The organism is Pseudoalteromonas sp. CO342X, assembly GCF_004208915.1.
GTDB lineage: Bacteria > Pseudomonadota > Gammaproteobacteria > Enterobacterales > Alteromonadaceae > Pseudoalteromonas > Pseudoalteromonas maricaloris.
In genome coordinates this window covers 230,686-288,177 of record NZ_SGPH01000010.1, presented here as the reverse complement: position 1 = coordinate 288,177, position 57,492 = coordinate 230,686, and the positions used below count along the sequence as shown (strand labels likewise).

Annotated in this window: 55 protein-coding genes and 1 riboswitch (1 of these 56 only partly in view); of the genes, 22 read left to right on the top strand and 33 right to left on the bottom strand. The window is 44.0% G+C overall.

All coding sequences use genetic code 11. From position 1 onward, the window contains the following. Nucleotides 1–45 precede the first annotated feature (45 nt). Nucleotides 46–885, bottom strand: a complete 840-nt coding sequence (locus EXT47_RS03295; protein WP_039493712.1) for an HDOD domain-containing protein — start codon at nucleotides 883–885, stop codon at nucleotides 46–48. Nucleotides 886–1,278: 393 nt separating this feature from the next. Here EXT47_RS03295 and EXT47_RS03290 point away from each other — a divergent pair, with 393 nt between their 5' ends. Next, nucleotides 1,279–2,979, top strand: a complete 1,701-nt coding sequence (locus tag EXT47_RS03290; protein WP_130125878.1) for a Zn-dependent hydrolase — start codon at nucleotides 1,279–1,281, stop codon at nucleotides 2,977–2,979. A gap of 47 nt (nucleotides 2,980–3,026) precedes the next feature. On the opposite strand, the gene EXT47_RS03285 is transcribed toward EXT47_RS03290, so the two are convergent. Both EXT47_RS03285 and EXT47_RS03280 read right to left on the bottom strand, forming a co-directional pair. Then, nucleotides 3,027–3,308 carry a hypothetical protein gene (locus EXT47_RS03285; RefSeq protein ID WP_010606121.1) on the bottom strand — a complete coding sequence of 94 codons (282 nt, stop codon included), beginning with the start codon at nucleotides 3,306–3,308 and terminating at the stop codon, nucleotides 3,027–3,029. A gap of 136 nt (nucleotides 3,309–3,444) precedes the next feature. Beyond that, nucleotides 3,445–3,837, bottom strand: a complete 393-nt coding sequence (locus EXT47_RS03280; protein ID WP_010372146.1) for an HIT domain-containing protein — start codon at nucleotides 3,835–3,837, stop codon at nucleotides 3,445–3,447. 112 nt (nucleotides 3,838–3,949) lie between these two features. Between EXT47_RS03280 and EXT47_RS03275 the strand changes: the two genes are divergently transcribed. From EXT47_RS03275 to EXT47_RS03255, 5 genes are all read left to right on the top strand, one after another. Further along, a complete protein-coding gene (locus EXT47_RS03275) occupies nucleotides 3,950–6,181 on the top strand; it encodes a S9 family peptidase (RefSeq protein WP_130125877.1) in 2,232 nt (743 codons plus the stop codon). Nucleotides 6,182–6,555: 374 nt separating this feature from the next. Then, complete coding sequence (locus tag EXT47_RS03270) at nucleotides 6,556–8,196, top strand: methyl-accepting chemotaxis protein (RefSeq protein ID WP_130125876.1); 1,641 nt, start codon at nucleotides 6,556–6,558, stop codon at nucleotides 8,194–8,196. 147 nt (nucleotides 8,197–8,343) lie between these two features. Further along, nucleotides 8,344–9,390, top strand: a complete 1,047-nt coding sequence (gshB, locus tag EXT47_RS03265) for a glutathione synthase (RefSeq protein ID WP_010372154.1) — start codon at nucleotides 8,344–8,346, stop codon at nucleotides 9,388–9,390. Beyond that, nucleotides 9,374–11,353 carry a flavohemoglobin expression-modulating QEGLA motif protein gene (locus EXT47_RS03260; protein ID WP_039493723.1) on the top strand — a complete coding sequence of 660 codons (1,980 nt, stop codon included), beginning with the start codon at nucleotides 9,374–9,376 and terminating at the stop codon, nucleotides 11,351–11,353. The genes gshB and EXT47_RS03260 overlap by 17 nt, the downstream gene beginning before the upstream one ends. A gap of 59 nt (nucleotides 11,354–11,412) precedes the next feature. Further along, on the top strand, nucleotides 11,413–12,198 hold the full coding sequence (locus tag EXT47_RS03255) for a hypothetical protein (protein ID WP_130125875.1): 786 nt from the start codon (nucleotides 11,413–11,415) through the stop codon (nucleotides 12,196–12,198). A 9-nt stretch (nucleotides 12,199–12,207) separates the two neighbouring features. Here EXT47_RS03255 and EXT47_RS03250 read toward each other — a convergent pair whose 3' ends face one another. Continuing rightward, complete coding sequence (locus tag EXT47_RS03250) at nucleotides 12,208–12,486, bottom strand: hypothetical protein (protein WP_130125874.1); 279 nt, start codon at nucleotides 12,484–12,486, stop codon at nucleotides 12,208–12,210. Further along, nucleotides 12,483–13,259: a peroxide stress protein YaaA gene (gene yaaA, locus EXT47_RS03245; RefSeq protein ID WP_010606114.1), complete on the bottom strand. Its 777-nt coding sequence runs from the start codon at nucleotides 13,257–13,259 to the stop codon at nucleotides 12,483–12,485. The genes EXT47_RS03250 and yaaA overlap by 4 nt, the downstream gene beginning before the upstream one ends. Before the next feature lie 272 nt (nucleotides 13,260–13,531). On the opposite strand from yaaA, the gene tal reads away from it, so the two are divergent. Both tal and EXT47_RS03235 read left to right on the top strand, forming a co-directional pair. Then, entirely contained in the window at nucleotides 13,532–14,482 is a 951-nt protein-coding gene (gene tal / locus EXT47_RS03240) for a transaldolase (RefSeq protein ID WP_130125873.1), read from the top strand. A gap of 405 nt (nucleotides 14,483–14,887) precedes the next feature. Next, the gene (locus tag EXT47_RS03235; RefSeq protein WP_010372168.1) at nucleotides 14,888–15,079 is read left to right on the top strand and encodes a DUF3545 family protein; all 192 of its coding nucleotides are present in this window, start codon (nucleotides 14,888–14,890) and stop codon (nucleotides 15,077–15,079) included. Between the two features lie 196 nt (nucleotides 15,080–15,275). On the opposite strand, the gene ung is transcribed toward EXT47_RS03235, so the two are convergent. The 21 genes from ung to EXT47_RS03130 form a co-directional block, all read right to left on the bottom strand. Then, nucleotides 15,276–15,944 carry a uracil-DNA glycosylase gene (gene ung, locus EXT47_RS03230; RefSeq protein ID WP_039493728.1) on the bottom strand — a complete coding sequence of 223 codons (669 nt, stop codon included), beginning with the start codon at nucleotides 15,942–15,944 and terminating at the stop codon, nucleotides 15,276–15,278. Continuing rightward, entirely contained in the window at nucleotides 15,941–16,792 is an 852-nt protein-coding gene (locus EXT47_RS03225; RefSeq protein ID WP_130125872.1) for a cobalamin-binding protein, read from the bottom strand. The genes ung and EXT47_RS03225 overlap by 4 nt, the downstream gene beginning before the upstream one ends. After that, nucleotides 16,792–17,388 (bottom strand): cob(I)yrinic acid a,c-diamide adenosyltransferase, encoded by a 597-nt coding sequence (gene cobO / locus EXT47_RS03220; protein ID WP_017216387.1) that lies wholly within the window; start codon nucleotides 17,386–17,388, stop codon nucleotides 16,792–16,794. Before cobO ends, EXT47_RS03225 begins: the two co-directional genes overlap by 1 nt. A gap of 1 nt (nucleotide 17,389) precedes the next feature. After that, nucleotides 17,390–18,862 (bottom strand): cobyric acid synthase, encoded by a 1,473-nt coding sequence (locus EXT47_RS03215; RefSeq protein WP_039493733.1) that lies wholly within the window; start codon nucleotides 18,860–18,862, stop codon nucleotides 17,390–17,392. Next, nucleotides 18,859–19,398: a bifunctional adenosylcobinamide kinase/adenosylcobinamide-phosphate guanylyltransferase gene (gene cobU / locus EXT47_RS03210; RefSeq protein ID WP_010606107.1), complete on the bottom strand. Its 540-nt coding sequence runs from the start codon at nucleotides 19,396–19,398 to the stop codon at nucleotides 18,859–18,861. The genes EXT47_RS03215 and cobU overlap by 4 nt, the downstream gene beginning before the upstream one ends. Further along, nucleotides 19,398–20,180: an adenosylcobinamide-GDP ribazoletransferase gene (locus EXT47_RS03205; RefSeq protein WP_039493735.1), complete on the bottom strand. Its 783-nt coding sequence runs from the start codon at nucleotides 20,178–20,180 to the stop codon at nucleotides 19,398–19,400. The genes cobU and EXT47_RS03205 overlap by 1 nt, the downstream gene beginning before the upstream one ends. Next, nucleotides 20,180–21,235 carry a nicotinate-nucleotide--dimethylbenzimidazole phosphoribosyltransferase gene (gene cobT / locus EXT47_RS03200; protein WP_130125871.1) on the bottom strand — a complete coding sequence of 352 codons (1,056 nt, stop codon included), beginning with the start codon at nucleotides 21,233–21,235 and terminating at the stop codon, nucleotides 20,180–20,182. The genes EXT47_RS03205 and cobT overlap by 1 nt, the downstream gene beginning before the upstream one ends. Then, nucleotides 21,228–22,253, bottom strand: coding sequence for an iron ABC transporter permease (locus EXT47_RS03195; RefSeq protein WP_045987679.1), 1,026 nt, complete (start codon nucleotides 22,251–22,253; stop codon nucleotides 21,228–21,230). The genes cobT and EXT47_RS03195 overlap by 8 nt, the downstream gene beginning before the upstream one ends. Continuing rightward, nucleotides 22,250–23,047: an ABC transporter ATP-binding protein gene (locus EXT47_RS03190; protein ID WP_039493740.1), complete on the bottom strand. Its 798-nt coding sequence runs from the start codon at nucleotides 23,045–23,047 to the stop codon at nucleotides 22,250–22,252. The genes EXT47_RS03195 and EXT47_RS03190 overlap by 4 nt, the downstream gene beginning before the upstream one ends. Before the next feature lie 69 nt (nucleotides 23,048–23,116). After that, nucleotides 23,117–23,262, bottom strand: a riboswitch (cobalamin riboswitch). Then, on the bottom strand, nucleotides 23,263–23,862 hold the full coding sequence (locus tag EXT47_RS03185; RefSeq protein ID WP_130125870.1) for a histidine phosphatase family protein: 600 nt from the start codon (nucleotides 23,860–23,862) through the stop codon (nucleotides 23,263–23,265). A gap of 80 nt (nucleotides 23,863–23,942) precedes the next feature. Further along, nucleotides 23,943–24,155: a (Na+)-NQR maturation NqrM gene (gene nqrM / locus EXT47_RS03180; protein ID WP_010372193.1), complete on the bottom strand. Its 213-nt coding sequence runs from the start codon at nucleotides 24,153–24,155 to the stop codon at nucleotides 23,943–23,945. 100 nt (nucleotides 24,156–24,255) lie between these two features. Continuing rightward, nucleotides 24,256–25,287, bottom strand: a complete 1,032-nt coding sequence (locus tag EXT47_RS03175; RefSeq protein ID WP_130125869.1) for an FAD:protein FMN transferase — start codon at nucleotides 25,285–25,287, stop codon at nucleotides 24,256–24,258. A 108-nt stretch (nucleotides 25,288–25,395) separates the two neighbouring features. Continuing rightward, nucleotides 25,396–26,622, bottom strand: coding sequence for an NADH:ubiquinone reductase (Na(+)-transporting) subunit F (gene nqrF / locus EXT47_RS03170; protein ID WP_045987683.1), 1,227 nt, complete (start codon nucleotides 26,620–26,622; stop codon nucleotides 25,396–25,398). A gap of 20 nt (nucleotides 26,623–26,642) precedes the next feature. Next, nucleotides 26,643–27,251 carry an NADH:ubiquinone reductase (Na(+)-transporting) subunit E gene (gene nqrE, locus EXT47_RS03165; RefSeq protein WP_045987684.1) on the bottom strand — a complete coding sequence of 203 codons (609 nt, stop codon included), beginning with the start codon at nucleotides 27,249–27,251 and terminating at the stop codon, nucleotides 26,643–26,645. 10 nt (nucleotides 27,252–27,261) lie between these two features. Then, nucleotides 27,262–27,894, bottom strand: coding sequence for an NADH:ubiquinone reductase (Na(+)-transporting) subunit D (locus EXT47_RS03160; protein WP_010606099.1), 633 nt, complete (start codon nucleotides 27,892–27,894; stop codon nucleotides 27,262–27,264). Further along, the gene (locus EXT47_RS03155; protein ID WP_010606098.1) at nucleotides 27,894–28,643 is read right to left on the bottom strand and encodes a Na(+)-translocating NADH-quinone reductase subunit C; all 750 of its coding nucleotides are present in this window, start codon (nucleotides 28,641–28,643) and stop codon (nucleotides 27,894–27,896) included. Before EXT47_RS03155 ends, EXT47_RS03160 begins: the two co-directional genes overlap by 1 nt. After that, nucleotides 28,633–29,835, bottom strand: a complete 1,203-nt coding sequence (locus tag EXT47_RS03150) for an NADH:ubiquinone reductase (Na(+)-transporting) subunit B (RefSeq protein ID WP_010606097.1) — start codon at nucleotides 29,833–29,835, stop codon at nucleotides 28,633–28,635. The genes EXT47_RS03155 and EXT47_RS03150 overlap by 11 nt, the downstream gene beginning before the upstream one ends. Nucleotides 29,836–29,837: 2 nt before the next feature. Further along, the gene (locus EXT47_RS03145) at nucleotides 29,838–31,181 is read right to left on the bottom strand and encodes a Na(+)-translocating NADH-quinone reductase subunit A (RefSeq protein ID WP_010372207.1); all 1,344 of its coding nucleotides are present in this window, start codon (nucleotides 31,179–31,181) and stop codon (nucleotides 29,838–29,840) included. Nucleotides 31,182–31,623: 442 nt separating this feature from the next. Further along, complete coding sequence (gene fabV / locus EXT47_RS03140) at nucleotides 31,624–32,814, bottom strand: enoyl-ACP reductase FabV (protein ID WP_017216398.1); 1,191 nt, start codon at nucleotides 32,812–32,814, stop codon at nucleotides 31,624–31,626. A gap of 105 nt (nucleotides 32,815–32,919) precedes the next feature. Then, entirely contained in the window at nucleotides 32,920–33,234 is a 315-nt protein-coding gene (locus EXT47_RS03135; RefSeq protein WP_039493750.1) for a BolA family transcriptional regulator, read from the bottom strand. 45 nt (nucleotides 33,235–33,279) lie between these two features. Then, nucleotides 33,280–33,873 carry an alpha-ketoglutarate-dependent dioxygenase AlkB gene (locus EXT47_RS03130; RefSeq protein WP_130125868.1) on the bottom strand — a complete coding sequence of 198 codons (594 nt, stop codon included), beginning with the start codon at nucleotides 33,871–33,873 and terminating at the stop codon, nucleotides 33,280–33,282. A 38-nt stretch (nucleotides 33,874–33,911) separates the two neighbouring features. Here EXT47_RS03130 and EXT47_RS03125 point away from each other — a divergent pair, with 38 nt between their 5' ends. From EXT47_RS03125 to EXT47_RS03110, 4 genes are read left to right on the top strand one after another with little or no spacing between them, the layout of a single operon-like run. Then, nucleotides 33,912–35,042 (top strand): methyltransferase, encoded by a 1,131-nt coding sequence (locus EXT47_RS03125; RefSeq protein WP_130125867.1) that lies wholly within the window; start codon nucleotides 33,912–33,914, stop codon nucleotides 35,040–35,042. A gap of 4 nt (nucleotides 35,043–35,046) precedes the next feature. Then, nucleotides 35,047–35,604, top strand: a complete 558-nt coding sequence (locus tag EXT47_RS03120) for a YajG family lipoprotein (RefSeq protein WP_130125866.1) — start codon at nucleotides 35,047–35,049, stop codon at nucleotides 35,602–35,604. After that, the gene (locus EXT47_RS03115; protein WP_010606092.1) at nucleotides 35,604–36,221 is read left to right on the top strand and encodes a peptidylprolyl isomerase; all 618 of its coding nucleotides are present in this window, start codon (nucleotides 35,604–35,606) and stop codon (nucleotides 36,219–36,221) included. Before EXT47_RS03120 ends, EXT47_RS03115 begins: the two co-directional genes overlap by 1 nt. Before the next feature lie 9 nt (nucleotides 36,222–36,230). After that, entirely contained in the window at nucleotides 36,231–37,616 is a 1,386-nt protein-coding gene (locus EXT47_RS03110) for an MFS transporter (protein ID WP_130125865.1), read from the top strand. A 44-nt stretch (nucleotides 37,617–37,660) separates the two neighbouring features. Here the strand turns inward: EXT47_RS03110 and EXT47_RS03105 are convergent, their stop codons facing one another. Both EXT47_RS03105 and erpA read right to left on the bottom strand, forming a co-directional pair. Next, complete coding sequence (locus tag EXT47_RS03105) at nucleotides 37,661–37,903, bottom strand: helix-turn-helix transcriptional regulator (RefSeq protein ID WP_017216404.1); 243 nt, start codon at nucleotides 37,901–37,903, stop codon at nucleotides 37,661–37,663. 737 nt (nucleotides 37,904–38,640) lie between these two features. Next, on the bottom strand, nucleotides 38,641–38,979 hold the full coding sequence (gene erpA / locus EXT47_RS03100; RefSeq protein ID WP_010372235.1) for an iron-sulfur cluster insertion protein ErpA: 339 nt from the start codon (nucleotides 38,977–38,979) through the stop codon (nucleotides 38,641–38,643). A gap of 327 nt (nucleotides 38,980–39,306) precedes the next feature. Between erpA and EXT47_RS03095 the strand changes: the two genes are divergently transcribed. The 5 genes from EXT47_RS03095 to EXT47_RS03075 all read left to right on the top strand — a co-directional run bounded on the left by EXT47_RS03095 (nucleotide 39,307) and on the right by EXT47_RS03075 (nucleotide 45,903). Further along, nucleotides 39,307–40,989, top strand: coding sequence for a chloride channel protein (locus EXT47_RS03095; protein ID WP_039493756.1), 1,683 nt, complete (start codon nucleotides 39,307–39,309; stop codon nucleotides 40,987–40,989). Between the two features lie 20 nt (nucleotides 40,990–41,009). Beyond that, entirely contained in the window at nucleotides 41,010–41,444 is a 435-nt protein-coding gene (locus tag EXT47_RS03090) for a CopD family protein (protein WP_039493757.1), read from the top strand. Nucleotides 41,445–41,568: 124 nt separating this feature from the next. Beyond that, nucleotides 41,569–42,585 (top strand): aspartate carbamoyltransferase, encoded by a 1,017-nt coding sequence (locus tag EXT47_RS03085; protein WP_010372246.1) that lies wholly within the window; start codon nucleotides 41,569–41,571, stop codon nucleotides 42,583–42,585. A gap of 12 nt (nucleotides 42,586–42,597) precedes the next feature. After that, nucleotides 42,598–43,878, top strand: a complete 1,281-nt coding sequence (gene hemL, locus EXT47_RS03080) for a glutamate-1-semialdehyde 2,1-aminomutase (RefSeq protein WP_039493759.1) — start codon at nucleotides 42,598–42,600, stop codon at nucleotides 43,876–43,878. Between the two features lie 183 nt (nucleotides 43,879–44,061). Beyond that, a complete protein-coding gene (locus EXT47_RS03075; RefSeq protein ID WP_130125864.1) occupies nucleotides 44,062–45,903 on the top strand; it encodes a methyl-accepting chemotaxis protein in 1,842 nt (613 codons plus the stop codon). 43 nt (nucleotides 45,904–45,946) lie between these two features. Here the strand turns inward: EXT47_RS03075 and mrcB are convergent, their stop codons facing one another. The 4 genes from mrcB to EXT47_RS03055 form a co-directional block, all read right to left on the bottom strand. Further along, complete coding sequence (mrcB, locus tag EXT47_RS03070; RefSeq protein WP_130125863.1) at nucleotides 45,947–48,268, bottom strand: penicillin-binding protein 1B; 2,322 nt, start codon at nucleotides 48,266–48,268, stop codon at nucleotides 45,947–45,949. 161 nt (nucleotides 48,269–48,429) lie between these two features. Beyond that, entirely contained in the window at nucleotides 48,430–49,659 is a 1,230-nt protein-coding gene (locus EXT47_RS03065) for an ammonium transporter (RefSeq protein WP_130125862.1), read from the bottom strand. A gap of 13 nt (nucleotides 49,660–49,672) precedes the next feature. Further along, nucleotides 49,673–50,011 carry a P-II family nitrogen regulator gene (locus tag EXT47_RS03060; RefSeq protein WP_010372259.1) on the bottom strand — a complete coding sequence of 113 codons (339 nt, stop codon included), beginning with the start codon at nucleotides 50,009–50,011 and terminating at the stop codon, nucleotides 49,673–49,675. A 189-nt stretch (nucleotides 50,012–50,200) separates the two neighbouring features. Next, a complete protein-coding gene (locus tag EXT47_RS03055; RefSeq protein ID WP_010372263.1) occupies nucleotides 50,201–51,430 on the bottom strand; it encodes a diguanylate cyclase in 1,230 nt (409 codons plus the stop codon). A gap of 276 nt (nucleotides 51,431–51,706) precedes the next feature. Between EXT47_RS03055 and EXT47_RS03050 the strand changes: the two genes are divergently transcribed. The 5 genes from EXT47_RS03050 (at nucleotide 51,707) to serA (ending at nucleotide 56,516) form a co-directional block, all read left to right on the top strand. Beyond that, nucleotides 51,707–53,218, top strand: coding sequence for a S10 family peptidase (locus tag EXT47_RS03050; RefSeq protein WP_130125861.1), 1,512 nt, complete (start codon nucleotides 51,707–51,709; stop codon nucleotides 53,216–53,218). 139 nt (nucleotides 53,219–53,357) lie between these two features. Further along, complete coding sequence (locus tag EXT47_RS03045; RefSeq protein ID WP_045987695.1) at nucleotides 53,358–53,891, top strand: hypothetical protein; 534 nt, start codon at nucleotides 53,358–53,360, stop codon at nucleotides 53,889–53,891. Continuing rightward, a complete protein-coding gene (locus tag EXT47_RS03040) occupies nucleotides 53,888–54,517 on the top strand; it encodes a 5-formyltetrahydrofolate cyclo-ligase (RefSeq protein ID WP_039493772.1) in 630 nt (209 codons plus the stop codon). Before EXT47_RS03045 ends, EXT47_RS03040 begins: the two co-directional genes overlap by 4 nt. 104 nt (nucleotides 54,518–54,621) lie before the next feature. Further along, on the top strand, nucleotides 54,622–55,275 hold the full coding sequence (gene rpiA / locus EXT47_RS03035; protein ID WP_039493774.1) for a ribose-5-phosphate isomerase RpiA: 654 nt from the start codon (nucleotides 54,622–54,624) through the stop codon (nucleotides 55,273–55,275). An 11-nt stretch (nucleotides 55,276–55,286) separates the two neighbouring features. Further along, a complete protein-coding gene (gene serA, locus EXT47_RS03030; RefSeq protein WP_039493776.1) occupies nucleotides 55,287–56,516 on the top strand; it encodes a phosphoglycerate dehydrogenase in 1,230 nt (409 codons plus the stop codon). A gap of 63 nt (nucleotides 56,517–56,579) precedes the next feature. On the opposite strand, the gene mdh is transcribed toward serA, so the two are convergent. Next, on the bottom strand, nucleotides 56,580–57,492 hold the 3' portion of the coding sequence (gene mdh / locus EXT47_RS03025; protein ID WP_010372282.1) for a malate dehydrogenase. The gene runs 20 nt beyond the window's last position; the window shows 913 of its 933 coding nt (coding positions 21–933); its start codon lies beyond the right edge, outside the window; it ends in the stop codon at nucleotides 56,580–56,582.

The window sequence follows — 57,492 nt, the reverse complement described above, 5'->3', positions numbered from 1 at the left end:
TTCACGGCAAACAAAAGCGCTGAAACCGCGTATTGAGTACTGGGATTAAGCAAACATTGTTTTAACGTCTTCGAGTACATTCAAATAAGTGTCATCAGCAAACATATTCACCTCTCTTATTACCCCTTTTTCTTCATACTGTTTTAGCGCTGCAGACTTATCCGACACCTGCAAAATACCTTCTACAATTGCACCAACACGAATAAAGTCGACATAACAAACATGTTCAGGCCGATAATTTGGATTTGCCCAGCTTTCTGCGACTTCAACAAACTCATCGGTGAATTCCCACTCTCGCATTATTGCCCCCCCAATTTTGCCGCCTAATTTCTGGATGGCATGAGCCAAAAAGCTTGGGTTGGCAAACACTTCAGGGTGACGTTCAGCCTCTGTCAAAATCGGTAAAACACCGATATTAAACACCAAAGAAGCCAAGGTGATTGTATCTTTGTTAAGCGATGTATGCTTGTTGACGCGAAGATAAAAATCCATCGTTGTTATCGCTTGGCAAGCAACTTTTAGCGTTTTCTGCCAAGCTTTGTCCATGTAAGTCTTGATAAGCTTGTTATTAGAAACGAATAGCTGCTCCATCGCCATTGCAGTCGCTATATTCTTGATTTGTCTGAGACCGATACGAGTTACCGCTTGGTTTAAGGTATTTACCTTCACCGTACGGCCCATAAAAGCACTATTGGCAACTTTGATCATACGTGCTGCGAGGGCTGGATCGTGAGAAATAACGTCTGCCATCTGCATCAAGTTAATTTCAGGGTCATCTGCCGCTTGCCTAACCCGCACTGCGATTTCAGGTAATGTCGGCAATACCAAGGTATCGTTATTGATTCTGTCAGTTAGAATCGTGAGCAAAGCATTTTCTGTAGACATGAAACCAAATCCCTTAATAACTGAATAAAAGACCCGACTACAAGCGTAAGCTTATGGCAAAAGTAAGCACTTGCTTGCTGGAGGTCACACTGCTGATTTTTAGTATCTATGACGTAAGTATTGTCTAACTTTCGGATAAAGTTAAGAAAATCTAAAAAAATAATATTTTATTTATATACCCTCAATAATTAGCAAGTTAGAATTCATAGCATACGGTGTATTGTGGCAAACTTTGCCGCAAAAATACTGAAAATGACCCACAGCTGGACACAAATGATGACCTTTCACGTTAACAGCGGCTTACGTACCACATGCTAAACTAAGTTAACTAAGTATTGTGATACAAAATCGTGTAAGGTGATCGCCACATAATTAAGACAATAAGGGAGCATTATGAAACACTCTATGATTTCGGTTGCAATCGCACTTGCAACAGGTCTCACCCTAACTGGCTGCTCTGAGCCATCAACCTCTTCTGAGAAACCTAGTGCACAAACTGAGCAAGCACAAGTTGATACTAAACAATCAGGCTATAAGCTAGTTAATGCATCTCAAGACCGGCTAGATATTTATACCCCAGTAACGCTAGAAACAGATTTAAGTCACTTAAACGATAACCAAAAAAAGATGTTAGCTTTACTCATCGACGCTTCGGTTATTATGGATGATTTATTTTGGCAGCAAGCATTCGGCGAAGACAAAGCAACATTCCTAAGCAAAATCTCAGACGAAAAAGTACGCCAATTCGCGGACATTAACTATGGGCCTTGGGATCGTTTAAATGGCGACCAAGTTTTTCTTTCTAGCTTTGAAGAAAAAGCACTGGGTGCAGAATTTTATCCAAGCGACATCACCAAAGACGAGCTAAATAACGCCGATGTAAAAGATAAAACAGGACTGTATTCTATTATCCGCCGCGATGAAAGCGGCAAGCTTTACAGCACTTCTTACTCATCCGCGTATAAAGCAGAATTGGATAAAGCCGCAGAGCTTTTACGCCAAGCAAGTAAACTGGCACAAGATAAAGAGTTTGCAAACTACTTAAACTTGCGCGCAGATGCATTAGTCAATAATAGCTACCAAGCGTCTGATTTCGCTTGGATGGACATGAAGAATAACCCGATTGATGTGGTAATTGGCCCAATTGAAACCTATGAAGACCAGCTATTTGGCTATCGCGCCGCTTTTGAATCTTACGTTCTGGTTAAAGACTTGGCGTGGAGTGAGCGTCTCGCTAAATTTGCCGCTTTTTTACCTGAGCTACAAACCGGCTTGCCTGTTGATGAAAAATACAAGCAAGAAGTGCCAGGCTCTGATGCCGACCTAAACGCATATGACGTCATTTATTATGCTGGCCACTCAAACGCAGGTAGTAAAACCATTGCGATTAACTTGCCAAATGACGAAGAAGTGCAACTCCAAAAAGGTACGCGTCGCCTACAGCTTAAAAACGCCATGCGCGCAAAATTCGATAAGATCTTAGTACCAATTGCTGACCAACTTATCGTCCCTGAGCAACGTAAGCACATCACCTTTGATGCTTTCTTTGCTAATACCATGTTCCATGAGGTGGCCCATGGTCTAGGCATTAAAAATACCATTACAGGTAAAGGTACTGTGCGCCAATCACTGCAAGAACACGCCAGTGCGCTTGAAGAAGGCAAAGCAGATATCCTAGGCCTATATATGGTTGAGCAACTACTTAAAAAAGGCGAGATCACCGAAGGTACGCTTGAGGATTACTACATCACCTTTATGGCTGGTATCTTCCGCTCAGTACGTTTTGGCGCATCCAGTGCGCACGGTAAAGCAAACATGATCCGCTTTAACTTCTTTAAAGAAGAAGGCGCGTTTTCTAAGAACACGGATGGTTTATATCAAGTGAATATGGAAAAGATGGGCGCAGCGATGGAGAAACTGTCTAACCTTATCCTAACGCTACAAGGTGACGGCGACTATCAAAAAGTAGACCAACTGATCGCAACACACGGCGATATCAAAGCGGAACTACAAAAAGATCTAGATAAGCTTTCCAAAGCGAACATTCCTGTTGATGTTACCTTTAAGCAAGGTAAGCAGGTGCTAGGACTGTAATTACCGAGCACACCATGGTAGTGCTTACTACCATGGTGTAATTAATCCTAGATACAATAATCTTTGATTTCTCTTTGGTGTTTTTTGATGGCTTTTGTAGCTTTGTCAGATTTAGCAATCGCTAAATTTACTTTCGCATCATCGCATTTGTCTTGTAGCTCTTTGCGCATCAGATAATTTTGATCTTGCTGTTGCTGCGCCAACCCTTCCACACCACTATATTCAGTTCTGGATTCTGGTTCACGATCTTTTTGATAAGGCTCTGGCACAGTCGCCTTACAGGCGGATAATAATGATACTGCCAAAATAACAACTAAACTTTTATTCATATCGCGTACTCCTTGATTTAAAACGGCAAAAGTCAATTTCAGTTATAACAGTTCCAGATATAAACACAAAACACGTAGAGCTTAAAAGTTTGTAAAGCGCTTGATGTGTTTTCAGTCTCATGGCCTTTTTGAGGCTTTAAGCAAAACTCGCTTTTAGCTGCTCAACTTCCTCATCACTATAGGGTTTTGCTGGATAGAGTCCCCAAACCGGTTTTGGCCATGCAATATCGGTTTTAAATCGTGCAATGTGGTGCACATGTAGTTGCGGCACCATATTACCAAGCGCAGCCACATTTAATTTATCTGGGGTAAAGGTGTCTTGTAACAAACGACTCAGCTTGGCCGATTCTTGCCAAAATTGAACTTGCTGCGACTCAGGTAAATCAATAATTTCTTTCGCGCCCACAACCCTAGGTACTAAGATAAACCAAGGGTATTGTGAGTCATTCATTAACAATACGCTACACAGCGGCCACTCGGTAATTAAGATACAGTCTCGTTGTAATTCTTTAGCTAATTCAAATGACATAGTGAAACTCTTTAAATCCTATTTACTCGGCACTCTATCCGAATTTGTTGCTATTGCAAAGCGGCTTCATTACCATCCGATCAGACTTTAAAAATATAACAAGGTGGCTACCGTGCACTCTCGCATTAAACACTACACCATCGCCCTTCCGTTAGCGCTTGCCTCTGTCACCGTTAGCGCAGAGCAACTAACGCTAGAGCGACTTTTTGACGACCCGTCTCTTTCAGGTAAAGCGCCTGTAAAACTGCAATTTTCTCCTGACGGTTCTCGTGTTACTTATCTTCAAGGTAAAAAAGAAGACTATAACCGTTACGACCTTTGGGAATACAATCTAAAAGACAATACCAACCGCTTGTTGGTAGATTCTGCGGCGCTATTTTCTGGCCCAGAGAACCTCTCAGATGAAGAAAAAGCACGTCGTGAGCGTCAACGTATTTTTGGCCGTGGTATTTTAGAATACAAATGGTCAAAAGATGGCAAAGCGCTACTTTTCCCACTCAATGGCGACTTGTACTACTATGAAATCGCTTCTGGTAAGAGCAAGAAACTAACGGAAACGGAAGCATTCGAAACCGACGCTCGCTTCTCACCAAAAGGTAACTTTGTTTCTTTTATTCGTGAGCAAAACCTCTATGCCATTGACCTTAAATCGGGTGAAGAAACGCAATTAACTAAAGACGGCGGTGGCGTAATTAAAAACGGCATGGCTGAGTTCGTTGCTCAAGAAGAGATGAGCCGTATGACGGGCTATTGGTGGTCGGGTGATGAGCAACAAATCGCCTTCACACGCATTGATGAAAGCCCTGTTCAAGAAGCCATTCGTAACGAAATCTATGCCGAAGAGGTCAAGTTATTCAATCAACGCTATCCATATACGGGTACTGCTAACGTTGAAATTGAACTGGGTGTTGTAAAGATCAATGACCAAAAGGTGGATTGGATTGATTTAGGCGACGATAAAGATATCTATATTGCCCGTGCAAATTGGTTAAAAGACAACAAAACATTGTCATACCAGTGGCAAAATCGCTCACAGCAAAAACTGGAACTGCGCTTTTACGATACTAAAAGCAAAAAGCAGCAAGTCGCCCTGACCGAAACCAGTGATACTTGGATTAACCTACACTTTGACCTTGAATTCCTAAAGGACAAAAAGCATTTCGTTTGGGCATCTGAGCGCGATGGCTTTAAACACCTTTACCTGTACAGAACCAATGGCCAACTTGTACGCCAAATCACTAAAGGCGATTGGATTGTTGAAAGCCTTCAGGGCATTGATGAGAAAAAAGGTATCGTATACTTCTCTGGCCGCAAAGACACGCCGCTCGAAAGCCACCTATACAGCGTACCACTTTTTAAAGATGGCGATGCAAAACGTATTACCGAAAAAGGCAGTTATCACAGTGTTGTACTGGCGAAAGATAACCGTACCTTTATCGATAAAAGCTCTTCTGTAAACCGTCCACCAGCCGTTGCGCTACGCAAAGTGAATGGTGACTTTGTTACTTGGCTTGAAGAAAATGCGCTGAATAACGAACATCCGTTAACGCCTTATTTGAGCAATTTAGCTACGCCAGAATATGGCACGCTTAAAGCGGAAGATGGTCAAACCATGTATTACCGCTTATTTAAGCCCGCAAAGCTTGAAAACGGTAAGAAATATCCTGTTATTGTGAACGTGTATGGCGGACCTCATGCACAACGCGTGACCAACAGCTGGCGTAGCAAAAATTTGTATTTCCAATATCTTGCACAGCAAGGTTATGTGATTTTCCAATTAGATAACCGAGGTTCATATAACCGTGGTAAGAAGTTTGAAGATCCAATCTACAAGCATTTAGGCGTCGTGGAAGTAGCCGACCAAATTAAAGGCGTAGAGTTCTTGCGCACGCTAGAGTACGTCGACCCTGAGCGTATCGGTATTTATGGTCACAGCTATGGTGGTTATATGGCGCTGATGACAATGTTTAAAGCCGGCGACTACTTTAAAGCCGGTGTCTCTGGTGCGCCAGTAACTGATTGGGCTCTCTATGACACACACTATACTGAGCGTTATCTTGGTCACCCAGATACAAATGCCAAGGGCTATGAGCAAAGTGCAGTGTTCCCTTATGCAGATGGACTAAAGGGCCCGCTGATGATCTATCACGGTATGGCCGATGACAACGTACTATTTACCCATGCAACTAAACTATTTAAACAATTGCAGGACGAAGTTAAGCCATTTGAAATGATGACTTATCCAGGCTCAAAGCACAGTTTACGTGGCAAAAAAGTACAAACCCACTTGCATCAAACCATTACTGACTTCTTTAATCGTCATTTTGAGGTTGAAGCTAAGTAAACACTTAATAGCGCCCAGTTTCCTATAAGCTGGGCGCTTCTTCTCTACATTTAGTTCTAATCCATTGGTCTAATTGTTTATTCTTCAAGACTAAGAAAAACTGAATTTATTGTTCTATCTCAAGTTATATATAAATTGCATTAAGTAAATGAGCTATTTAAAGCGGAGAAATAGTTTTAGTAGCAAGGCAAAAATTTTGCTATTTAGTTGTTCTAAATGAGAAATTTTTAACGAAGCTAATATGGTATTTCACCCTTCAAATTGGTTGGAGAATTAACGCAATTGGTATTACTACTAAGATTAATTAGTATGAATTGATGAGGCGTTCGCGCCGCTTGCTACTTTCAATAATAAAACGACATAAGGATTGCATTATGTCCAAACAGTTTTTCCGAAACCTCACCATCTTCCAGCGACTCGCGTTACTGATCATAGTGGTTATTATCGGCGTTATCCTTAAAAGCGCAGTGAGCTTATCGCAGCAATATGATGCACTCGAAAAGCAGCAATATCATAAAACCCAAAATCTTGTTGAAAATGCCTATAGTTTAGTGGCTTACTTCCATCAACAATATGTATCTGGGGAACTCCCAGAAGCGCAAGCTCAATCCGCAGCCCTTAATGCCGTTTCGGCTTTACGATACGAAGGAAATAATTACTTTTGGATCAACGACTATCACCCCAAAATGGTGATGCACCCTTTCAAGAGCGAGCTTAATGGCAAAGATCTCAGCCAATCAAAAGATCCCACCGGCAAGCGCTTATTCGTTGAAATGGTACAAGTGGCAGAAAAAAGTGGTGCGGGATTTGTTCCCTACCTGTGGCCAAAGCCCGGTAAAGAAGCCCCTGTCGAAAAAATATCTTACGTCAAAGCGTTTACACCTTGGGGTTGGATCATCGGCTCCGGTGTATATCTCGACACTATCGAAGCTGAGTTTGCACACATTCGAAATTTGCTATTACTTGAGATGGCGGTGCTTATTATTTTGCTATTCCCATTTAGTGCAATCATAGGTAAGAGCATCATCACCCCCATTCAACAAGCCAAAGACATGATGAAAGATATCGCTCAAGGCGAAGGCGATTTGACTCGACAACTCGACGAAAGTGGTAAAGATGAGATAACCGCGCTTGCCAAATACTTTAACTTGTATACTGAGAAGATGCGTCATTCCATCGCGACAGTGGCCCATAACGCCAAAGAAGTTGAAACGCTGGCTAATCAGGTAAAAGCGGCTGGCGAAGAAAACTTGGCATTTATTGAGTCGCAAAATGACAATAGCCGCCAAGTCGCCACGGCTGCCGAACAAATGACCATGCAAGTTCGTGAGATCAGTAGCAATGCAGACACTGCAGAGCATTCCGCCGCAGACGCACGCAATTACAGTGAAAAAGGCAAACAAACTATTTCTCAAACCATCGCCGCCATTAAAAAACTGTCGGAGCAAATTCAATCTGTGAGCGTGACAACAACGAGCCTTGCGCAAGAGAGTCAACATATAGGATCGGTGCTCGATGTTATTCGAGGTATTGCGGAGCAAACTAATTTACTTGCATTAAACGCGGCAATAGAAGCCGCTCGAGCAGGTGAACAAGGACGAGGCTTTGCTGTTGTTGCCGATGAAGTACGCACACTTGCAAGTCGTACGGGACAAAGCACAGATGAAATCCACAACATGATCGAGCGACTGCAAAAAGAAGCGCAGCAAGCCGTAGCTGCGGTTAAAATTAGCCAGCAAATCTCGGAGCAAACAGTGGAACAGGTCCAACATGCAGATAGCGCATTGACAGAGATTGAGCGCCTAATTGACGCTATCTCGGATATGAGTACCCACATCGCCAAAGCCACCGACGAGCAGAGTCTTGCAGCACAAGAAGTTAATGAGCGAATAGCTCAGCTTTCTGACTCCACCCATCACTCTTTGGATACCACACATTCACTCAACAACACCAGTGAGCAACTAACACGAGCAAGTCACGAATTGAGTGACATAGTTAACCGCTTTAGAGTATGATATCCACCTTGCAGAGCACCTGTCAGTGCTCTGCTTCTTGCCCAGTAGATGATTGATATTCCTTATCTTGTCGATAAAAATAATCCGTGAGCGTCTAAGCTATTTTACCGCTATATTGCCAATTTATTTGCTGAGCAAAAATAGCCCGTGAAAATCTGTTTTATTATGTACCCTTGGGAGCGTGTAGAAGCTGAAAACGACAGCACGCTAAGACTTATCCACGAAGCCGTATCGCGCGGTCACGTCGTTGCCATCACCACCGTAAACAACCTTACGATTCGCGAAAGTGTTGCTAGTGCCTTCTGTGATGTATTTGTTGCAGGCCAAAAAGTATCTGATAACTTCGTGAGCTTTTACAACAAAGCTGAGTTTAAAAAAGTACAGCTTCCTTTGGCAGGTTTTGACGCAATATTTATGCGCGCTAATCCGCCGCTTGATACCTTAGCGATGAACTTTTTAGACTCTGTTCGTGATGATACTTTCATCATCAACGACATTGATGGCCTGCGCATTGCTAATAACAAGCTATACACGGCATCTTTCCAAGGCATCGCGAGAGAGTTTATTCCAAATACGCATGTATCTAAAAACAAAGAGTATTTAGAGCGTATATTCTCTGAGTCAGAGCAAGAGAAAATGATCTTAAAGCCGCTTGATGGCTTTGGCGGTCGCGGTGTTATCGTCGTTGAAAAACGCGCGAAGCAAAGCTTTAGCTCACTCCTTGAGTTTTATATTGGTGGCGACGAGGCTGGTAAAGGCAGCAACTACGTCATTTTACAAGATTATGTTGAAGGTGCCGACGAGGGTGATGTTCGCATCCTAATGCTTAACGGCGAACCGATTGGTGCCATGAAACGTGTGCCTGCAGCAAATGAAGTGCGTGCCAACGTACATGCCGGTGGCAAAGTGGTGAAACACAAGCTCACTAACCAAGAAAAAGCGCTATGTAAGCACATCGGTCCTAAGCTTGTGCGTGATGGTTTGTATTTTGTTGGCATTGACGTGATAGGCGGCAAGCTTATCGAAGTTAACGTACTCTCGCCTGGGGGGATAACCCGTATTAACCGTTTAAACCGCTGTAAGCTGCAAGTGCAAGTTATCGATTTTGTAGAGAGTGTGGTGCACGCCAAAGAGCTAGTAACGCATCGCAAAAACCAATTCCGTCAAGTAATAGAAGATGCTCATGCTATCTGAACAAGCCATCATTGCCGCGCTTGAAGCCGGCAAACCCATCAGTGGACAATTTGCTGAAGGTGCTTTTCACCTCGAAGTGAGGGAATACGTGCCTTATGTCGCCACTGCTGTACACGCAGGCCACCGCACCCGTGCTAGCCTAAAAGGCTTGTTCGCCATTAGCGATACTGAGCGTTTACAAGAGGAAGATCCGTTTACCGACGGCATGATTGAATCATTACCCATCACGCTTATCGCGCGTGACTCACGTTACGAATACGATCTTAACCGTGCGCCAGAACTTGCGATATACAAAGAAGCATGGGGTAAACAAGTGTGGAGCCAAGCGCTACCAAATGCAGACATAGATGTTAGCTTGTCAAAGCATGCAGCCTATTACCGTGTGCTCAGTGCGCTGTTAACCACGCTTGAGCGTAAGTTTGGTGCCTGCTTGCTATTTGATGTGCACAGCTATAATTATCAAATTCGTAGCTACCCTTATGCACCAACCTTTAATATTGGCACTGCACAACTTGATACCTTGCGTTTTCGCGCCGTATTAGATGAGCTGAAAAAGCAGCTAGGACTGAAAAAACTGGCAGGCCAGCTGGTGGATTGTGCTGAAAATACCGTCTTTCAGGGCCATGGTTATCAAGCGCAATATATTACCAGCCACTTTGATAACACCTTAGTGGTGCCATTGGAAGTGAAAAAAGTCTTTATGGACGAAAACAGTGGCGAATTATTCCCTGTGGTGTTTGAAAAACTACAGCGCAACATGCATGTTGCTTTGAGTAAAACGGCAAAAACATTTGCTAAAAATCACTGCTATAAGCCACTTCGCAAAGCAAAATCAACGTCGCAGCTTGACCCTGCGCTGATTAACGTGGACTCAGCGCTATACCGCATAGCCAGAAACCTTGAAACGCTGCATTACGTTAACCCAAGTAATATCGCACAAGAGAAACGTCGCTTTTTCTCGAAACGTCATTATCAGCCTGCGTTTAAATATCGCCCGCTGAAAATTGACCCGTATGAGTTTAAAGAGCAACTCTATCGCTTGCCCGTTGGAAAAATCCAAGATCCGATCGTAAAAGATTTATATCGTAAAGTGATTGACAGCTACGCCACAAAAATCGAACTGATCACCCAAATTGGTCGCGAAGCCTTTTTGTATAACTCGCTACGCTATTATGGTGAGCCGGATTACAACGATATAAATAATGCGACCTTCTTGCTGCACGCGCGCGAAACCGAAACCTTGCCAAAAAAAGACATTACAGCCGAGCAGGCCTTAGTACGCTTTAATCAAGCGATTGAGACCATGGGCTTACCTTGTAAGGTCGCTATATCAAGCAAGCTCGTTGCCAAAGCAATGGTCGACAATAGTAAACGTCTTCTGCTTGTAAATAGCAGTGCGATGCTATCTGAGCTTGATATCAATGCCTTGATAGAGCATGAAATTGGCGTGCACTTACTCACGACCTTAAATGCTGACGCTCAGCAACTTAAAGTGCTGCACTTAGGTTTACCTGGCAACACCTATACTCAAGAAGGCCTTGCCATCTATCGCGAGTATCAATCTGGGCAAATAAATCTGACACGATTAAAAGTATTAGCGCTTAGGGTGATTGCGGTCAACATGCTGCTTAAAGGCGATAAATTCTATCAAGTGTATGAGTTTTTAGCTGACTCAGGGGTATTAAACGTCAATGAAGCCTTTGCGCTGACCACGCGAATTTTCCGTGGTGGTGGCTTTACTAAAGATCATCTCTACTTAAAAGGCTTTAAAGACATAGTGCAGCTTGCCAATACTCGCAGCTTAGATAATTTATATCTCGGTAAAACGGGCATTGCGCACTTAGATGCACTGGACGCGTTAGTAGAGCAAGGTATATTCACAAGGCCTAAATATCTGCCGGATACAAGCCGAGATCCTAAGCCTGATGCAATCCTAAGTTATTTAATTTCTTCAATTAAATAGGCCAAATTCGCCACTGTGGTTATACTAGTACCATCTAGTATCTACCCAGTGGCTTTGTTTTGACACAACAGGAAATAGATTTACTCGCTTTTGAGCTGGCAAACCTTCGTCTCAAAGCCGATCTTACACTTGCACCAAAGTACAGTTATTTTTCAGATAAACCCTACCCGCTTGGTCGCTGCCTAGAAATTCGCGATGAAATGTTTAAACTCGTCACCACGGAGCTCAAGCAAAATTCAGAACGTTTATCTGTGCTCAGAAATTACATGCTTAAAGAGAATGCCGAGCTCAAAAAAGTATGGGGTTCGCTACGCGATGAGTACTTTCAAAATGCGATGTTGGTGGGAGATTGGTATATAGATACCGCAAACGATACGGTGAATGCAAACAAACCCAGAGTTGAAATCAAACCCATCGCACAATCAGGCTTTTCAGCCATCACTAATTTCGAGCAGTTTGTTAAGATTGCTCGCGCTTACTGGCAAGTGGAGGTGTTTAAAAACACCGCCTTTCCAGCCATCGCGCCTTATTTACCGTTAATTTGTGTCAACGCAAAAGGCGCTACTTGGTTAGCTGCGGCCAATGACGATATGATCAAGGTCGCTACCAACAGTGAGTTTAGGCTATCTGAGCAAATCCTCTGTCAGCTGCCAGAGCCTGACTCTGTTATCGTATCTCGCTGGCAACAGACCCTAACTGGCATCGATGCTTTAGATGACATCTTATTGCAAACAGGAAAGCCTGAAGGGTTTTGTCAACTGTACAGAGCTGCCGAAAAGGCAACGGATTTAGCATTTAGAGACAGAGTTGTACGCGCCTATATGAGCTTACCCAAAGGCGCGTAGCGTAGTGAATTAGAAGGAAGCGGGATAAGTCGGTTTTTCGTCCGTAATTTCCCATTTATCTTCTGTTGGTCTATCCACTCGACATTGATTTTGCTGTTGGAAACACCTGTCCTCACAGTTTTGTACTTGCATCGGATCCGAGTAATCTTTGCGACAGCTCATAGAACACGAACGTGAATCACCTTCGCAATCGACCGGCACATTGCTGACTCGAGTGGTAAAATGTCCACTACAGCCGCTAACTAACACAGCGGCGAACACTGCCGCTACCCATAATTTTGTTGTCATTGTTCTGCTCTCAAAAACACCGGTTCTTGGGCCTTTTGCGTTGCTTCTTCACTAAAGCGGTATCCTGCAATATCAAACGCTTTCAGGCTTTCCAAATCCGATACTTGGTTCTCAATGATATACCTTGCCATCATACCGCGCGCTTTTTTCGCGTAAAAACTGATGACTTTGTATTGACCATTTTTACAATCTTTAAAGATAGGAGTGATAATGTCGCCTTTCAGCGCTTTCTTATCTACCGCTTTAAAGTACTCATTTGAAGCTAAGTTTACCAAGTATTGTGTTTGTGCCCCTTCCATGACCTTATTCAGTTTTTCAGCGATAATCGTGCCCCAAAACTCATACAGGTTTTTGCCACGCGGGTTACTTAACTTTGTACCCATTTCTAAACGATAGGCCTGCATTAAGTCAAGTGGTTTTAGGATGCCATACAGCCCAGATAAGATACGTAAATGATTTTGCGCATAATTTAAATTAGCCTCAGTTAGGCTTTGTGCTTCTAAACCGACATACACATCGCCATTAAAAGCAAAAATAGCTTGTTTAGCATTGTCTTGTGTAAAAGGCTCTGACCACTCGGCAAACCTTGCCGCATTTAAGCCAGCGAGCTTGTCGCTTATCTTCATTAAGCTACCGATCTGCTGTGGTGATAAATCGCGACAAACTTGAATAAGTGACTCGCTATGCTCCAGCAGCTCTGGCTGTGTGTGCATCTTGGTTGGTGCGGGTGTTTCATAGTCTAGGTTTTTCGCTGGAGAGATAACTGTGATCATGGTTTGCCTATTGACTTAGCTAGTAATTAATGTCAATTTCAACACTATCCCCAAGTAACTTCAAGTGTTTGTCCGCTTTCACTTGGGTTTAAGCAATTCGCTGTTAAGGTACAGCTTCGCTTTACAACTCGACCTTATATAACAACAACCTCAAATAGCGAGTGTGATATGTCGCCCGATACGGACATATGACCTATTCAGCTATTTCATGGTGTTGCAACATAAGGCGTCTAATATCACTTCGCTGTTATCAATATTGGAATGAGGAACACATGACTTCAGCATTAGATAGGCTAAAACAACATTCATCAATCGTCGCTGACACCGGTGACATTGAAGCCATCCGCAAGCTACAGCCTGAGGATGCAACAACTAACCCTTCTCTTTTACTTAAAGCGGCAGAGACGCCTGCTTATCAGCCTTATCTAACAGAAGCTTGGGATTATGCCAAAGCCAATGAAAGTGACGCTGAAAAGCAATTAGCGCTTGCTTGTGACTATTTTGCCGTTGTGATTGGTAAAGAAATCGCAAACTCTGTGCCGGGATATATCTCAACAGAAGTAGACGCACGTTTATCTTTTGATACCGAAGCGACTATCGCAAAAGCAAAAACGCTATTAAATTTATATGAAGCGCAAGGCGTAAGCAAAGACAAAATCTTGATTAAGATTGCATCGACTTGGGAAGGTATTAAAGCCGCTGAAGCACTGGAAAAAGAAGGTGTTAAGTGTAACCTAACGCTGCTATTTAGCGAAGCGCAAGCACGAGCATGTGCCGATGCAAACGTATTTTTAATCTCACCATTTGTTGGGCGTATTCTAGATTGGCACGTTGCCAACGGCCTAGAAAAACCAACTGACCCACAACAAGATCCGGGTGTGCAATCTGTTCGTAGTATTTTTGAATTCTATAAACAGCACGGTTATAAAACCGTTGTAATGGGCGCCAGCTTCAGAAATACAGGTGAAATTCTAGCCCTAACGGGTTGCGATAAGCTCACGATTAGCCCTTCTCTACTAGAAGAGCTCGCTGCAATGCCTGCAAACGAAAATTACCTACTTCAGGCTGACTTTGCGCCTAAAGCAAAACCTGCTGCGCTTAGCGAAAGTGAGTTCCGTTGGTTACATAACCAAGACGCAATGGCCACAGAAAAGCTTGCTGAAGGTATTCGCTCATTTGCCGATGCACAAGAAACACTAGTCGCACGCTTTAAAGCACTGTAAGCGCCTTAAACATTCGATTTCGAAACGCCGCATATTGCGGCGTTTTTGTTATCGCTCTCAATACAAACCTTTCTGACACCTCCTAGATATCACCCGAATTGACCTTCATCAAACTGTCACTTGGTTTTAACCCAAAAGACACAATTGTGTTTTATTTTTATCCCGTCTGTGGTATATCAATATCACTTGAAGTGAAAATTGATGCCGCTACTTTCTGGTTTTGGTACAAAAAGCAAGCAACGCGGGGTTGTTTGTAGCGTACTTTAGCTATCAGACTTTTATCGGTTCCTCATATTGAGGTTTGCCAAATAGTATGAAGAGATCAACGGTGTCATTGCAGTTGTAGTGCTAACAACAGCCAAAGCAAATGCCACTTTAGGTTGTTTTTATCAATAGGAGATTTTCATGGATACCCTAGACGAGTTATTAGAATTATTAGAAAGTCCGGATACTAGGAAAAAAACTTCATCTAAGGGCAAAAAAAGAAAATGGCGTGAAATTGAAGCGCTAAAAGATAAACAGCGACTACGCAAAGAACTACAGGAATTGGATATTTTCGCAGACAGTGTTGATTTAGACGAATTTGATTTTAACTAAAAAGAGCGCCCTTCACGGCGCTCTTTTTTGTTGTTATACCAATTCGCTTAATTAAGTGGTCTATTTTGAGGCGAGAAAATCTTGTCGATAACAAGGCAAAAATTTTGCTATTTAGTTGTTCTAAATAATAAATTTTTAACGCAGTTAGCGTCAGATTTACTCCTTCAAATTGCGCAAGTATTAAGACTAATTGGTATTATAGCTCGGCCAATCGCCAGTCGATTGGCTGCTTACCCATTTGGGTAAGCAGCTGATTAGTTTTGCTGAAATGGCCACTACCAAAAAAGCCGCGATGTGCTGAGAGCGGCGAAGGGTGTGGTGCGTGTAAAACATGGTGACGGTTTGTGTCTATGCTCTTACCCTTTTTCTGGGCGTGTGAGCCCCAGAGTAAGAAAATCACACCTTCGCTGTGGGCATTCAGCCTTTCAATCACTACATCTGTAAAGCGCTCCCAGCCCAAATGCTTATGTGAATGGGCTTGGCCTTGTTCTACCGTCAACACCGTATTTAACAGTAGTACGCCCTGTTTAGCCCAGTCAATTAGGTAGCCGTGATTAGGTATGCGAAAGCCGTCAATATCCTGCACCAACTCTTTATACATATTATTTAACGACGGCGGCGGCTTAATCCCTGGCAACACAGAGAAACATAGACCATGTGCTTGATTGGGTCCGTGGTAGGGATCTTGCCCTAAAATCACCACTTTAACCTGATCGAAAGGCGTGACTTTGAACGCGTCAAATACCTGTTCATGGGGCGGAAACACATTTATACCTTGAGCACGACGCTCTGCCACGTAATCCATGGTTTGTTTAAAGTAATCTTGTTGTTTTTCCTGACCTAACACGTCACTCCACGTTGTCATTCTTCACCTTTTTTCATCATATTATAATGGCTTCGAGAAACGTCGAGTTTACCACATAAATCCGATATTCCCTCGAGCATACGATAGCTATAACGATGGAGCAGATCGGCATCTACCGAAATAGTTTGTTGGTACTTTACCGCAGGGATCGACGGCCATTGCTGCCATGCAATTGCTTTAACTTCTTGTTTGGTCTTTTCTTCAGGGATCACTATCACTTGTGGTGATTTCAACAGAACATTCTCAATGCTAATTTGCGGATAGTCCGTGGTGGCGTCGGCAAAAACATTTTTCACATTACACACAGTAAATACTTGCTGTAACCAACTTTCGCCTCCCACGGTCATCAGCGGAGATGGCCACAATTGATAAAATACAGCTAAGCTAGCGCTTTGCTTATACTGAGCTTTTAGCTCATTTAAGCGTTTAGCAAATAAATCCGCCTGTTGCTGAGCTTGGGCTCCAAAGCCAGTAATTTTACCTAGGCGTAGCAACTCCTCGGGTAGTTTATCTAGATATTTCGCTTCACTATAAATCACGTCAACACCAAAGCTTTCGAGCTTTTCAAGCATAGGAACGTGACTTGCATTTTTCCACGCAATGATAAGATCAGGCTTAAGTGCCAAAATTTTCTCAACCGAAATACCTTGATAGTCACCAACTTGAGGCAGTTGCTTGGCTGATTCTGGATAATCGGCATAGGCGACCGTGCCTACAATCCGCTCCCCAGCTCCTATTGCATAAAGATTTTCGACAATATGAGGCGCAAGCGCGATGATCCGCTCTGCGGGCTTAGCACTAACGCTAAAGGCAAAACCTAGAACAATAAATAAGGCGAATTTTAGCATCAGTAGTCAAACCCTTTTTGCGCCTTAATGCCGGCCTCAAACGCATGCTTCACATTACGCACTTCGCTCACGGTATCTGCAAGCTCAGTCAGACGTCGATGTGCACCGCGCCCAGTTACAATCACCGACTGCATGGTAGGACGGCTTTCTAGTGCCGTTATGACTTCGTCCAAATCTAGATAGTCATAGCTCAACATATACGTAATTTCGTCGAGCAATACCAAGTCGATGCTTTCATCTTGTAGCCATACTTTTGCTTGTTGCCACGTCGCCTGCGCGGCGGCAGTGTCGGTTTCACGGTTTTGCGTTTCCCATGTGAAGCCCGTTTTCATGACCGCAAATGGCACGCCGACTTTTTCGAGCAAATTGCGTTCACCGCAATCCCAGGTTCCTTTAATAAACTGTACAACCGCAGCGTTCATACCATGACCGACACAACGCGCAACGGTGCCGAAACCAGATGTTGACTTGCCTTTACCGTTACCTGTGATCACTTGCAAAATGCCCTGCTCTTGCTGCGCCGCGGCAATTTTTTCATCGACTTGTTGTTTTACTTTTTGCTGTCGTTGCTGATGTTTATCTTGTTGTTCGCTCATGTTATTCCTCAATTATTTTCATCAATTTTTGCCAATCTAAATGTGCTTCACAGCTATCGGCAAGACGCGTAATTTGCTGCTCTCTGTGCTTCGCCAAATCAATCGCGGCAGTGCCCGCTTGATTACTACCAGCCCAAGACAAGATAGCCTGTGTGGCGGCGACCGTATCAAATAAACCATGTAAATAGGTGGCTGCAATTTGATTATCTCGAGAGATAAAACCATCTTTCACACTGTTATTTGGATGTGTGTTAAATCGCAAGAATGGCACCTCTAGTGCCGCTCCAGAAGAAACCCCTGCATGGATCTCGTAACCATAAATTTCAGCACTTTGCTCATTCAATTGGCAAATGCCAGATACTTGCGTCAGTACTTTTTGCTCTGAAAGTGTAGTCTCAAAGTCAGCCAGACCAAGCCCAGCGACTTCACCGAGAGTTGATTCCACCGCATTTGGATCTCTGATGAACTTACCTAACATTTGCAAACCGCCACACACACCTAGTACCTTACCACCGTACCTCAGGTGCCGTTTGATTTCTTCTGCCCAACCCTGTTTGCGTAAGAAGGTTAAATCGCTCAACACATTTTTGCTACCAGGCAGAATGATTAAGTCACAAGGACCGATAGATTCTTGATAGCGCACATAAAGCAAATCCACTTCAGGGTTTAAGCGCAAGGTGTCAAAGTCGGTGTGATTGCTAATATGAGGAAATAGTAAAACCCTGACGCTTAACGATCCCCGTTCACAGATATTGTCCACCGTCACCGCATCTTCTGCATCAAGCGCTAAGCCATGCAAATAGGGCAATACCCCAAATACAGGCTTACCCGTTTTTTGCTCGAGCCAGTCAAGTCCTGATTGCAATAACGCAATATCACCACGGAAGCGATTGATCACAAATCCTTTAACCAAGCTTTGTTCATAGTCACTTAATAGCGCAAGTGTGCCAACCAAGTGTGCGAACACCCCGCCTTTGTCGATATCAGCGATAATGATCACGGGGCATGCAACTTCACAGGCAAACCCCATATTGGCTATGTCATTTTCACGCAGATTGATCTCAGCAGGGCTCCCCGCCCCTTCCACTATACACAGCTCAAATTGTTCGCTGAGGCGTTGATGTGAGGAAAGTACAGCCTCCAGCGCTACCTTTTTGTAATCATGATAAGCGGCTGCTTCCATATTGCTAATGGCTTTGCCGTGAATGATCACTTGTGCGCCAGTGTCAGAGTTTGGCTTAAGCAAAATAGGATTAAAGTCTGTGGATAGTGGGACTTTTGCGGCCTCGGCTTGGAGTGCTTGCGCCCGACCAATTTCACCGCCGCACGGTGTGACGGCACTATTTAGTGCCATATTTTGCGGCTTAAAAGGCGCAACCGATAAGCCTTTTCGTTGCAGCACCCGGCAAAGTCCCGCAACCAGTGTACTTTTACCGGCATCCGACGTGGTGCCCTGCACCATTAAGGTTTTCATACGTCTTGACCTTTTAAACATTGTGGCAAGCCTGCAATAACAAAATCGACTCTGTCGGCCACTTTAGCAATGTCTTGATGGAGCCAACCAGACTCATCAACAAACTCACGGCTTAGCTCGCCAAGCGGAATTATCCCATGTCCCACTTCGTTACTCACCAAAATAACAGTTGCAGCACAGCTTTCTAGTGCCGCCAGCACATGTTCTTTTTTGTCTATGGTCGCGGCCTTACCCATTTCGCATAAGCCAAAACTCAGCCATAAGGTCAAACAATCGATAAGTAACAGCGCATCTTCGCGTGCAGTAGCAATAAGCTTATCAATATGCCACGGCTCTTCTACTAGCTGCCAGCGGCTATCGCGCTGCATCTGGTGAGCAAACACTCGGCTTTTCATTTCTTCATCTTGAGCTTTTGCAGTTGCAACATAGTAAAGTTCGTTCACCGCACCTTGCTCTAACAATAGAATAGCGCGCTGCTCTGCCAAGCGACTCTTTCCTGAGCGAGCACCGCCCAGTATTAACTGTATTTGTGCCATTAGAGATGACCCACAATAAAAAGCAAAATAACAAGCTCAGCAAGTTGCTGCGCAGCCCCTAAACAGTCTCCGGTGTAACCACCAAGCTGCGCGTTAAACCATTTAATGCACACAAGTCTTAACACAAATAAGCAAGTACACAGCATCAGCAAGTCGAACAGTGAAAGCGCAAGCCATGGCCAACAGAAAATTAAAACTGCGATGGTAGTAAGCGTAAGGCGAGTTGACGCAGCACTTGATAGATATTTCGCTACAGGCTTAACTTTGCTCAGCTCATCAGCTTGTACATAGTTAAGTGCACCGATTAAAGACACCGCAAAGGCACGGCTTAGGCTATGGGCTAAAATAAATGCAGCGAGTGTCACTGCAAAGTCATTAAAGAGCATGGTCAAAAGCGAAAACTTGGCCATTAACAGTAATATCAGCGCACAACTACCGTATGTACCAAGGCGGCTATCTTTCATGATCTCAAGCTTTTGTTCACGACTCCAGCCACCGCCAAAACCATCAAAAACATCGGCAAGACCGTCTTCATGGAAAGCGCCGGTAAGTAAAATACTCGCAGCCAGTGCAACGACGGCGCCGAACATTGGCGACACACCTCCACTGGCAACATAGCCAAGCATGGCCGAGAAGCTACCAACAAATAAACCAACCAAAGCAAAGTAACCACTCACTTCGTTAAGTTCATCAGATGAAGGGGCAGGTTCCAAACGAATTGGCACCCGCGTTAAAAACACCACGGCAAGCTTAAACAGTCGCCACTCTTGTTGCCACTGCATTATGCGTCTACCACTTGCGTAACATGGGCATCGGCAAAGCTTGCCATTTCGCAAAAAAAGCCTAGCGCAGCTTGTAATAATGGAAGCGCTAGAGCGGCGCCCGTTCCCTCACCCAAGCGCATATCTAAATGTAGTAATGGCTCAGCGTTTAACTGCTCTAACATTAACTTATGACCTTGCTCCATAGAGCCGTGAGCAAACACCATATATTGCTTACTATGCGGTGCTATTCTACTTGCCAACATAGCCGCTGCGGTGGAGATGAAGCCATCCACTATAATCACTTTTTGTGCACGTGCAACCGCCAGCATAGCACCAACCATTTGCACAATTTCAAAGCCACCCAAGCGCTGCAAAATTTGTTCTGGCGTCGCAAGCTTATCTTGATGATATTCTAGAGCCTGTTTGATAAGTGCCCGTTTTTTGCAAAGCGTTTCATCGTCAATGCCTGTACCGCGCCCCACACACAATTCCACACTCGCCCCGCTGAGCGCCGCTAAAATTGCAGCTGCAGAACTGGTATTGCCAATCCCCATTTCACCAAAAGCAATCACGTTGCTACCCGCTTCAATAGCGGACATCACCACTTGCTCTCCATATTCAAGTCCTTGCTTGAGCTGCATTTCGCTCATCGCGGGTTGTTTATGGAAGGCATGAGTAATATCGCCAAGTCGCTGCGAGCGCAAATTCGGCGCAGGCTCGCATGGCACTAACGTGCCACAGTCTACTACGGTTAACTGCCAACCAAGTTGTCGACAAAAGACGTTGATCGCGGCCCCCCCCTGCACAAAGTTTGCAACCATTTGCCCAGTCACTTCGCTTGGCGCAATAGAAACCCCTTGGCTTGCAATACCATGGTCGCCCGCAAAAACAAACATTGCAGGGCGTGTTATTGCTAACTGCTCTATGTCTAATTGCGTCTGCCCTTGTGAGAAGATCTGTACTAACTGCGCAGCCAAGACTTCAAGCTTACCAAGCGCACCTAGCGGTTTGGTTTTTAAATCAATACGCTGTTGAATAAGCGTGTTTAAGCGAGTATCTGACGGTTTAACCATGGGTAACTCCGACGCCTCCAGAGCGGCGATTTTTGAAAATAAGCAATGCCAAGAAGAACACGCTGCCAATGGCGGCAGTGATCACACCCACAGGAAGTTCCTGATTATCGATAAGCGTGCGCGACAATACATCCACCCATAGCATCAAAAGCGAACCGCAAAGCGCGGTGGCCACAAGCCCAATGACCTTTGCTTGCGAGATAAAAAAGCGCACGATATGCGGGATCATCAAGCCTACAAATCCGACTCCGCCGCACGCAGCCACAAGTACTGCGGTGAGTAAGGAGCTCAATAACAACATACCTATTCGCACTCGTCCTACATTCACGCCAAGCGTGGTGGCACTCTCATCTCCGAGCAACAAGGCGTTGAGTGGCCGACGCATCACTAAAAGCGTGATAAAACTCAGTAGCACGACCAAACATGGAAGCCATAGCCATTGCCAGCTCGCCCTTGCAAACGAGCCTAGATTCCAAAACAAGATTGCACTGATGGCTTGAGGATCACTCCAATAAAGCAACAAGCTGGTAAAGGCACTGAACAGAAAAGAAAGTGCAACGCCCGCCAAGAGCATAGTTTCCACCTGCTGCAGCGCATTGCGATTTGCCACAAATAAAAGTAGCAAGATAGACAGCAAACTTCCGACAAATGCAGCCCCAGACATCATTAGGCTAGACTGTGCACCAAATAGCGCGATAAGCACCACCACACCGAATGAAGCACCTGAAGAAATACCAAATAAATAAGGATCAGCTAGCGGGTTACGCGTAACGGTTTGTAAAATAAGACCTGCTATCGCCAGTCCTGCTCCCGCGCTCATCGCCAGTAACGTCCGTGGCAGACGAAGCTCAACTACCACCCGTTGTTGAAGTACGTTGGGATCGAAATTAATAATCGCTTGTATAACCGTATGCCAAGATAAATCAATCGCACCGATCTTAAGTGCCATCAACATGCTAAAACAGCACAAGCTCAATAGCAGTATCGATATCAATGCGATCCGCTTTGCGGCAATCATAACTGATATCCGTAATGAAAGCGTATATGCGGGATTTCACTATTATTTGGCGGATGACGGACAGTAGAAACCTCTGCGCATACCCCAAAAACTTGGCTTAATAGGCTTTCGGTAATGACTTCAAGTGGCGACCCATCTGCAACAAGCTCACCGTTATTTAATACTAATAAGCGGTCGCACAAGGCGCTAGCCAAATTTAAGTCGTGAAAAGACGCAATGATAGTAACACCAAGCTGTTTGGCCAGCTCCATAATTTGGATTTGATATTTAATGTCCAAATGGCTGGTGGGCTCATCCATTATCAATACTTGAGGCGCTTGCACCATGGCACGTGCGATCATTGCTCTTTGCTTCTCCCCACCAGACAAGGAGCTAAAACATTGCTCCAATTTATGGCTCAATCCAACTTGCTCAATGGCATGTAAGATTGCCTGTTTTTCAGCGGCCGTCGTTGTCGCGAGCAGTGATTTGTTCGGTGTTAGCCCCATCAATACCATATCAAATAATGGCAGAGTAAACTCAGCGGGGATCTCTTGTAGCACTACAGCAACATGTCTCGCGTAGGCTTTACGTCCATAACTAACTAGCGGCTTACCATTGAAAAGTAGCGCCCCAGAACTTGGTGCTGTGTATTGATATAAAGTGCGCAGCAAAGTCGACTTTCCAGCACCATTCGGTCCGAGCAAACCAATAAATTCACCCGAATTAATAGCAAAGCTGAGTGCCTTTAAGATGGCTTTACCACCAAGCTGCACGCTAAGTTTATCGACTTGAAACTGTGGAGTGACTGCCATAGCACCTCTGATTGGGCACGGCAAAGTAGTAGCTTATAGACAAGCGACAACTTTGACTTAAGTCTGCCCGCTTAAGTATATGGATAGGCCTTGGTATCTGACTTATGCAAGAGACAAGGCTCATACACTTACAGTTGCGGGGACAGTTGAGGACTCACACCTCATTCCCAATATCTGCCTATCACGAAATTTGCAACATTATGAAGTCTAGACGTCTAAAATACAACTTTTGGCCAAGCAGTTTGGCAGCTGTCGTAAAACACCTCAACTTTTACTATACCCGCATAAGGAATATCTATCTTCGATTGGTATGCAGTAAGCTCAGGCGATAGGTCAAGAATAAGTGCTACAAGCGCTTTTATTACTCCAGCATGCGCTACGACGGCGGTACACTCTTCACTTGGCGATTCCAAAATGCTGTGCCACCATGTGGCAACCCGATGATGAAAATCATACATAGACTCGCACTCAGGAGGCGTGTGCAGCCAAGGGTTTTGCCAAAAATCGCCAATACTTGGAGATTGGGTTTCTCGCCAAAGCGTATCATAGGACTGTCCATCCCATAATCCAAAATCAAATTCGGCGAGATTTGGCTCCACCTCAACGGGGAGTTGATACTGCTTTGCAAAGGCTGTAGCTGTATTCAGACAGCGCTGCCTTGGAGAGCTAATAATACGCTGCAGGCCACTTAGGCTCGTTAACGATTGCAGCAATTGCTGAACACCAGTACTACTGAGTTCGGGATCTGTCACTCCAAGTAAATGGCCTGATAGGGTCGTTTCACCATGACGAACAAAATATAGCTGCCGCTGCATTTTTACTTAACCTGAGGTTTATTACCCAAAAAGCAAAAACGCAAGCTAAGCTTGCGTTTTCAATTAATATCATTCTACGGTTACAGGATCTGGTTTTCTTTCCACATCTCTTCTTTTGCTAACCGCTTTTTGCGTTTGTCGCATGGATCGTCGCAATCACAAATTTTGTCAATGCCCATTGAGCCCAAACCACCACAGCTACTTGCCATGGATTTCTTTTGTACGATAACGCCTACTGCCATCGCAACAGCGATAAGCATAAGTAAACCGAAAGTAAGGAGGAATAAAGACATTATCTAGCCCCTTTTATTGCTACATTGAATTGAGTGACGACGCGCAAATTATACGCTTTCATGGCGTCACTCACAATTAAATTATGGGGTGTTGTGCAGCTTAATTCAAGTACGGCTGAAAAGCTTCACTCGCGTAACTCTTGATCCCTTCAGGACTTTTATACATCAAATACACGGGGAGTTGATGCTCGGTGGCATATGCCTTTGCACGCTCCGTGCCCATCACAGTCAATGCTGTTGCTAGGCCATCAGCTGTCATCGCAGATGGATGTAGTACCGTTACCGATACCAGCTCATGTTTAACTGGGCGACCCGTTGTTGGGTCAATAAGGTGTGTAAAGGTTTCACCGTCCATTTCATAAAAAATACGGTAGTCACCTGAAGTTGCAATGCCATTTTTGCCAGGCTCTATCACGCGGTGAATTTGGCGTTGACCAACAGGCGCATCGGGTTTCTCGATAGCAATACGCCACTCACCATCCGGTTTCTTGCCAGAAACGCGAAGCTCGCCACCGATTTCAACCATATAGTCATGAATATCATGACTCTCAATCACCTCAGCGACCTTATCTATGCCATAACCTTTAGCGGTTGCAGAGAATGATAATTCAAGCCCCGCAACTGTTTTCGCAAGACCACGCTCATTTAAAATAAGCTTATCAACACCGATACGAGTGCGCATATCGTCTAACTCTGCCTGTGACGGACGCATTGTTGGCCTTTTGTCAGGACCAAACCCCCACAAGTCGATAAGCGGTCCCATCGTAACATCAAGCGTTTTGGTCGACTTTCCAAGGCGGATAGATTCAGCAACTACCAAGCGAAAGTCTTCACTGATAGGCATAACGGTATTTGCGGCTAAACGATTGAACTGATTAATCTCAGAGTCTGGGATATAGGTGGACATAGATTGATTAACAACCTTTAATGCTTGCTCAACCTCATCGTGCAACTGCGCTTGTTCGAGCGGCTTTTCACCGGGGAATACCTTGATGTTGTAAGTCGTGCCCATGGTTTTACCAGTCAGCACGATTTCCTTGGCTTCAGGTTTTGCGTCTTGGCACCCTGTTAAAAAAACGAATAAAAACGAAATAATAAAAAATCTAGATAAAAAAGCGTAACTTGCTTGCATCAGAATTCCCTGAGTTTAGTACCAACGGGTATAAAAAAGCCCTCGAGCAAAGCATTTTGCTGGAGGGCTTATATTCTAACTTAAGTTCATTGTTAGACCGAAACCTAATTAACCACCGAAGTCATCAAGTAGGATGTTTTCGTCTTCAACACCTAAGTCTTTAAGCATGTTAATAACTGCCGCGTTCATCATTGGAGGACCACACATGTAGAACTCACAATCTTCTGGCGCTTCATGGTCTTTAAGATAGTTTTCAAAAAGTACGTTATGAATGAAGCCCGTGTAACCTTCCCAGTTATCCTCTGGTTGAGGATCTGAAAGGGCAACATGCCATTGGAAGTTATCATTTTCTTCAGCTAGACCGTCAAAGTCTTCCACGTAGAACATTTCACGCTTAGAACGTGCACCGTACCAGAAAGACATCTTACGCTTAGAGTTAAGACGCTTAAGCTGATCGAAGATGTGTGAACGCATTGGCGCCATACCAGCACCACCACCAACAAATACCATTTCTGCATCTGTGTCTTTCGCGAAGAATTCACCGAATGGACCAGAAATAGTAACCTTATCACCTTCTTTAAGTGACCAGATGTATGATGACATCTTACCACAAGGTAATGTTAGGTTATTTGGCGGCGGAGTTGCGATACGTACGTTTAGCATGATGATGCCAAACTCTTCTGGGTAGTTAGCCATTGAGTACGCACGGATCGTTTCGTCGTCAACTTTAGACTCTAGCTTAAAGAAACCAAAACGTTCCCAGTCAGCACGATATTCTTCAGGAATATCATAGTCTGCATATTTAACATGGTGAGCTGGTGCTTCAATCTGAATGTAACCACCGGCACGGAAAGGTACAACTTCACCTTCAGGGATGCCTAGTTTTAGCTCCTTGATGAAAGTTGCTTTGTTATCGTTAGAGATAACTGTACATTCCCACTTTTTAACACCGAAGATTGATTCTTCAACTTCGATTTCCATGTCGTTTTTAACGTTAACCTGACACGCTAGACGACAGCCTTCACGTGCTTCACCTTTAGAGATGTGGTCAAGTTCGGTTGGTAGAATATCACCACCACCCTCTTTAATATGTACGCGACACTGACCACATGAGCCACCGCCACCACATGCAGACGATACGAAAATACCCGCGTTTGCAAGTACACCTAGCAGCTTACCGCCAGCAGGAGTCTTGATCGCTTTTTCAGGATCGCCGTTAATATCAATTGTAACGTCACCGCTTGCTACAAGCTTCGATTTCGCTGCAATGATGATAAGCACTAGCATCACAACGATAGCGATGAACATGCTTACGCCTAATACAATAGTTTCCATCGTATAGTTTCCTCGCTACCTTACAGTGAAATACCAGAGAATGACATGAAGCCAAAGCCCATTAGACCTACAGTAACAAAGGTAATACCTAAGCCACGTAAACCATCAGGAACGTCTGCATACTTCATCTTCTCACGAATACCTGCTAACAATACGATAGCAAGTGCCCAGCCCACACCTGAACCTAGACCATAAACTACAGATTCACCGAAGTTTAAGTTACGCTCAACCATGAATGATACCGCACCGAAAATCGCACAGTTAACTGTGATTAGCGGTAGGAAGATACCTAGTGCGTTATATAGCGCAGGGAAGAACTTATCTAACGTCATTTCTAGAATTTGAACTAGCGCTGCGATTACACCGATAAACGTCAAGAAGCGTAGGAAGCTAAGGTCTACTTCTGCAAAACCTAGCCACTCTAATGCACCCGGCGCTAGCACTGCGTGATAAACTAAGTTGTTCACTGGTACAGAGATACCAAGTACTACAACTACCGCAATACCTAGACCTAGCGACGTTGTTACTTTCTTAGATACCGCCAAGAAAGTACACATACCTAAGAAGAAAGATAAAGCTAAGTTTTCAATGAAAACCGCTTTAACGAATAAACTAATATACTGTTCCATCTCTCTCCCCTTATGCCTTCGCTTCTACTTGCTCTTTCTTCCAAGTACGAAGTACCCAAATGAAAGAACCAACAATAAAGAACGAGCTGAATGGCATAACTAGTAGACCCATAGGCTGATACCAACCACCTTCAGAAATAAGTGGAAGGATTTCAACGCCAAACAATGTACCTGCACCAAATAGTTCACGGATAAAGCCAACTGTTAGAAGTACAACAGAGTAACCTAAGCCGTTACCAATACCGTCAAGGAATGACATTGTTGGTGGCGACTTCATTGCATATGCTTCTGCACGACCCATTACGATACAGTTAGTAATGATAAGGCCGATGAACGTTGATAGTTCTTTTGCTGTTGAGTAAACAACGGCTTGAAGCACTTGGTCTACAACGATTACTAAAGATGCAATAATCGTCATTTGGACAATGATACGCACACTTGAAGGAATGTGATTACGGATCATTGAGATAAATAAACTTGAAAACGCAGTAACCAATGTCAACGCAATTGACATGATAAGTGCATTTTTAAGGCTTGAAGTTACCGCTAGTGCAGAACAGATACCCAACACTTGCAGTGCAATTGGGTTGTTCGCAAAAACAGGACCAAACAAGACTTCCTTCATTTCTTTTGCATTAGCCATTAGTTCAATGCTCCTTTACGTACTTTCGCAAGGAATGGACCAAACGCTTTGTCGCTTGTCCAGAAATCAACTGTGTGATCAACACCGTTAGAAGTAAGTGTTGCACCAGATAGACCATCTACCTTGTGTTCGTTACCGCCAGCACTACCTTTAACTACGTCGATAGGAAGCTCTTTACCATCCCAAAGTGCAGTCCACTTAGGATTTTGGATTTCACCACCAAGACCTGGAGTTTCGCTGTGCTTATAAAAGTTGATTGACTTAATCGTCTCACCATCAGCTTCTAGCGCAAGGAAGCCATACATCACACCCCAAAGGCCGTAACCTTGGATTGGTAGAATGATAGTAGACACTTTACCTTGGTCATCTTTTGCGAAATAAACTGGAGAGTTATTCGTGATACGTTGAATACCCGCTTTGTCTTCTGCTTTTGAAAGTTTGTAACTACGTTTGGCATCAAACTTAGTCGCTTCAAAGTCAAAAGATTCCGCTTTAACGTCTTCTACAAACTCACCTGTTTTAAGACTAACTACACGTGATTCGATATTTTGGTTAAAAACTTCAGACACGTTTTTAACTTTATCGTAGCCAGCAACGGCTAAAATGTTACGTTGAATATCTTCGTTTTTGTTTGCTTGCTGCATAGGGCGAAGCTGAACCGAAGCAAAAGATACTACGATTGCACACACTAAACATAAGCCAACAACTACGCCGAGCGTTTTGCCCATTGATTCATTCTTAGTTGACACGTGCCAATCTCCTCTTCACATTAGACTGCACTACGAAGTGGTCGAATAGTGGAGCAAAAAGGTTAGCGAATAGGATTGCCAACATCATGCCCTCTGGATATGCCGGGTTAACAACGCGGATAAGCACAACCATTACACCGATTAGCGCACCGTATAACCACTTACCTTTGTCTGTGAAAGACGCAGATACAGGGTCTGTTGCCATAAAGAACATACCAAATGCGAAACCACCAAGTACTAAGTGCCAATGCCAAGGCATTGCAAACGCAGCATTAGTTTCAGAACCGATTGCATTTAGAACAAATGACATCACAACCATACCGATGAATGTGCCCAGTACAATGCGCCATGATGCAATACGAACATAAATGAGGAACAAACCACCCAATAAAATAGCTAAGGTCGACGTTTCACCAACAGAACCTTGGATAAAGCCATAAAACGCATTAAACCAAAGGTCCATATTGCTGTAATCTAAAGCGCCTGCGCTAGCTTGACCTAGATAAGTTGCACCAGAGAATGAGTCAACAGCAGTCCACACTGTGTCACCAGAGATATCAGCTGGGTATGCGAAGAATAAGAACGCACGACCTGCAAGCGCTGGGTTTAAGAAGTTACGACCTGTACCACCGAAGATCTCTTTCGCAACAACTACACCGAACGTAATACCTAAAGCAGCTTGCCATAACGGAATTGTCGCAGGCAGGATAAGCGCAAATAGAACCGAGGTTACAAAGAAGCCTTCGTTTACTTCGTGCTTACGAACTGACGCGAATAACACTTCCCAGAAGCCACCAACCGCAAACACGGTTGCATAGATAGGCAAGAAGAAGCACGCACCGTAGAACGTTTTGGCGCCCCACCCGGCATCAGCGGTTAATTCACCACCAAGTGCTTGGAAGATAGCTACCTGCCAAGTATTAGCAAGCTCAAAACCGTTACCTAGTGCAAGCGCAGCTTGGTGACCGATGTTGAACATACCAAAGAACATTGCAGGGAACGTCGCCATCCACACTAAAATCATAATACGTTTTAGGTCGATGTTATCGCGAACGTGCGTTGCACCTTTGTTTACATAACCTGGAGTATAGAAGATAGTTGCTACGGCTTCGTAAAGCGCGTACCACTTCTCGTGTTTACCACCAGGTTCAAAGTGAGGTTCAATGTCTTCTAAAAATTTCTTTAAGGCCATTTTTAACCTTCCTTCTCGATAGTAGTCAGGCAATCGCGCAGGATTGAACCGTACTCATATTTGCCCGGACATACGTATGTACATAGTGCTAAATCTTCTTCATCTAGCTCTAGTGCACCCAACGAAATCGCAGAATCTAGATCACGTGAAATAAGATCACGTAATAATAGCGTTGGCAAAATATCGAGTGGCATAACACGCTCATAGTTACCGATTGGTACCATCGCACGCTTAGAACCACCAGTAGACGTTGTCATCTTGAACAAACGGCTAGGTGTTAAGTGTGAAATGAATGTACGTGTTACTGAGAATTTGTCACTACCCGGAGCGATCCAGCCAAATAGCTCTTTCTCGCGACCTTCAAGTAAAACTGATACTTGAGTATGGTAACGACCAAGGTAAGCGTGAGGGCCAGTTGCTGTTTTACCAGCTAACACAGAGCCAGAAATGACTCGGTTATCACCGTCTTCAAGCTCGCCTGCAACTAAATCTGTTAGCGACGCACCGACATGAGTTTTTACTAAGCGAGGGTTCTTAACTCGAGGACCTGCTAGAGCAATAACTCTGTCTGAGTAGATTTCACCTGTCAGGAACAACTTACCAAACGCGATGACATCTTGGTAACCAATGTGCCAAACTTGCTTGTTTGTACCTACAGAATCTAGGAAGTGAATGTGAGTACCCACGTTACCTGCTGGGTGCACACCTGCAAACTCATGAACTTCTACTTGTGAGATAGAAGAACTAGGTACGTTAGCACCCGCTTTCTTACACACAAATACTTTGCCTTCAGTCAAACGAGATACAACCGCTAGACCCGCTTCAAACGCTTCCACGTTTTCTGCGATGATAACAGCAGGATCTGCTGCTAACGGATTAGTATCTGTTGCTGTCACAAAGATTGAGCTAGGTGTTGCACTCGGCACAGCGACACGGCTGAATGGACGTGCACGAAGCGCTGGCCATTGACCAGACTCGATTAGCACTTCCTTCACTTTTTCAGAGTCTAAGTTGCTTAAATCAGCAGCTGAAAACTTCTCGAAAGTGATTTGCTCGTCGCCTTGAACTTCGATCACAACGGATTGAAGTACACGCTTAGCACCACGGTTAATTTCTTTAACTACACCAGAAGCTGGCGCAGTAAACTTGACGCCTGGGTTCTTTTTATCTTCAAAAAGAACTTGGCCTTTTTTGACTTGGTCATCCACACGAATATGCATGGTAGGACGCATACCGATGAATTCTTCACCTAGCACAGCTACTCGTTTGACAGCAGAACCATCATGAATAACTTGCTGAGGTGCGCCCTCTATTGGTAAGTCCAGACCTTTTTTTATGTTGATCATACGCACTTGCATTACATTAACGGAAAGAAACTGAAAATATCTTTAGTCACCACAGCGCCACCTCGTTTGTACTAAGTATTAGGTATAAAGAGCAGAAAGTTATGAGTCCGGATAGGGTTCCCAAACAAGCCCCTTTAAAATACCCCTCAACGCGCACAAAAAAGCAGCGTCGTGATAAAAGTCCTCACATATTTCTCTGATTTTAACATTAATCGTACTGAGTATGCGAGTGGAATTATGAAATTAATACGACTTTAACGTGGATTTAGATTAGTTGAAAAATCCATCACTGGAAGGAGTATAGACCAAAGTTGCATAGATAAAATTTTTCTTACCCTAATCTACAAAATAAGTAAAAATTCACGGTCAAACAAAAACGGGCAAAGTACCAAGTAGCACTTTGCCCGCAAAATCAAAAACAGTGAGATCAAAAACCGTGAAATTAAACGAGGTGACTAATTTCTACCGTTGCATCCACATCAGCTTCGTAATCTACGCCGTCAACTCCGAAGCCGAATAGCTTCAAGAATTCGTTGTGATAACCAACATAATCCGTCAATTCATCAATTGTATCAGTATCAACAGTATCCCAAATAGTTTGCACACGAGCTTGAACGCCGTCTTCTAGTTCCTTATAGTTTTGGAACAAGTGACCGCCATCATCAAAGCGTGGCGATTGACCATATAGATTTTCAGTAAACAATCCATGAATTTGCTCGATTGTCCCTTCATATGTGCCATCACCTTTCATCACTTTAAATAGTGCAGAGATATAAAGAGGCATAATTGGAATAGCAGAGCTTGCCTGCGTCACTACTGCATTCAGTGAAGACACATAAGCTTCGCCATTAATATCAGCAGTGGTTTCGCGAATTGCCAGCGTCGCACGGTCCAAGTCTTCTTTTGCTTTACCAATCGTTGCGTGACCGTATATTGGCCAAGTCAACTCTTTACCGATATAAGTGTATGCCGTTGTTTTGAAACCATCAGCCAGTACATCTGCTTGCTTAAGCGCATCAATCCAAAGTTCCCAGTCTTCACCACCCATCACTTTAACCGTATTGGCGATTTCGTCTTCGTTAGCAGCTTCAACTGTCATTTCATCAATAACGCGTTTAGAAGTATTTAGGTTTTTAGTTGTGATAGCTGAGCCAATTGGCTTAAGTGTTGAAGAATAAACTTCATCAGATTTAGGGTCTTTACGACGAGGAGACGCAAGGCTATATACCACTAAATCTACTTTACCCAGTTCAGCTTTGATAGTGTCGATGGTTTTTTGCTTCAACTCATCAGAAAACGCATCGCCATTGATATTTTTAGACCACAAACCCGCTTCTTCTGCAGCTTGCTGGAAAGCAGCCGTATTATACCAACCCGCTGATGCTGTTTTCTTCTCTGAGCCTTCTTTTTCAAAGAAGATACCTAGCGTTTTCGCACCGGCACCAAATGCAGCCGTGATACGCGATGCCAAGCCATAACCTGTCGATGCACCAATTACTAATACATTCTTGGGACCATTTTCGATTTGGCCTTGTTGTTTTACGTATTCAATCTGTTCTTGAACGTGTGCAGCACAGCCTACCGGATGCGCATTCGTACAAATAAATCCGCGAATTTTTGGTTTGATGACCATAAGAGATCCTATCCATTGATTTGATACAAAATAAAAGTGAGATTGGTCTCACTTTATTAAAATTACTGCGTAGTGTACTGGCAGATATGTAAAACACACATCTGATCAGCTATCGAACTTAGAACCACCCAAGCATTTTGGTGACTCTGGCGTTTGACCTTCTTTGTCTGAAAACTCTTCTGGTGTATAGGCATGAATGGCCAAAGCGTGAATATGGTTTTGTAATTCATCTTTTAGCACTTCATTGATCTTTCGGTGACGTTGCAGCAGCCTCTGGCCGACAAATTGTTCGCTTACAACAATGACTTTAAAGTGAGACTCTTCGCCACGGCTGTGCATATGGCTTTCATTGATAACGTTCAGATGCTTGCACGCAACGGCTTCAGCTATTTTGTCATAAATCTGTGATTGCATTGACATTATACTTTGTCTCCTAGAGCAATTCGTGACGCTACTATACGCCGTTCAGCGCGTATTTCCAACACTTCGAAAGGTGAGATTAATACGCCCCTGAGTCACCTTGGCCTGCTTTGGCAAAGCATGTTGATAGTCGCGCTGACTATCACCTTGCATTACCAATAAGCTACCCGTTTCCAATAAAATGTCGGTTACAGAGAGGCTTACTTTGTGGCGTATTTTAAATTTGCGGGTCGCGCCAAGCGACAGTGAAGCAATTATGGGCGTCAAACCGAGTTCGGGTTCATCATCACTATGCCAGCCCATACTGTCTTGACCATTACGATAATAATTGGCCAATACCGCATTAAAAGGAATATTAAATCTGCGTTCTAGCGTTTGTCTGATCCCAAGCAATACCGAAGGCCAAGGAGCATTTTCAAGTCGCTTTCCCGAATAACTGTAATGCACGTCAGGGTCGGCAATAAAGCGTTCGAGTCGAGGTGTTTGATGGGTCTTACCAAATAAGGTGATGGTATTTTGCTGCCACGCAAGGCTATTCAGTAGTGCATTATATAGCGCTAGACTTTTATCGTAGCTAATAGCCTGTGCTTGATAGCTAAAACCGCTCGGCAAGTTCCGTGCTTTGTCTACTGCTCTCATGTTAAACTACCCGCTGCTTTTATTTATAGAACATTCACATGACGACTGATGCAATTCTAGCCGGAAACCCTTTTACGCTACATAGGTTTCCACTCGATCAAAAAAATCGCAGCTTACAAGCTTGGGATTCAGCCGACGAATACCTGTTAGATTATGTCTTTGAACATCACCGCGATGCAAACCGTATTCTCATTCTCAACGATAGTTTTGGCGCATTATGCTGTGCACTTGCTGACAAACACTGTACGGTAGTCACCGACTCTTATGTAAGTACCCTCGCCTATGAGTATAATTTAGAGGCCAACGAACTTGCGGACGCTAAGGTTGACGTACTCACTAGCATGGATGAGCTGCCAAAAGATATCGATCTGATATTAATAAAAATTCCCAAAAATTCAGGGCTATTGCAAGCGCAACTTGCACAGTTAAGTAAATTGACTACAGACATTCCCGTAATTGCGGCTGGCAAAGCAAAAGAAATTCACACCTCAACATTAAAAAGCTTTAGCCACTTTTTGACGGAGCCAACGACTAGCTTAGCGGTAAAAAAATCGCGTTTAGTGTTCAGCAAGACGTCAGCCAAAGCCATTGATAGTAAATTCCCTGTGTCTTGGCCGCTGGAAAAAACCGATTTTATCTTGTCGAATGAAGCAAATGTCTTCTCACGAGACTCTCTTGATATTGGCGCACGTTTTTTTATCAATTACCTTCCTATGGGTAAAAAACCATTGAAGGTCATTGATCTCGGCTGTGGTAATGGTGTCATCGGATTGATGACGCTCGCAAAAATGCCAAATGCCACCGTCACCTTTATCGACGAGTCCGCGATGGCGGTGCATAGCGCGGAGCAAAATATCGTGAATAACCTACCCGAGCGTGTTGCTGATTGTCAGTTCGTTCAAAACGACTGCCTTACGGGTTTTGAAAATTACGGTGCGGATCTGATACTGTGTAACCCGCCATTCCATCAGGCCAACGCAATCACCGATCACATTGCTTGGCAGATGTTTTTACAAGCTAAGGCTGCGCTTCGCCAAGGGGGAGAGTTAAGAGTTATCGGTAACCGCCACTTGGAATACGACGACAAACTCAAGCGGTTGTTCGGTAACAGCAAGACATTAGGCAACAACAAAAAATTCACTGTTTTAAGTGCAATAAAGAGGAGCTAACTTCATGCGTTTTTCATTGCTGATTATTTTGCTAACCTTGATACTCGTGGGCTGTGAAAGCTCACCACGCAGTGTCATTCTTCATCCGGAGTATCAAGGACCTTCGTCAAACGCGCTTGCCGCCAATGTGGCGGTCAAAGTAAACGACCTGCGGACCACAAAATACACCATTCGCGTGAAAAACCAAGAACCCGCACTATACGTACCTGATGCTAATTTACCGGTTAACTTCAATCAGGTATTGACGCAAGCACTCACTGCACATGGCGCGCAAATAACACCGGTTGCAGCAACGCAAGTCACTGTGGATATCAATCGCTTTAAAGCCATTATTGAAGAGTCTTTCTCGACTCACCAAAGTGATGCTGAAGCTGACGTCACCGTACTAATAAAGCAAGGCACTCGCAGTTTCGAAAAACAATATAAAGGTAGTGCTAATTTAAATGGCCCACTAAAACACGACCAAGCCAAAATCGAAGAGCAGCTCAACAATCTAGCTCAACAGGTTGTTACTCGAATCGTTCAAGATCCTGAATTTATTCAATTTGTGAGAGGAAGTTAATGAAAAAAATAATTCTAAGCTTAACCATCCTATTATTAAGTATGAATGTATTTGCCGAAATGAACGGTAAATTCGTACAAAAGAATAATCTATTCCCTCGAGTTCAAATCAATACCAGTAAAGGGCCGATTATTGTCGAACTAGACAGATCGAGAGCGCCTATTACAGTGAATAACTTTTTAACTTACGTTATCAACAAAGACTATAACGGCTCTGTCTTTCATCGAGTTGAGCGTGATGAAGCCAACGAAAAAGACTTTGTTATCCAAGGTGGAGGCTACGACAAAGAGTACGATGGTATGTTTGAGCGCGAAGCTATCTTCAATGAAAGCGGTAATGGTCTGAAAAATGATATGTATACCATTGCCATGGCATACCAAGACAACAAACCACACTCAGGTACCAGACAGTTTTTCTTTAATATGGATGACAACGATCACTTGAACCCAGGTAGAGGCTGGGGTTTTGCCGTGTTCGGGAATGTCTCTGAAGGCTATGAAACACTGGACGCGATTATGAAGGTGGAAACCGGCTACAATGAAAAGCTTGGCTATACCTTTATACCTAAAGAGCCCGTCATTATTCTTTCCGTCGAAGTATTAAAACAGCCAGAGTAATACCCTTTTATGTTGATATCATCTAGCTTTTCGCAATATCTTAGTTATTACAAAGACAAACGTCTTTTAACTGTCTTTGCTTTTGGAATAAGTAGCGGTTTTCCTTGGGTATTGATTGGCTCGGTGATGTCAGCTTGGCTTAAAGATGAGGGGTTAAGCCGTAGCACCATTGGCCTATTTGGCCTAGTATATGGCGCCTATACTATCAACTTTTTGTGGTCCCCACTCGTTGACCGAGTAAAAATCCCCCTGCTGTATAATCGCTTAGGGCAAAGACGAAGCTGGATAGCCAGTTGCCAGTTTATTATTATTGTTGCCACCTTTGCATTAGCCACTATTTCAATTAAAGACCATCTTTCGCATGCTGCATTATTGTGCTTTATTATTGCGTTATTTTCAGCTACCCAAGATATTGCAATAGATGCTTATCGCATCGACATTTTACCAGAAGATGAAAGTGAAAAGGCAACGGCGGCAGCAGCAATGGCGACTTCAGGTTGGTGGTCTGGCTATGCCTTACTTGGTGCAATTCCGTTCTTTATGGCCGATTTACCCGGCTTTAGTTGGCCCATCATCTATCAGATGCTAAGCGTCATCATAGTGTGTTTGTTAGTGGTCACTTTGTTGGCAAAAGAGCCAAAATCTCATCGCGAGCAAGTACAGGCACAGCTACAGAAGAGTTACGAGCAAAAACTTAACCACAGCGCTTCATCAAGTGCTTCTAAAAAGATCTATGCCTGGCTTGCTGTGACTCTGGTTGAGCCCTTTAAGCGATTTTTTGAAAAGAATGGGGTTAAAACGGCATGTGCCCTACTCGCCTTTATTTTCCTATTTAAGATAGGAGAGGCCTTTTTAGCCCGTATGTCCATCGTATTTTATAAAGAAGTGGGTTTTACAAACACCCAAATTGGGCAATATTCAAAGCTTGGTACCGGTGTGATCACTATCATATTTGCTTTTCTTGGCAGTATCTTTAACCATAAATACGGTATCGTGAAGGGCTTATTTATTAGTGGTGTTGCTATGGCAGCATCAAATTTAATGTTTTCTTGGATTGCCATAGCAGGTCCTCAAGAACATCTGTACGCACTAGCAATTGTGGTGGACGGCTTTACCCAAGCTTGGTCACTGGTAGCGATGGTGGCATTTATTTCTATGCTCTGTGATAGAGCATTTAGTGCAACCCACTATGCCTTGCTGGCATCACTTGGCAGTTTAGGCCGTACCGTGCTATCAGGCTATAGTGGTTTTGTGATAGATGATTTGCTTGGAGGTAATTGGGCACTCTTCTTCGCGCTAACTGCGCTTATGGTGCTTCCATCATTATTGTTTTTATATTTTATTCGGCACAAGCTGTATGCTATTGAAAAGGCGTATCATGCTAACAAAAACTAGAGGTGCAGGTCCTTGCACCTTTTACGTTTTTGCTAACTAAACGCTTATTGATCTTCTTTGATTAGCTGTAAGCCTTCATAAGGATCAACTTCTAACGCTTCGCAGTAACGTAAAAACTCAATGACATCCAATCGACGTTCTTGATTCTCAATCTTACCGATGAATGAATGAGGCGTACCTAACACCTGCGCAAGACTACGCATTGTGTGACCTTTCTCGTGGCGCTTTGATTTTAGCCACTTCGTTAGCTTGCCGTTTTCTTCAGAAGAAACCGTTTTACCCATCATAATTAAACATCTCCTACTAGATGAAAGACTAAATTATCTAAATGAAATATGCCCGTCTCATTTAGTTATTATCTAAATATTACAGTTGTAGCTTATCTAGGAACTCTACAATGCAAAATGTTAAGCCTGTATGAACTCAGCATTTTTGCCTTTAGAACTCGCTCAAGCTTACAGTTTACCCCGAATGCGGTACAACTTACCAGCTAGCTGCGATAAGTTATGCCAAACCAGTAACACGTAGACAAAATGTTAACTTGTCCCTATGTACCCAATTAGGTATAGACTAAAACACGAGTAACACCTAATTAATTTTTTACTTTTTCTTAATTCATTAAGGGTTGTAATATCCAGTAACACTTTAACAAATTTTTTAAAAAATGTACCAGTATTTGAAATAAATTATTTTTCTTTAAAAAATAAAAACTTACAGCTAACATTTACTGAGTGGTTAAAAAAGAGGCTATTACTAGATGATTCGATTACTGTTTTTACTGCCAATTCTATTGTGCTTAGGCTGGATTTACTTCCTTCGTTCTAACGGCGTGCCGCTTAAGCAAGGGAAAAAAGGCTTTATCTACATCTTAGTATTTTCATCTTTTGTTTTGGGCTTTTTTGTCTTAATGATGTATTTAACAGGGAGTTTGTGACGAATAAAGCAAATTGAGTTGTGATGGGCAGAAACAAAAAGAGCCATGACAAACGCATGACTCTTTAGTGGAACGTAGTGCGAATAATGTCTAGACGCTGAAACTTGCACCACAGCCACAAGTGGTTGTTGCATTGGGGTTGTTCACAAAGAAACGTGCACCCTCAAGTCCTTCAGTATAATCTACGATTCCGTCTATTAGATACTGAATACTCATTGGATCGACAACCATAGTGACACCGTTTTTTACGATTTCCAAATCACCCGGATTTACTTTTTCATCGAAAGTGAAACCATATTGAAAGCCTGAGCAACCGCCACCCGTTACATACACGCGTAGCTTAAGATTGGCATTCTCTTCTTCTTCAATAAGTTCCTTTACGCGGCTTGCGGCAGCGTCAGAAAACTGAATTGGTAATTGTTCAGACATAGATTTAGACCCCTAATCCTGTAATCTGCAAATTATCTAATACCTGAGTATTTTAATCAAGTATAGCGTTTGTACCAATTATCTTTGATAAATGATCCATTTTTGGAACAAAGAACTCGTTGTTCACCTGTCAAAACGGTTCTATTTATTTTTTGTCATTGAGAGATTTTTAACTCTGCACCTAACCTGCTATTGAATGTATATTGGTATCTATAATGCTTAACCAAAGAAAGTAAGACTATTGCCTCAGTTAAGTTGCGTTAGCACAAGGACTTAGTGTAAAAAATTTGATATTCTTAAACGGTTTACTATTGTGGAATGACGTTCATGTCGTTGGATACATTAAGACGAAGCCTTGCAAAACCTAAAACTTCAGCGCAACTGTGCCTACTTGGTGCCGGTGCTGGCCTGCTTGCGGCGATACTTATCATTGCTTTTCGTCTTACTATTGAATTAATCCAAGGCACATTTCTCGATAAACCTGATGACTTTACCGAGCTTTCTGAGCTACATCGGCTATTTTTGCCTGTGCTTGCTGCGCTACTCATCGCGGTCTTTGCCGCCTTAACCGGGTTTAAGCATTACCGTTTGGGCATTCCATATGTGATCAATCGGATCAAACACCACTACGGTCATATGCCAATTTGGAATTCTGCGAACCAGTTTTTTGGTGGTGCCGTTGCTTTGATCAGTGGCTTTTCTGTTGGTCGAGAAGGACCATCTGTGCACATGGGGGCAACAGCAGCGAGCATTCTATCAGAGCGTTTACATCTACCACTCAATGCTGCGCGAACTTTGGCTGGTTGCGGTGTAGCTGCAGGTATTGCTGCCTCATTTAACACTCCGCTCGCGGCGGTGATATTCGTTATGGAAGTCGTGCTCAGGGAGTATAAAATCCACATTTTCGTGCCCGTGATGTTGGCTTCAGTGATCGGTGCAATGAGCACGCAATATGTGTTTGGTAATAGTTCCGAGCTGGCGCTCATTCATATCACTCCGTTGAGTTTTTGGCATTACCCTTATTTAATTATTTGTGGTGCAGCATTAGGAGCGGTTGCTTTTGCCTTCAATCAAAATCTAATGCTGATCATCAAAACTTTTAAGCCCATCAGCATGTTTCCTCGCCTTTTATTAGCGGGTTTAATTGCGGGATTAATTGGCTACGCCGTACCGGGAGCCATGGGTTCAGGTATGAGCGCTATCACCCAAGCCGTTGAATCTCCACATAACTTACAGCTACTCACCACAATATTGATTGCCAAGCTGATGGCGACTTTATTTGCGATTGGACTTGGTATTCCCGGTGGTATTATTGGTCCAGTGATTGGGCTTGGGGTCATCATGGGCACCTTGATGTCTTTCTTTGCCCAGTTTATTGAACCCAGCGTCGATGTTGCGGGAACTTATGGTGTACTCGGTATGGCAGGCTTACTTGCGGCAACTTTGCACGCCCCGCTTGCTGCACTCACAGCGGTAATGGAGCTGACTTCCAATCCAAAAATAATCGTTCCAGCTATGCTGGTGATCACCACAGCTTACGTTACGGCTTTACAGGCGTTTGGCAACCGCTCTATTTTTATTCAACAACTAGATTTCCAAGGGCTGCCTTACCAAGTATCCCCGGCAAAAGAGGCATTACAGAAAGTAGGGATAGTGGCTGAGATGGATGAGAATTTTAAACTGCTCTATTCCGATGACAAAGAGCAGATAAAGGAAACCCTATCCGCGGTTGATAGCCAAACACCGCTCATTGTTTATGATGAACAAAGCGGCTACCGCTTAGCCGAATACGATTTAAACTTAATCTCCGAGGGCAGCGTATCGGTCTCTTATATCGAGCTACAAGGACTAAGCACACAAGCGACCTTAGCAGACGCCTTTGATGTGCTAAAAGATAAACGTTCAGGCGCGGTATATATATACAATCAAAAGGATGATAAACAAATACTTGGGTTATTGCGATGGGACCAAATTCGTCACATACTCACCACCAGAAACAGTTTACTCTAATCTAAAAAGTGGAATTTATAATGAGCTTATTGCTAACGTATAAAGCCTTACATATCTTTTTTATGATTGCCTGGTTTGCAGGGATTTTTTATCTGCCACGTCTCTTTGTGTACCACGCGATGACTGAAGAAAAATCTTGTAGCTCAATGCTCAAAATCATGGAACGCCGCCTCCTCTATTTTGTAACCCCATTTGCTATTCTCACCGCGGTGTTTGGGGTCTTAACGATTACAGAATATGGACGTGAGTGGTTTAAACACAGTATGTGGCTGCACTACAAACTGACCTTAGTGATTTTACTCTATATGTATCATGGCTATTGCTTTAAATTGCTTGCCGATTTTAAACTTGATCGTAATCGTAAAAGCGACAAGTTCTATCGTTTTTTCAACGAATTTCCCGTACTAATCCTATTAGCCATTGTCTTTCTTGCCGTTTTAAAACCTGCACTGTAACCGTGCATTATTGGGGGTACTTGGGTATAATATGCGCCCAAGTAACCGCCCACAATCTGCGTGTTATCTGGTTGGGTGAGCGACCTTGCAACCCGGTAGTCAATTTGTCTTTAGGAATCGCCAAATGTTCAGTTTCCAAGGTGAAAACATTCTTTCTGTCAATCAATTAGACAGAGATTCTATTGAACACATCTTCTCCATTGCCAAAAAAATGGAACCCTATGCTAAAAAGCAAAAACGTACCCAAGTACTTAATGGGGCGATTTTGGCAAATCTATTTTTTGAACCAAGCACGAGAACACGCGTAAGTTTCGGCACCGCATTTAACCTGCTGGGCGGCCTAGTCCGTGAAACCACAGGTATGCAAAGCTCAGCACTGGCAAAAGGCGAATCTTTGTACGATACCGCCCGTGTGATTTCAGCTTATGCTGACGCCGTGGCAATGCGCCACCCAGACGCAGGCTCAGTAGCCGAGTTTGCAACCGGTTCCGATGTTCCTGTCATCAACGGTGGCGATGGTCCTAATGAACACCCAACTCAAGCACTGTTGGACTTACTGACGATTGACCGAGAGCTTAGCCGCTTTGGCACTGGAATTGACGGCATGCACATCGCCCTAGTCGGTGATTTAAAATACGGCCGCACCGTGCATTCTTTATCAAAGTTACTTAGCCACTACAAAGATATCCGCTTTACAATGGTTGCACCGGATGGCTTACAAATGCCTCAGTCTATTTTAGATGTCGTAGACAATGCCGGTCATCGTATTGAAGTCGTGTCTAAGATGGAAGGCAATTTAGCTGCCGATATCGTTTACCAGACTCGTATTCAAGAAGAGCGTTTCCCTTCTCAAGAAGAAGCAAACAAATACCGTGGTGGTTTTAGGATCAGCCAAGCGATTTATGACGCTCACTGTAAGCCTAGCTCAGTATTAATGCACCCATTACCTCGCGACAGCCGTAGCGATGCAAACGAGCTAGACAACGACCTAAATAACAACGACAACCTAGCTATCTTCCGCCAAGTTCAAAATGGTGTATTGATCCGTATGGCACTTTTTGCCCTAACGCTAGGTGTTGAAAACCAAGTGGAAAAACACGAGGTAGAAGTACCTTGGTTTAGCCGCAAACGTGAAAGCTAAAAAGGATCGACAATGACAATCAGTCAAGACTTATTCAAACGCGCCCAAGACTCAATCCCTGGAGGCGTTAACTCTCCTGTTCGCGCTTTTAATGGTGTAGGTGGTACGCCACTATTTATCACCAAAGCCGAAGGCGTTCACACCTTTGATGCCGACGGTAAACAGTACATTGATTATGTGGGTTCTTGGGGCCCGATGATCTTAGGTCATAACCATCCTGAGATTAAACAAGCAGTGCTTGAAGCGGTTGAAAATGGCCTATCGTACGGCGCGCCGACGGAAACTGAAATCCTAATGGCGGAAAAAGTAAAAGCGCTAGTACCATCTATTGAAAAAGTACGCATGGTAAGCTCTGGTACAGAAGCGACCATGAGCGCTATTCGCCTTGCTCGTGGTTACACCGGCCGCGATAAGATCTTAAAGTTTGAAGGCTGTTACCACGGTCACGCTGACTCCTTGCTTGTTAAAGCAGGTTCTGGTGCACTTACCATGGGCGTGCCTAACTCCCCTGGTATTCCTGCCGATTTTGCTAAGCATACGCTAACAGTTTCATTTAATAACCTTGATGAAGTAAAAGCGATTTTTGAGCAGTACAAAGATCAAATTGCCTGTGTGATCATCGAGCCTGTTGCTGGAAACATGAACTGCATTCCACCGGTAGAAGGCTTTTTAGAAGGCCTGCGCGAAGTATGTACTGACAATCAAAGTGTGCTTATCTTTGATGAAGTCATGACGGGTTTCCGTGTTGCACTTGGTGGTGCTCAACAGTACTACAACATCACCCCAGACTTAACCTGTTTAGGTAAAGTGATTGGTGGCGGTATGCCAGTGGGTGCGTTTGGCGGTAAAAAAGAAATCATGGATTACATCGCCCCAGTTGGTCCTGTTTATCAAGCGGGCACGCTATCTGGTAACCCAATTGCCATGGCCGCCGGTTTAAAAGCACTAGAGCTACTTTCAAAAGAAGGGCTGCACGCAGAGCTTGAAGCTAAGAGTAAAGCCCTGTGTGAAGGCTTCCAAGCGGCTGCTGATGAAACAGGTATCGCGCTTACGACTAACTACGCAGGTGGTATGTTTGGCTTCTTCTTTACTGACGCTAAAAAAGTAACCAGCTATCAGCAAGCAACTGAATGCGATCTAGAGCGCTTCAAAAAGTTCTTCCATCTGATGCTAGATGAAGGCGTTTATTTAGCCCCATCTGCATTCGAAGCGGGTTTCGTGAGCACAATGCATTCTGACGAAGAAATCGCTAACACTATCAATGCTGCAAAGCGTGCATTTGCCAAGTTGTAATCACAGATTACAACCCATATTAGTTTGTATTTAAAAAGCCCGCTCAGGGCTTTTTTTGTTTTTTCAGCTACGCTTTGAATAAGCTTTTCAAAAGCTTCGGTCTATTTAACCTAGGCTCAAGTTATTTAGGCGCACTTAGGTAATAACGCTGTGCTAAGTTAAAACTATCATACAGAGGAAGTGATGGCTGGATTTAATACACTAATTAATCCTGCAACCCGTTTGATGGCGCGGTTGCGATACAAAACCAAAATGGCCGTTGTATTTGGTATTTTATTACTACCGCTAAGCCTCAGCTTGTTTTTTCTAAACAGTGTACTTAACCATTCTATTTCTGTCAGTGAGATGCAGAGGCAAGGGCTCACGCTTTACCCTAGTATGTTGGAAAACATTTTAGCGGGTAAAGCTTCCGATAATTCAATTTTATTGCAACGCGCTAAGTTACCTAAAGTGAGCGCCGCAGGCGCAAGCGCCCTTGAGCAGCTCTCTATTGCCTCTCAACTTGCCGTCGATGATGATCTTGGACGCAGTTACCTGAATCGCACGCTTGTTGAGTCTGCGCCAAGACTCATATCGCAAATCAATCAAATTGAGGCGCAGGCACGCGATATCATCAGTAGAGGCAGTTTTACTCCAGATAGTTTTATTGCACTGTCCAATTTAAACAAAGGATTACCTGGCGTCACGACACAATTTTCAGGCAAACTTAACATTGCTATCAATGATAACCAGCAACTCAAAATGCAGCTTAGTCAGCCCTTAGCTGAGCTTGAGTCTAGCCTCTCTGATTACCAGCAAGCGGTGAAAACAGGCTTGTTAGACCCTGATGAACTAGCACTGTCACAAGCGCAATTTAACCGTTACTACCAAAGTGCAAGTGATGCTATCAAGCAGTTTGTTAATATTGCAACACCCACGCTTGCCGCGCTTGTCGCTGAAAAACAAAACCAGCAACGGTGGATCAGAAACACCGTTGCCTTGGCTTCACTACTCGCACTGATCATCGCTATTTATCTTATGGTTGGCTTTTACTCCTCGGTCATGGGCACCATCACGACTTTCTCACATGCCGCACAGAGCGCTTCCCGAGGGGATTTAAGCATCAAAGCGCAGACAACTGGTTCCGACGAGCTTAGCCAAATTATTGAACAATTTAATGCGGTACTACATGCCTTTATCTCTTTGCTTGGTAACGTTCGATTAAGTAGTGACGAGCTACAGCAAGCAACAAGAACACTCAATAAAATAAGCCAAGATACTGAGAAGGACGTTGCCCAGCAGGAGAATAAAATCCAGTCTATCCACCATTCTCTCGAGAATATGGCACAGTCCGCTCGCTCGGTTGAGGATGCCGCATTTAGCGCAACAGAGCTGGCCTCCGTAGCAGCCAAACAAGTAAAGCAAAGTAGCGTCAATACCACAGCCCTTGCAGAGCAAATGACCGAACTACAAGCTGAGTTTCAACAAAGTCGTGCAGCCTTAGATAAGCTCGCGGAAGACACGCAAAACATTAGTCAGGTGAGCTCCGCGATTAGAGAGATTGCCGAGCAAACCAATTTACTCGCGCTCAATGCCGCAATTGAGGCTGCTCGTGCAGGTGAACAAGGCCGAGGATTTGCGGTGGTAGCGGATGAGGTTAGAACGCTTGCGCAAAGAACGCAGCAACAAACGGAAGAAATACACAATATTATTCAATCTTTACAAGCTGCATCCAGAGACACGCAAGACAAAATGCGCAGCAGTGAAGACAATATGGCGCAAAGTGTTATCGCCGCGAATGATACTAATGAAGTCCTACAGCACGCAGAGCAAAGCATGCGAGACATAGACGAGCAAGGGAAACTGATCAGTCAGCTGGTACAGCAACAAACCCAAGCGACCGAACACGCATTGAACGAATCATCTGAGATCAGTAACTTAGCACAACATACTCTGGGTTCCGCAAGAGCGACCCAGAGCGATGCACAAAAACTTGGCAAGCTCTCACAAACTTTAAATAAAGAAATCGATAAATTTAAAGCTTAGAGACTGTGCTAGGGTCAACAACCCCTAGTAACCAAGACTTGGTTCAACATCCAGGTCTTGGTTCGAACATGCTCTCTCTAATAGGTAGCTGCAATACAGGACCACAACTCGGAGGCGACTGCTTACCCGTTTTCGGATTGATAAACGCCCAGCGAATGGACTTTGGACGCTCATCAACAATCGCTTGTGGGTTTAATGGTTTAAGATAACGAATATAGAGCTCAAGCGCACCTTGGCTGCCCGTTAATCCCGTTGGCTTGTTATCATCACGACCAATCCAAGCAACGGTGACCGTATTTTGGTCAAAACCTGCAAACCAGCTGTCTCTTAAATCATTACTCGTCCCCGTTTTCCCTGCAAGTTGAATTGAGGGGAAGTGAAGATTGAGACGCTTTGCTGTGCCTTTTTTAGTTACGCGCTTCATGCCGTATTTCGTCATGTATACCGCATCGCTGTCTAGCGTTTGGCTTTTTTGTACTGGATGTTCGTATACTAGCTTACCCAGTGAATCGGTGATAGCCATGACGCTGGTCAACTCGCTCTGCTTACCATCTGCAGCAAGTGTGGTGTACGCCTCTGCAATATCAAAACTGGATAGCTCTAACGCGCCCAATAATAAAGAAGGATAAAGTGGAATCGACTTAGAGACACCAAGGTCATTCAAAGTTTGTGCGACTCGATTAACACCCACATCCAAACCAAGGTTTACTGCTGGAATATTGATGCTATTGCTGAACGCTTCAAACATTGGCACTTGGCCTCTGAATTTATGATCAAAGTTCTCTGGAGACCAAACCTTACCTGAACCGTCTGTCACTTCAAGGGGACTGTCATCAAGCAGCATGCCCAAATGGTAGTTTGGATTCGACAAAGCACTCAAGTAAATAGCGGGCTTGACCAGTGAACCTATATTACGCTCGGTGTCTAATACCCGATTAAAACCTGAAAACTTCAACTGACGACCAGCAACTAACGCCGATACGCCCGCTTTTTCAACATTAACTGACAGCATGGCAGTTTCTAAATCTTCCGTTTTAAAGCGGCGCTCTAAGTAAGGTAAGCCCTTTTTAACGGCATCTTCCATCGCCGTTTGCTTTTGTAAATCGAGATAGGTAAAAATCCGAATTCCAGAGTCGACAATGTCATCATCAGGCACCAGTTTCTTTAACTCGCGATTCACCAACTCCAAATATCCAGGATAAGACTGCATACGGCTCGCTTTTAAAGGCTGTACATCAATCGGCCTTGCCAGCGCTGCGCGATACTCGGGCGTTGTGATAAGGTCATTTTCCACCATTAGCCTCAAGACTAAATCACGCCTTTCCATTACCCGCTCAGGATAGCGTCTTGGGTTATAAAAAGATGGCCCTTTAACCATCGCAACTAGCATAGCAACTTGGTCAAACTCAAGCTCGTCCACTGGCTTACCAAAATAAAAATCGGCCGCAAGCCCCATACCATGAACGCCTTGATTATAGGCTTGTCCCAAAAACACTTCGTTTAAATAGGCTTCGAGGATTTCATCTTTGCTGTAACGGAAATCTAAAATCAATGCGATGAACGCTTCATTCACCTTGCGGATTAAGGTGCGATCTCTGGTGAGATAAAAGTTCTTTGCGAGCTGTTGCGTAAGCGTACTGCCACCTTGCACAGTTCGCCCAGCTTTGATGTTGGCATACAGCGCACGTAAAATAGACAGCGCAGAAACACCATGATGTTGGTAAAAGTCTCTATCTTCTACCACCAGCAGTGTTTCTTTTAAAATATTAGGGAATTTATCGAACGGAACAAACTCTCTGTCTTGACGCGATTCATTGCCGATCCGAGCAATCTGCACCGGTTCTAGGCGAGCCCCAGCTAAGCGCCGACCTTGATTATCGACAATATTGGCAAGCTTTTTACCAGCAAAATTAAGCGTAAAAATACGCGCGGTTTCTGGGCCATCGTAGAATTCGAACGCGCGACGATGAATGGTGATTGTACGACCTTGAACGGTATACTGACCAGTACGGCTGATACGATTTACACGAGAATAGTTAAGCCGCTTCAGCTCCCACAGCACTTCATCCTCATTAAGGAACTGATCAGGAAAAAACTGCATCGATCTGGCATAAACTTGAACGGGAAGTTCCCACTTATTACCCTCAAACTGCCGGCTTATTTTAGCGTCTAAGTAGATGATATAGATTGCAACAAGGAATATCGCCGCAATAGTCCCCTTCCAAAAGAAAGACCACAACGTGCTCAGTACACGGCTTTTAATTCTTTGCATCTTAGAACCGTTTTGCTGGGTATTGTTTTTACGCGAAGTGTTCGCTTTGACGTTTGATTTGTTGGCAGGTGTTCTTTTCTTTTTATCCGTCATGACCCAAGTAAAACTAAAAAATGAATCGCAAGATGGTAGGGTAACCTAAATTAACAACTGCTGAAAGTAGAATAATATTTATAAAGAAAAGTGAGCCCTACTGGACTCACTTTGTTTAGACAACGAGAACTTTACAATATTGACCGAAAGCCAAATTGGTATTACTGTCCGCGAACTGTCACGAACTCGGGATAGGCATCTACGCCACAATCATGTTGATCCATACCGCTTAGCTCTTCTTCTTCGCCAACGCGGATCCCCATGCTCGCTTTCAATACACTCCAGACAATATAAGAAGTAATGAAAACAAAACCTAAAATAGTGATAAGTCCCACAGCCTGGCCTTGGAAAGTAGCGTCTGAGTTTGAAAATGGCACCATCATCACACCCAGCGCACCGCATATACCGTGAACAGAGATAGCACCAACAGGGTCATCAATTTTTGCTTTATCTAGCGCAACGATACTAAACACCACCAATGCACCACCTATGGCACCGAGGATAAGCGCTAATACAGGTGTTGGAGAGGCAGGCTCTGCAGTAATAGTCACCAGACCTGCTAGTGCACCATTAAGCACCATAGTTAAATCCGCCTTGCCCCACATTAATTTACACACCAACAGTGCAGCCACCGCACCTGCAGCCGCCGCCGCGTTGGTATTTAGCATGATTTGGCTGACCGCGATGGCATTTTCTTTGTCGGCAAGGAACAGTTGAGATCCGCCGTTAAAGCCAAACCACCCCATCCACAAAATAAAGGTGCCTAGTGTAGCCAGTGGCATGTTGGAGCCTGGAATTGGGTAAATCTCACCATTTTTGCCATATTTTCCTTTGCGCGCACCAAGTAACAAAACACCCGCTAGTGCCGCAGCAGCACCGGCACCATGCACAATGGCAGAGCCGGCAAAGTCAACAAAGCCAAGCTCAGATAAGAAACCCCCGCCCCACGTCCAATAGCCTTCTAATGGGTAGATAAAACCAGTTAACACCACACAAAATGCTAAAAACGCCCACAATTTCATACGCTCAGCAACAGCGCCCGAGACAATTGACATGGCCGTTGCAACAAATACCACTTGGAAGAAAAAGTCGGATTGCAGTGCATGGTCGGCATCCTTAGCAGCACTGCCAATGAGCGCACCAAGACTTGGTAAAACCCCACCTTCGGCATTATCGACATACATGATGTTGTAACCAATAAGCAAATACATAGTACAAGCAATAGCGTACAGTGCGACGTTCTTGGTAAGGATTTCAGTGGTATTTTTTGAGCGTACTAATCCCGCTTCAAGCATAGCGAATCCGGCTGCCATCCACATAACTAAGACGCCAGAGATCAAAAAGTAAAAGGTATTTAATGAAAATTTTAGTTCTATTATTGTATTTTCCATTGCCTGGCTCCCCTTAAATGGCTTCTTCATCAAGTTCGCCGGTACGGATCCGAACAACTTGGTCTAAGTCGTAAACAAAGATTTTTCCATCACCAATTTTTCCAGTGAACGCAGCCTTTGTAACCGTTTCCACAACACGCTCGGCGTTTTCGCTTAACGTCGCAATTTCTATTTTTATTTTTGGAATGAAATCGACTTGATATTCTGCACCGCGATACAGTTCGGTATGACCGCGCTGACGCCCAAACCCTTTAACGTCAACAACCGTCATGCCTTCAATCCCCAGATCGGCTAACGCTTCACGTACCTCATCCAGTTTAAATGGTTTTATTATTGCACTTATCATTTTCATGCTGAGTCCCCTTAGGACAGTTGATCCTGTTGTATGCAGTAATCCAACCTTTGTGCCAAATTTTTTATTCCTTAATTAACAATGAATTAAAGTAGGAGATAGAATTTCACGCATAAAAAATGCACCATCTAGGTGCATTGATATAAAGACTGAACTGAGTTGGTGCATAAACACCCAAATAACGAAAAGCTAATGCGCGATAACGCAATTTCGTTGTTTGTCCTTCGCTTTATAGAGCGCTTTATCAGCTTTGCGCATTACTTCGCTTAGACTCTTTGATTGGCAAGCCGCGAGGCCAATACTGATGGTGCAATAATGCTTACCCTCAGGAATTTTGAATGCTTGCTGCGCAAGGCGCTCTCTAAAGTCTTCTAGCATGTGCTTTGCCATCTTCATATCTGAGCTTGGAATAAGCAAAGCAAACTCTTCCCCACCAATACGTGCGACAATGTAGTGACCAAATGCACTACGCAGTAAATCAGCAACTTGTTTAAGTACATCATCACCGCTTTCATGACCATATTGATCATTAATAGATTTAAAATGATCGAGGTCTAACAATGCCAATATATGCTGACTCGGTTTGTTCTTGATTAAACGCTCTGCTTGCTGACAGAAATAACGGCGATTATAAAGTCCTGTTAAATAGTCACGATGCGCATATTCTTTGATTTCTGCAATCAAATTGAGCTGCTCCATCGTCTGCATGATGCGGCAATGAAACTCTTCACTCATAAAAGGTTTTGCCAAAAAGTCATTGGCGCCGTATTTGATAAACTTTGCTGACAAACCATGACTTCCAGCGCCAGACAGACCAATAATCGCCAACTCATCTCGTCCGCGACTATTACGAACGGATTTCACCAACTCAAAGCCATCCATCGTCGGCATCGCAAAGTCTGTCAGCAGCAGTTTAATTTCATGGTCAGATAGCAACATCTCCAATGCCTGTTCGCCATCTTGTGCCTCAAGCACTGTAAATAATTGCTTTTCAAGCATTTGCTTCATTACCGCTCGACTGATCACAGAATCATCGGCGATCAGCGCCTTGCAACCTTGGTTTCTCAACAGTCTAGATGCTAACTTGACCGCGTATAGGTATGAATCACGGTTGTCTTTAATCACATAATCCACCACGCCCATTTCAAGCATTTGCTGGCGACTATATTCATCTATTTTTGAGGTCAACACCACAGTGGGAATTTTGTGGCTGAGCGTGAGCTGCACGACCTCTGCGTCCATCGCATCGGGCAGCGTTAAATCTACCAGCGCCAATGTATATTGGTGCTGTGCTAAGAAGTCCTTACTTTCCTTGAGGGACCAAGCAAAATCGATTTCGACATCTAGATGCTGAGCAGCAAGGTGTCGCAATACCTGTTGTACGACTTTACTGTCTTCAACAATTAAAATTCTTTGCATGGATTGAGATCTCTTAAGTACAACGAGAAGCGCAGTGAAACAAGAATTTAACGGGGCTAAATACTTTATTACTACATAATAAAGTACTAAATATACGCGAATCTTGCACTAAAAAAAACCAAATCGGCTCAAATTCGTTACTTTTCGATAAACGAGGTTACAACAGCCTATTTTTCAAACCTGCCGTTTTTTTTGTTGAGTTTGTCTCAATGGCTTTGAATTTCAGATGAAATACTTCTTTAATGCAGACATACCTACTGCAATACCGAGGAAGCAATGAAAAAACTACTACCACTATTGCTCGTGAGTTGTTCCCTACTCTCAGCGCCAAGCATAGCTGAAGAGCACAACCGCGCAATTGAGATAGATCATAAAATAACAACTGAGCATAGAGCCGAAATAAAAGGTGAACGTATTAACTACACCGCAACAACAGGCACACAGCCGGTGTGGAATGAAAACGGCGACGCAGTTGCAACGTTGCATTACACCTACTATAAGCGCACAAAAATCAAAGATATGAGCAAACGCCCGCTGTTGATCTCATTTAACGGTGGTCCGGGCTCTGCTTCCGTGTGGATGCATATTGCCTATACTGGCCCAAGAGTATTAAAAATTGATGACGAAGGGTATCCACTGCAACCTTACGGCTTGAAAGATAACCCATATTCAGTGCTAGATGTTGCCGATATTGTTTATGTAAACCCAGTCAACACAGGTTATTCCCGCGTACTCAAAAATGCTGAAGGTAAATATCCGAGTAAAGCCGAACAAACAAAGATGTTTTTTGGCGTCAACGCGGACGTGAAGTACTTAGCCGAATGGCTCAATACATTTATTCATCGCAATGAGCGTATGCTTTCCCCTAAGTACCTGATTGGTGAGAGCTACGGCACGACTCGAGTGTCAGGTCTTGCGCACGCGATGCAAAACAACCAGTGGCTTTACCTCAATGGCGTGGTGTTGGTATCTCCTACAGAAATCGGCATTAAACGAGAAGGTCCGGTTGAAGTGGCAAACCGTTTACCATATTACGCTGCTGCCGCTTGGTACCACAAGGCGCTGTCTTCTGAATTGCAAAATAAAGATTTACTCGAAGTACTTGCAGAGGTTGAACAATATACGGTTGATCAGTATCTTCCCGCACTCGCCAAAGGCGCATTTATCAGTGCCCAAGAAAAGCAAAGTGTGACACAGGCCGTTGCTAAATATAGTGGCTTAAGCGAGCGCTTTGTAGCTCAAAACAACCTAGATATTCCTACTGCGGCATTTTGGAAAGAACTGTTGCGTGAGCGTGGCTATACCCTAGGTCGATTGGACTCACGCTACCTTGGTATTGATAAAAGAGACGCCGGTTCTCGCCCTGATTATTGGCCTGAGCTGACCTCTTGGTTGCACTCATTTACGCCAGCGATCAATCATTACTTCGCAGCGGAGCTCAACTATAAAACCGATGTAAAATATAATATGTTTGGTTCAGTTTACCCTTGGGATAACAGCGATAATAATGTCGGTGAGCAATTACGATTAGCAATGGCACAAAACCCTTACCTAAACGTGATGATCCAATCTGGCTATTACGATGGCGCAACAAATTACTTTGATGCCAAGTACAATATGTGGCAACTCGATCCGAGCGGGAAAATGCGTGATCGCTTAAGCTTTAAAGGTTACCGCTCCGGGCACATGATGTATCTGCGTCATGAAGATTTACAAAAGTCGAACGAAGATCTCCGCGAGTTTATCTTAAAAACAACCCCCAAAGCGGATCAGTCAGCGCTTTACTAAATTCCCAACCCATTGTGGCCGCGCAAGCGGTCACTTATATTAATGCTCACCAGATTGTAAAAATTTCCTTTTATCCTTCTACAGTTACCTATAATCTAGATATACTCAATACTATCTCTCTACAACTTAGGCACGCACCATGAACGAGCAGTTTAAAGTCGTCTTCGTTGGCATGGCCGACGGTAAGGATCAACAAAGCGCCGCTATCGCAATGGCAGACAGGTTGAAAACCTCACCTTCAAAGATCCAGCAATTTTACGCTGGCAAAAACTTGTTTGCTCCTGCAGATAAAGCCAAAGCACTAAAACAGGTAAAATTACTTGCAAGCGCGGGGATCAATGCCAAACTACAAAGCCAAACAGCCGCGACCCCTACCAACGCAGATCAAGAGCGCGTATTTGAAGCCTTGGATTACATCACAAGCAGTCTAATACGCATCGAAGAGCGATTAGAGGAGCTCGAGCAACGCGTAGCACCAACTCCCCATACTAAAATAGAAGATACAACAGACGAAGAATGGGAGACGAAGGAGCTATTTGATGAACTGGACTTTGAGCCTAGCCCTCCGGCTAAATCTAAGACTTGGCTATATTATCTGCTCGCTGTATTAATTATTTTATTTATTCTGCTTGGTGTAAGTTTGTTTTTCCCTGAGTGGCTCGCGTTAGAATGAATAAAACTAATAACAACATAAATAAATCTCAAGTTACTCGTGCTAATTTGAGAAAAACGATTAGAAATGCAAGAAACTCGCTATCAGCAGAGCAACAGAAGACAGCCGCGGCACATCTCAACATTAATTTTTTTCAACAAATAAACCTCCCAGAAAATGCCAATGTAGGGGTCTATATTCAAAACGATGGCGAACTAGATACATCCCTTTTAATTCAATCGCTTTGGGACAAAAAACACCAGGTTTTCTTACCCGTAATCCACCCCTTCAATCCTGCAAATTTACTCTTCCAGAAGTATGAAAAAAACTCACCCATGAAGGCAAATCGCTATGCTATCTTGGAACCTAAGTTAGATTGTTCAGCTGTGGCACCGCTTGCATCATTGGATTTACTGTTGATGCCTCTGGTTGCTTTTGATGAGCAAGGTAATCGCCTCGGTATGGGCGGTGGGTACTACGATAGAACATTAGCGTTACACTACGCTGAGCAGCGAGCTAAACCAGCACTTGTTGGCCTTGCTCATGATTGCCAGCAAGTTCCAAGCTTACCAACAGCAGCTTGGGATGTACCGCTCCCATCTATCCTCACTCCAACCCAACTATACACTTGGCCAAAAAATAATTGAGCAGGCAAACAGTTAAGCGCATTTTGAGGCGCTTTTGACCATGACGCTGACACTTTGATTGAGTTATACTCCATACAACTTCAATGACAACTAAGTGTAGCGTTATGACTCAAGATGAAATGAAAAAAGCCGCAGCATGGGCAGCTTTGAACTATGTAGAAGAAAACACCATTGTTGGGGTTGGCACAGGCTCGACGGTAAACCACTTTATTGATGCGCTTGGCAGTATCAAGGATCAAATCAAAGGGGCAGTATCAAGCTCTGAAGCTTCAACAGAGAAGCTAAAAGCACTTGGTATTGAAGTTTTCGAGTTAAACGATGTGTCAGAGCTTGCGGTATATGTTGATGGTGCAGATGAAATCAACAGCACCAACGAAATGATAAAAGGTGGTGGCGCAGCACTGACGCGCGAGAAAATCGTTGCAGCCGTTGCCAAGAAGTTTGTTTGTATCGTTGATAATACAAAGCATGTTGAGACACTAGGCGCATTTCCACTACCAGTTGAAGTGATCCCAATGGCGCGTAGTTACGTGGCAAGAGAGTTACTAAAATTAGGTGGCGATCCAGTTTACCGCCAAGGCGTTATCACTGATAACGGCAATGTCATTCTTGATGTGCATGGCCTAGAAATTAGCGCAGCAAAAGCGCTTGAAGAAAAAATTAACCAGATTGTTGGCGTCGTGACTAATGGCTTATTTGCCACGCGTGGCGCTGACGTTGTAATAACAGGCACTCCAGAAGGGCCTAAAATCAACTAGTGAGATTACAGATGAGCAAGGTTTCGTTATCAAAGGATAAAATTCGAATTTTGTTGTTAGAAGGCGTGCATCAAAGCGCCGTTGAGACGCTAAAGCGCAACGGTTATAGCAACATAGACTACGTTAAAACATCCTTACCGGAGCCTGAGCTGATCGAGCGGATCAAAGACGCTCACTTTGTCGGGATCCGCTCACGTACCCACCTTACAGAAGCAGTATTAGAACAAGCTGAAAAGCTGGTCGCTGTTGGCTGTTTCTGCATCGGCACCAACCAAGTGGATTTGGATGCCGCTAAAAAACGTGGTATCGCCGTATTCAACGCGCCATTTTCTAACACCCGCTCTGTGGCTGAACTCGTACTAGGTGAAATTCTCTTGTTATTGCGCCGTGTTCCTGAGCGTAACGCAAAGGCGCATCGCGGTGAGTGGGATAAATCTGCCGACGGTTCATACGAAGCTCGTGGTAAAACGCTAGGTATTATTGGTTATGGTCACATTGGCACCCAGCTTGGCATTATGGCTGAGAATATCGGGATGAACGTCGAGTTTTATGACATCGAAGATAAGCTCACGCTCGGCAACGCAACGCAGTTACACACGCTGACGCAATTGTTACAAAGAGCGGACGTGGTCAGTTTGCATGTACCGGAGACATCACAGACCAAAAACCTTATCGGCATGGCTGAAATTGAAGTGATGAAGCAAGGCGCAATCCTAATTAACGCATCACGTGGAACGGTTGTTGATATCGACGCCTTAGCTGAAGCATTAGCGGCCAAGAAGCTTTCCGGCGCTGCTATTGATGTATTCCCCGTTGAGCCAAAATCTAATCATGAAGAATTCGTCTCACCACTACGCGAGTTTGACAATGTGCTGCTAACACCACACGTCGGTGGTTCTACCCAAGAAGCACAAGAAAATATCGGTGTGGAAGTCGCGGGTAAGTTGGCGAAATATTCAGATAACGGTTCAACAGTCACGGCTGTGAACTTCCCTGAGGTTTCTCTACCTGAATTATCAAACCGAAGTCGTTTATTACACGTACACGTAAACCGCCCAGGCGTACTAACGCAAATCAACCAAGCGTTCGCTCAGCACGGTATCAATATTGCGGCGCAATACCTACAAACGGATGAATCTATTGGTTACGTGGTTATCGACGTCGATAGCGACCACTCTGAAGTGGCGTTGAAAGAGTTAAGTGCAGTTGAAGGAACTATTAGAGCACGAATTCTTCACTAAAAATAATCACACATAAAAAAACCAGTCACTGTGAAGCGACTGGTTTTTTTGTATCAATCTGGCTTACGCCATGAAATCAACACCTTCTTTGATGTCTTTTTCAAGTGTCGCTAGCATGTCGTCTTTTGCTTTTTGCTCAAACGCGCTCAGCTCACCGTAAGGAAGTAACTTCTCTACACCGTTTTTACCAAGGATAACTGGCTGTGCAAAGAATGTTGCATCGCCTGTGTTACCTTCAACGTATGCGTACTCAAGTACTTCTTCACCTTGTAGACCTTTCACTAGTGAGAAGCAGAAACGTGCTGCTGCTGCACCCATTGAAAGTGTAGCTGAACCGCCACCCGCTTTAGCTTCAACCACTTCAGTACCCGCGTTTTGGATACGAGTCGTTAGTGCAGCAACTTCTTCGTCAGTGAACTCAACACCTTCAACTTGAGAAAGTAGAGGTAGAATTGTAGTACCTGAGTGACCACCAATTACTGGGATCTTAACTTCAGCAACGTCTAGGCCCTTAAGCTCTGCGATGAAGGTCTCAGCGCGGATAACGTCAAGCGTTGTTACACCGAATACGCGAGCTGGATCATAAGTACCTGCTTTTTTGAACACTTCAGCAACGATTGGTACCGTGCCATTTACTGGGTTTGTGATGATACCAACAAGTGCTTTAGGGCAGCTTCTAACGATACCTTCAGCAAGTGTCTTGATGATACCTGCGTTAACGTTGAATAGGTCAGCACGGTCCATACCAGGCTTACGAGGCATACCAGCAGGGATAAGCACTACGTCAGCACCAGCAAGAGCTGGGTCTAGGTCGTCTTTACCATAACCCGCTACTTTTACCGCAGTTGGGATGTGAGATAAGTCAACTGCAACACCAGGTACAACAGGTGCAACGTCATAAAGCGCTAACTCAGAGCCAGCTGGAAGACCATTTTTAAGCAATAAAGATAGAGCTTGACCGATACCGCCAGCGGCA

What these genes read in the sequence shown, in the direction of transcription:
- yaaA (WP_010606114.1), bottom strand. Translation starts at nt 13,259, where the DNA reads ATGATCACAGTTATCTCTCCAGCGAAAAACCTAGACTATGAAACACCC.
- EXT47_RS03250 (WP_130125874.1), bottom strand. Translation starts at nt 12,486, where the DNA reads ATGACAACAAAATTATGGGTAGCGGCAGTGTTCGCCGCTGTGTTAGTT.
- EXT47_RS03075 (WP_130125864.1), top strand. Translation starts at nt 44,062, where the DNA reads ATGGCTGGATTTAATACACTAATTAATCCTGCAACCCGTTTGATGGCG.
- EXT47_RS03060 (WP_010372259.1), bottom strand. Translation starts at nt 50,011, where the DNA reads ATGAAAATGATAAGTGCAATAATAAAACCATTTAAACTGGATGAGGTA.
- EXT47_RS03235 (WP_010372168.1), top strand. Translation starts at nt 14,888, where the DNA reads ATGGATACCCTAGACGAGTTATTAGAATTATTAGAAAGTCCGGATACT.
- fabV (WP_017216398.1), bottom strand. Translation starts at nt 32,814, where the DNA reads ATGGTCATCAAACCAAAAATTCGCGGATTTATTTGTACGAATGCGCAT.
- cobU (WP_010606107.1), bottom strand. Translation starts at nt 19,398, where the DNA reads ATGGCACAAATACAGTTAATACTGGGCGGTGCTCGCTCAGGAAAGAGT.
- serA (WP_039493776.1), top strand. Translation starts at nt 55,287, where the DNA reads ATGAGCAAGGTTTCGTTATCAAAGGATAAAATTCGAATTTTGTTGTTA.
- EXT47_RS03260 (WP_039493723.1), top strand. Translation starts at nt 9,374, where the DNA reads ATGCTCATGCTATCTGAACAAGCCATCATTGCCGCGCTTGAAGCCGGC.
- EXT47_RS03135 (WP_039493750.1), bottom strand. Translation starts at nt 33,234, where the DNA reads ATGTCAATGCAATCACAGATTTATGACAAAATAGCTGAAGCCGTTGCG.
- EXT47_RS03295 (WP_039493712.1), bottom strand. Translation starts at nt 885, where the DNA reads ATGTCTACAGAAAATGCTTTGCTCACGATTCTAACTGACAGAATCAAT.
- EXT47_RS03110 (WP_130125865.1), top strand. Translation starts at nt 36,231, where the DNA reads ATGTTGATATCATCTAGCTTTTCGCAATATCTTAGTTATTACAAAGAC.
- EXT47_RS03040 (WP_039493772.1), top strand. Translation starts at nt 53,888, where the DNA reads ATGAATAAAACTAATAACAACATAAATAAATCTCAAGTTACTCGTGCT.
- nqrE (WP_045987684.1), bottom strand. Translation starts at nt 27,251, where the DNA reads ATGGAACAGTATATTAGTTTATTCGTTAAAGCGGTTTTCATTGAAAAC.
- EXT47_RS03115 (WP_010606092.1), top strand. Translation starts at nt 35,604, where the DNA reads ATGAAAAAAATAATTCTAAGCTTAACCATCCTATTATTAAGTATGAAT.
- cobO (WP_017216387.1), bottom strand. Translation starts at nt 17,388, where the DNA reads ATGAGCGAACAACAAGATAAACATCAGCAACGACAGCAAAAAGTAAAA.
- EXT47_RS03285 (WP_010606121.1), bottom strand. Translation starts at nt 3,308, where the DNA reads ATGAATAAAAGTTTAGTTGTTATTTTGGCAGTATCATTATTATCCGCC.
- EXT47_RS03095 (WP_039493756.1), top strand. Translation starts at nt 39,307, where the DNA reads ATGTCGTTGGATACATTAAGACGAAGCCTTGCAAAACCTAAAACTTCA.
- EXT47_RS03090 (WP_039493757.1), top strand. Translation starts at nt 41,010, where the DNA reads ATGAGCTTATTGCTAACGTATAAAGCCTTACATATCTTTTTTATGATT.
- hemL (WP_039493759.1), top strand. Translation starts at nt 42,598, where the DNA reads ATGACAATCAGTCAAGACTTATTCAAACGCGCCCAAGACTCAATCCCT.
- EXT47_RS03190 (WP_039493740.1), bottom strand. Translation starts at nt 23,047, where the DNA reads ATGGCAGTCACTCCACAGTTTCAAGTCGATAAACTTAGCGTGCAGCTT.
- nqrF (WP_045987683.1), bottom strand. Translation starts at nt 26,622, where the DNA reads ATGGAAACTATTGTATTAGGCGTAAGCATGTTCATCGCTATCGTTGTG.
- tal (WP_130125873.1), top strand. Translation starts at nt 13,532, where the DNA reads ATGACTTCAGCATTAGATAGGCTAAAACAACATTCATCAATCGTCGCT.
- EXT47_RS03085 (WP_010372246.1), top strand. Translation starts at nt 41,569, where the DNA reads ATGTTCAGTTTCCAAGGTGAAAACATTCTTTCTGTCAATCAATTAGAC.
- EXT47_RS03120 (WP_130125866.1), top strand. Translation starts at nt 35,047, where the DNA reads ATGCGTTTTTCATTGCTGATTATTTTGCTAACCTTGATACTCGTGGGC.
- mrcB (WP_130125863.1), bottom strand. Translation starts at nt 48,268, where the DNA reads ATGACGGATAAAAAGAAAAGAACACCTGCCAACAAATCAAACGTCAAA.
- EXT47_RS03150 (WP_010606097.1), bottom strand. Translation starts at nt 29,835, where the DNA reads ATGGCCTTAAAGAAATTTTTAGAAGACATTGAACCTCACTTTGAACCT.
- EXT47_RS03055 (WP_010372263.1), bottom strand. Translation starts at nt 51,430, where the DNA reads ATGCAAAGAATTTTAATTGTTGAAGACAGTAAAGTCGTACAACAGGTA.
- cobT (WP_130125871.1), bottom strand. Translation starts at nt 21,235, where the DNA reads ATGGTTAAACCGTCAGATACTCGCTTAAACACGCTTATTCAACAGCGT.
- EXT47_RS03205 (WP_039493735.1), bottom strand. Translation starts at nt 20,180, where the DNA reads ATGCAGTGGCAACAAGAGTGGCGACTGTTTAAGCTTGCCGTGGTGTTT.
- rpiA (WP_039493774.1), top strand. Translation starts at nt 54,622, where the DNA reads ATGACTCAAGATGAAATGAAAAAAGCCGCAGCATGGGCAGCTTTGAAC.
- EXT47_RS03290 (WP_130125878.1), top strand. Translation starts at nt 1,279, where the DNA reads ATGAAACACTCTATGATTTCGGTTGCAATCGCACTTGCAACAGGTCTC.
- EXT47_RS03175 (WP_130125869.1), bottom strand. Translation starts at nt 25,287, where the DNA reads ATGCAAGCAAGTTACGCTTTTTTATCTAGATTTTTTATTATTTCGTTT.
- EXT47_RS03105 (WP_017216404.1), bottom strand. Translation starts at nt 37,903, where the DNA reads ATGATGGGTAAAACGGTTTCTTCTGAAGAAAACGGCAAGCTAACGAAG.
- EXT47_RS03130 (WP_130125868.1), bottom strand. Translation starts at nt 33,873, where the DNA reads ATGAGAGCAGTAGACAAAGCACGGAACTTGCCGAGCGGTTTTAGCTAT.
- EXT47_RS03270 (WP_130125876.1), top strand. Translation starts at nt 6,556, where the DNA reads ATGTCCAAACAGTTTTTCCGAAACCTCACCATCTTCCAGCGACTCGCG.
- EXT47_RS03145 (WP_010372207.1), bottom strand. Translation starts at nt 31,181, where the DNA reads ATGATCAACATAAAAAAAGGTCTGGACTTACCAATAGAGGGCGCACCT.
- EXT47_RS03195 (WP_045987679.1), bottom strand. Translation starts at nt 22,253, where the DNA reads ATGATTGCCGCAAAGCGGATCGCATTGATATCGATACTGCTATTGAGC.
- EXT47_RS03225 (WP_130125872.1), bottom strand. Translation starts at nt 16,792, where the DNA reads ATGCTAAAATTCGCCTTATTTATTGTTCTAGGTTTTGCCTTTAGCGTT.
- EXT47_RS03045 (WP_045987695.1), top strand. Translation starts at nt 53,358, where the DNA reads ATGAACGAGCAGTTTAAAGTCGTCTTCGTTGGCATGGCCGACGGTAAG.
- erpA (WP_010372235.1), bottom strand. Translation starts at nt 38,979, where the DNA reads ATGTCTGAACAATTACCAATTCAGTTTTCTGACGCTGCCGCAAGCCGC.
- ung (WP_039493728.1), bottom strand. Translation starts at nt 15,944, where the DNA reads ATGACAACGTGGAGTGACGTGTTAGGTCAGGAAAAACAACAAGATTAC.
- EXT47_RS03160 (WP_010606099.1), bottom strand. Translation starts at nt 27,894, where the DNA reads ATGGCTAATGCAAAAGAAATGAAGGAAGTCTTGTTTGGTCCTGTTTTT.
- EXT47_RS03280 (WP_010372146.1), bottom strand. Translation starts at nt 3,837, where the DNA reads ATGTCATTTGAATTAGCTAAAGAATTACAACGAGACTGTATCTTAATT.
- nqrM (WP_010372193.1), bottom strand. Translation starts at nt 24,155, where the DNA reads ATGTCTTTATTCCTCCTTACTTTCGGTTTACTTATGCTTATCGCTGTT.
- EXT47_RS03065 (WP_130125862.1), bottom strand. Translation starts at nt 49,659, where the DNA reads ATGGAAAATACAATAATAGAACTAAAATTTTCATTAAATACCTTTTAC.
- EXT47_RS03050 (WP_130125861.1), top strand. Translation starts at nt 51,707, where the DNA reads ATGAAAAAACTACTACCACTATTGCTCGTGAGTTGTTCCCTACTCTCA.
- EXT47_RS03215 (WP_039493733.1), bottom strand. Translation starts at nt 18,862, where the DNA reads ATGAAAACCTTAATGGTGCAGGGCACCACGTCGGATGCCGGTAAAAGT.
- EXT47_RS03125 (WP_130125867.1), top strand. Translation starts at nt 33,912, where the DNA reads ATGACGACTGATGCAATTCTAGCCGGAAACCCTTTTACGCTACATAGG.
- EXT47_RS03185 (WP_130125870.1), bottom strand. Translation starts at nt 23,862, where the DNA reads ATGCAGCGGCAGCTATATTTTGTTCGTCATGGTGAAACGACCCTATCA.